The organism is Duganella sp. Dugasp78, assembly GCF_059491455.1.
This window is the reverse complement of record NZ_CP168506.1, coordinates 5,061,972-5,118,361: the sequence shown is the minus strand read 5'-3', so window position 1 is coordinate 5,118,361 and position 56,390 is coordinate 5,061,972. Positions and strand designations below refer to the sequence as shown.

Genomic DNA, 56,390 nt, shown 5'->3' with positions numbered 1-56,390 from the left:
ACCGCAGAGGCCACGACATGCCAGACACAGAGAGCAAATTGATCAACCTGTACGAACACCCCGGCCACTTGCTGCGTCGCGCCCAACAAATCTCGGTGTCGATTTTTTACGACGAGATGGGCGAAGAGCTCACGCCCGTGCAGTACGCGATGCTGCGCAACCTGGAAAGCCACGCCGGCATCGACCAGGTATCGCTGTCGGCCATCAGCGGGATCGACACCTCGACCGGCGCCACCGTCTGCGCGCGGCTGGAGGAAAAGGGACTGCTGACGCGGACCGTAATTCCCACCAATCGCCGCCAGCGCTCCCTCACCATCACGGGCGCCGGCGAGCAGCTGCTGAGCGACCTGATACCCGGTTCCCAGCGTTTGCGGCGTCGTTTGCTGGCGCCGCTGAACAGCGCGGAGCAGCTGCAGTTCATGGCATTGCTGACCAAGCTTGTGCAGGAAAACAACGAGCAAAGCCGCGCACCACTTGCAGATAGCACGCCGGCCGCGCGCGAGGTAAGCTGATAGCGGCATACATGAAAGCCACTATCATCAAAAGAGGAGACCCAATGAAACGCTACGCTATCGCCGGCCTGACCGCCATGCTGCTTGTTCCCGCCCTGCCCGTTCTCGCTCAAACCGGCACCAAGGCCGACGCCATCGCCCTGGTCGACAAGGCCGTGGCGAACATCCAGAAAAAAGGGATAGAACAGGCATGCAAAGACTTCGCCGACCCGAAGGGCGGCTTTATGCAGGGCGACCTGTATGTATTCGTGCAGGACGCGCAGATGATGATGGTCTGCCATGCAGCGACGCCCAAGATGAACGGCAAAGATATGTCTCAGCTGAAGGACGCCAACGGCAAGAAGTTCGTGCAGGAGATGCGGGACGTGGCCCAGTCGAAGAAACCCGGCTGGGTCGATTACGTCTGGGTCAATCCCGTCACCAAGGCACTGGAGGACAAAACCTCCTATATCCGCCAGGCCGAGGATAAATACACCGTCGGCGCCGGCATCTACAAGCCTAAATAAACCGCCTCAGGCCACGGCGACCAGGCGATCGAGCTTGTCGCCGTCGGCCAGCAGGCTGGCGCTGTCCGAGTCGTGCACGACTCGGCCGCGGTCCAGCACAATGGCGCGCTGGGTCAGCGATAGCGCCAGCCGCGCGTGCTGCTCCACCACGATCACCGACATGCCCTCCTCCTGCACCAGCCGGCGTATCACCCGCACCAGCTCCTGCACGATGATGGGCGCCAGTCCCTCCATCGGTTCATCCAGCAGCAGGATGCGCGGGTTGGTCATCAGCGCGCGGGAGATCGCCACCATCTGCTGCTCGCCACCGGACAACTGGTTGCCCATGTTGGTGCGGCGTTCATGCAGGCGCGGGAAGATCTCGTAAATCTTTTGCAGGTTCCAGCGGCCAGGCCGCGCCACCACCGTCAGATGCTCCTCCACCGTCAGCGACGGGAACATATGCCGTTCCTGCGGCACCCAGCCCAGGCCAGCGCGCGAGCGCCGGTGCGTGGGCATGCGCGCGATATTCTCGCCGGCCCAGCGGATGCCGCCGCCGTGCAGGCGCGTCAATCCCATCAGCGTCACCAGCAAGCTGGTTTTGCCGACGCCGTTGCGGCCCAACAGCGCCAGGCTATCGCCCTCGTTCAGCGTGAACGATACGTCTTCCAATACGATAGACTCGCCATAGCCGGCGGTGACTTTATCGAGCGCCAGTAATTCAGCCATGTTCGGCCTCCCCCAGATAGACTTCCTTGACGCGCGGGTCGGCCGCGATTTCCGCCGGCGTACCCTCGGTCAGCACTTTGCCACCGACCAGCACCGTGATGCGGTCTGCGAAGCGGAACACCAGCCCCATATCGTGTTCGATGAAGAGCACCGTGACGTCGCGCGGCAGCTGCGCCAGCACTTCGAACAGTTCCTTGCTCTCCGCCTGCGGGATGCCGGCGGCCGGTTCGTCCAGCAGCAGGATGCGCGGCTTGGTGGCCAGCGCCAGTGCGATTTCCACCAGCCGCTGCTTACCGTAAGCCATGCTGCGCGTGACGCTGTTGGCCTGGTCGGTCAGCTTGAGCGTGGCCAGCAAAGCCATCGCCTCGTCGATCACGTCGGCATGCCTGGCGACCGTCTTGTACCAGACCGATTGCAGGCCGCGTCGCTCGCAGATCGCCAGCGCCACCGATTCCAGCACGGTCATGCCGGCGAACAGGGTGTTGAGCTGGAAGGTGCGCGTCATGCCGCGCCGTACCCGCTGGTGCTGCGGCAGGTGCGTGATGTCTTCGCTGCCCAGGTAGACCTTGCCGCTGCTGGGCATGAAGCCGCCCGTCAGCAGGTTGATGAAGGTGGTCTTGCCGGCGCCATTGGGGCCGATCAGCGCGTGGCGCGCCCCTGGTTCAAAGGTCAGGCTCACATCGCTGTTGGCGACGAACGGCCCCCAGCGCTTGGTCAGGCCTTCCGTGCGCAGTGTAATGTCCTGGCTCATCCCTGCTCCTTCCGTTTGAAACGCGACGCCAATTTTTCCAGGCCGCCGAGGATGCCGCCGCGCGCGAACAGCACGATCACCATCAGCAGCAGGCCGATATAAAACTGCCAGTAGGCCGGATTGAGGCCGGCGATGTAATCCTGCGCCAGCATGAACACGGCGGCGCCGACCAGCGCGCCGTACAGCCGGCCCGTCCCGCCCAGCACCAGCATGATCAGCAGCTCGGCCGAGCGCGGGAAGCCCAGCGAATCCAAGCCGACGAACTGCGTGGTCTGCGCCAGCAAGGCACCAGCCAGGCCGGCCACCGTGGCGGCCAGCGTGAACACAGCCACCAGGCGGCGGTTGACGTCCACACCCAGCGCAGGCATGCGGCGCACGCCCTCGCGGATGCCGATCAGGCTCAAGCCGAACGGCGATTTCACCACCCGGCGCAGCACCACGAACACGATGAACAGCACGGCAAAGCTGTAGCAGTAAGCCACGTTGCCGTTCAAATCGAATTCAAAGGTACCGAACAATTTACCGACCACCATGCCCGACAAGCCGTCCACGCCGCCCGTGAGGAAGGAGGCTTTGTTGGCCGCCTCGAACAGCATCAGGCCTATGCCCAGCGTGACCATCAGACGCGTCAAGTCCTGGCCGCGCACCACCAGGAAGGACACGAGGAATCCGAACAAACCTGCCACCACGGCGCCGGCCAGCAGGCCGCTAAACGGCTCGCTCCAGCCGTGCACCGACAACAGCCCGGCGGTGTAGGCGCCCAAACCGAAGAAGGCGGCGTGGCCCAGCGAGACGATGCCGGCGTAGCCCAGCATCAGGTCCAGCGACAGCGCGAACAGGCCGACAATCATGATCTGGCTGATCAGGACCAGATAGCCGGGGAAGGCGAAATACGCAGCCACCGGCAGCAGCCAGAAGGCGATTTCCAGCGGCGACCAGCGGTCGTCGGGCAAACGGAGTGACGTCATGCTCTGCACCTTATTAACGGCGACTGGCGCCGGTTTGACTTCAGCATCGGTGAAGGCGTTCATGCTTTCCTCCTGATCAGGCCTGCCGGGAACAGGATCAGCAGCACCACCATCAAGCCGTAGATGACGAAGGCGCCGATCTGCGGCACGTAGTATTTACCCGCCACGTCGAACACGCCCAGTATCAGCGCCGCCAGCAGCGGCCCTTTGATGGTGCCTGCACCGCCAACGGCGACCACCAGCAGGAAGTAGACCATATATTTGATCGGGAAGGTCGGGTCCAGGCCCAACACGTCGATGCCCAACCCACCGCCCAGGCCAGCCAGGCCGGAGCCCAGCGCGAAGGTCAGGCTGAACACCAGCCCGACATTGATGCCCAGGCCTGCGGACGCGGTTTGGTTGTCCACCGACGCGCGGATCTGCGCGCCGAAACGGGTGCGCTCGATCAGCAGCCCCAATGCCAGCGTGACCAGCACCACCACGCCGATCAGGAACAAGCGATAGGCGCCAACCTCAAGGCCCAGCAGCGATACCTGGCCGCGCAGCCAGTCCGGCAGCGTCACCGGCTGCTGCGAAGGACCGAACAACCAGGTCGCACCGGCCACCGACATGAAAGTCAGTCCGATCGAGAACAGCACCTGATCCAGATGGCTGGCGCGGTACAGGCGGCGGTACAGCAGCCGCTCCAGCACCAGCCCCGCCGCTGCGGAAGCCAGGAAGGCCAGCGGCAACGAAGCCAGGAATGGCACGCCGAGCCGCGACAACACCGTCACGCTGACATAGCCGCCCAACATGGCAAAGGCACCATGGGCCAGGTTAATGAAGTTCATCATGCCCATCGTGACCGACAGGCCGACACTGATGAGGAACAGCAGGCTGCCGTAGGCGATGCCGTCGAACAGCACGCCGGCGAAATTGGCTAGCATATCCGCCCCCTCGTTTGATTTTGTTTATTCATTTTTTTGTCTCCGCTACTTCTCTACGCACTACATTGAATCACACTCTTTCGATAATCATCGCAATGCCCTGCCCCACGCCAATGCACATGGTGCACAGCGCGTAGCGGCCGCCGCTGCGGTGCAGCTGATAGGTCGCGGTGGTCACCAGGCGTGCGCCGCTCATGCCCAGCGGATGGCCCAGCGCGATGGCGCCGCCGTTGGGATTGATGCGCGCATCGTCGTCGCGCAGGCCAAGCTCGCGCAACACGGCCAGGCCCTGCGCGGCGAAGGCTTCATTCAGCTCGATGACATCCATCTGCTCCAGCGTCAGACCGGTTTGGCGCAACAGCTTTTGCACAGCAGGCACCGGGCCTATGCCCATCACGCGCGGCGCCACGCCAGCCGTCGCCATGCCGACGATGCGTGCCAGCGGCTTCAGGCCGTGGCGTCCAGCCGCCTCGCCGCTGGCGATCAGCAGCGCGCAGGCGCCGTCGTTGATGCCGGAGGCATTACCGGCGGTGACGCTGCCGTCAGGCCGCACCACGCCTTTCAGCTTAGCCAGCGCCTCGATGGTGGTGGCGCGCGGATGCTCGTCCTGAGCGAACACCAAAGGATCACTTTTCTTTTGCGGCAGCGACACCGGCACGATCTCGCGCGCGAAGATGCCTTCGGCGATGGCGATGGCGGTCTTGTTCTGGCTTGCCAGCGCAAACGCATCCTGGTCGGCACGGCTGACGCCATAGTCCTGGGCGACGTTTTCGGCCGTCTCCGGCATGGTCTCAACGCCGTAGGCTTCCTTCAGCGCCTTGTTGATGAAGCGCCAGCCCATCGTCGTGTCCTGCAAGGACGCATTGCGCGAGAACGCCGCATCCGGTTTGCCCATGACGAAAGGCGCGCGCGTCATCGACTCCACGCCGCCGGCGATCATCAGGCAGGCGTCGCCCGCCTGGATCGCGCGCGCCGCCGTGCCAATGGCGTCCATGCCGGAGCCGCACAGGCGGTTCACGGTGGAACCCGGCACCTCCTGTGGCAGCCCGGCCAGCAACAGCGACATCCGCGCCACGTTGCGATTGTCCTCGCCGGCCTGGTTGGCGCAGCCATAGATCACGTCATCCACCTGTTCCCACTGCACGCCGGGATTGCGGCGCATCAGTTCACGCAGCGGCACGGCGCCCAGATCGTCGGCGCGCACGTCCTTCAACGCGCCGCCGTAACGGCCGATCGGTGTGCGCACGGCGTCGCAGATATATGCTTCGTTCATGTTATCTCCCATTATTTCAGCGGCAGCAAAGGCGCGCCAGTGACGGCCTGCAGCTCTTCAAAAGTCAATCCCGGCGCCATCTCGCGCACCGCCAGCCCGGCCGGCGTCACGTCCAGCACGGCCAGGTCGGTGTAGATGCGGTTGACGCAGGCCACGCCCGTCAGCGGATAGCTGCACTGGCCGACGATCTTGCTTTCACCGGTCTTGGTCTGGTGCTCCATCATGACGAACACCTGCTTGGCGCCGATCGCCAGGTCCATGGCGCCGCCGACGGCCGGTATCGCATCCGGCGCACCGGTATGCCAGTTGGCCAGGTCGCCGTTGGCCGCCACCTGGAAGGCGCCCAGCACGCACACGTCCAGATGGCCGCCGCGCATCATGGCGAAGGAATCGCCATGATGGAAGTAGGCGCCGCCCGTCAGCAGCGTGACCGGCTGCTTGCCGGCGTTGATCAGGTCTTCGTCTTCCTCGCCCGGTGCGGGCGCCGGGCCCATGCCCAACAGGCCGTTCTCGCTGTGCAGGAACACTTCACGTTCGGCCGGCAGGTGATCGGCCACCTTGGTCGGCAGGCCGATGCCCAGATTGACGTAGGCGCCTTCGGGAATATCCTGCGCCACGCGGGCCGCCATCTGGTCGCGGGTATATTTGTTCGTCATGCCGCCTCCTTCACTACGCGCTGGACAAAGATGCCGGGGGTGATGATCGCTTCCGGGTCGAGCTCACCCAACGCCACCACCTGCTGCACCTGGGCGATGGTGGTCTTGGCCGCCATCGCCATGATCGGGCCGAAGTTGCGGGCGGTCTTGCGGTACACCAGGTTGCCCCAGCGGTCGCCGCGCAGCGCCTTGATCAACGCGAAGTCGGCGTGGATCGGCGACTCCAGCACATAGTGGCGGCCGTCGATCAGGCGCGTTTCCTTGCCTTCGGCGAGCAGCGTGCCGTAGCCGGTCGGCGAGAAAAAACCGCCGATGCCGGCGCCGGCGGCGCGGATGCGCTCCGCCAGGTTGCCTTGCGGAGTCAGTTCCAGCTCGATCTCGCCGGCGCGGTACAGCGCGTCGAAATGATGGGAGTCGGCCTGGCGCGGGAAAGAGCAGATGATCTTGCGCACCCGCTTGGCCTTGAGCAGCGCGGCCAGCCCCGTTTCGCCGTTGCCGGCGTTGTTGTTGACGATGGTGAGGTCGCGCGCGCCCTGCGCGATCAGCGCGTCGATCAGCGCAGACGGCATGCCGGCATTGCCGAAGCCACCGATCATGACCGTCGCGCCGTCGTGGATGTCAGCCACGGCGCGCTCCAGTGATGCAAATGTTTTATCAATCATATGCCTGCCTTTTTAAGTTCATTGTGCGATAATCGAACTAATGATTGATTACCGCACAGCCAGTGTAGCAACGTATGCGCGCCACGGTCAACAAAAAAACACCTATCGAACTTGCCTACTGCATTAAAATCACGCCATGTCCAAGACCACCAAACCCAAAACCGTCGCTGCGGCCGAGCCGGAGCACGAACCAAGCATCTCCGAGCAGATCGACGCACTGACCGATCCAAGTTTCATGACCTCGCTGGCGCGCGGCCTGGCCGTGGTGCGCGCCTTCAGCGATTCGCGCAAGCCGCAGACCATCGCCAACATCAGCCAGAAAACCGGCATCCCGCGCGCCGCCGTGCGGCGCTGCCTGCACACGCTGCGCGAGCTGGGGTATGTGGATGCGGAGCTGAACAATTTTTCGCTGCGTCCCAAGGTGCTGACGCTGGGTTATTCCTACCTGTCGTCGACGCCGCTGACGGTGTCGGCCCAGCCCTACCTGAACAACATCAGCCGCGCGCTGAACGAATCGAGTTCGCTGGCGGTGCTGGACGACGATGAGGTGCTCTACGTGGCGCGCGCCGCCACTTCGCGTGTGATGTCGGTGGCGCTGAACACCGGTAGCCGCCTGCCCGCCTACTGCACCTCACTGGGCCGCGTGATGCTGGCGCACCTGCCGCCGGCGGAGCTGGACCAGTACCTGGCCCGCACCGCGCTGCGGCCGATGACGGAAAACACGGTGGTCAACCAGAAGCGTCTGCGCGAGATCCTGGCCGGCGTACGCCAGGCCGGCTACGCCATCAACGATGAGGAACTGGAACTGGGATTGCGCTCCGTCGCGGTGCCGGTGCGCGGCGCATCCGGAACGGTGCTGGCGGCGTTGAACGTTGGAGCGCAAGCGTCGCGCGTCAGCGTCAAACAGTTGGAAAAAGAGTTCCTGCCCGTGCTATTGCGCGGGGCCCAGGAACTCTCGATACTGCTACCTTGAAGCCGTTCAAAATGACCGTGGCGTCGTTGCGGCGCCTTGCCGTGCTAGCGCACTGTCTTCGGCGCCGCGCCTAGCCACGCTCATTTTGAAACGCCTTCTTTAGAAACTGTGGCGCAGGCCGGCCATGACGCCGTTCTGTGTCAAGCCCGCGCCCACGGTGCCGCCGGCATCCAGCGCCACAGCCGACGCGCCGGAATTCTTCATGCGGCCCAGCGCTCCGTACACGGCGGTGCGCTTCGACAGGTAGTAGGTCAGGCGGGCCACCGCCATATTGACGTCGGAAGCGCTGTTCTTGGTGTCGCGGCGCGCCACCTGCACATCCAGCGTGGACAGCGGCGTAACCGGATAGCTCACACCCAGGAAGTACAGATCCGATTCGGTCAGACCGGTGACCGCACGCGTGGTGCGGTCGACGATACCGCCGCCGATCTTGGCCGCACCCACCTTGGCATAAGCGTTGACGGTGATGCGCTTGTCGCTGTTATCGCTGCTCGTCAGGCCGCCGGCCGCGCCGACGTTACCGTACATGATGTCGTAGGAAGTGTTCAGGCCATACTCCGGCGTCTCGTAGCCCAGCAGGCCGGTGATCTGGCGGCAGGCCTTGGAGTTACCCGCCACTTCGCCGGGGCAGCCGGTGGCGGCAGGTCCGCCCGCGGCCGACGCATCGCGCCCGGTGCTGTAGGTGGCACCGACCACGAAGTTATTGAAGTTGCCCAGGTAGCCGATGGCGTTGTCGCTGCGCGCGTTCGGCAGATAGGGATCGATGCTGCCGATCGCGAACAGGTTAGGTCCCAGCACGTCGGCTTTGATCCCCGCCAGATACGTCATGTTGATCTGGCGGCCCAGCGTCACCGTGCCGAAGGCGCCCTTCAATCCCACCGAAGCCTGGCGGCCGAACAGGCGGTTGCCCTGGCCCATGGTGCCGGTGTCCATCGACAAACCCATCTCCAGCGTGAACACGGCCTGCAAGCCGTCACCCAGATCCTCCGCGCCGCGGAAGCCCAGGCGCGAAGGGAAGGAACCGGTCAGCGACGGCATCTTGGTGATGCTGGCGCCGGCGGCGTTGGCGTTGGTCGTATAAACCAGACCCGTATCGACAAGGCCGTACACCGTGACACTGCTTTGCGCCATGGCGCCGGATGCGCTGACCCCAGCCAGCAGCGCCGCAGCGCATCGGATTGCGTTCTTCATTCCAGTCTCCTGTTATTTGACAGTTATTTATTTTCGAGATGTGCGATCATCGAACAATAGGTTGTTAATCGCACATAGATTAGATACTATGCATGAAGCGCTGCGCTGTCAATAAACGCAACATGGCAGAATTGAAGCCGTCGCCGCCGGCACACGGTGCGCCGCGCCCTTCTTCATAGAGAAAACAGAACAACACGGGAGACCAGCATGACCCTAAAAAAAATTGTAGCAATTGCGACACTCGCCACCGGCGCGTGGTCCGCGATGCCATTGGCGCAGGCCGAAGACACCATCAAGGTCGGCGTAATCGCGGCCTTCTCCGGCCCCTTCGCCGACTACGGCAAGCAGATGGAAGGCGGCATCAAGGCCTGGATGGCGCAGAACGGCGCCACGGTGGCGGGCAAGAAGATCGAGATCATCTACAAGGACACCACCGGCCCGTCGCCCGAAATCGCCAAGCGGCTGGCGCAGGAACTGGTGGTGCGCGACAAGGTCGACTTCCTGGCCGGCTTCGGCCTGACGCCGGAAGCGCTGGCCGTTGCCCCCATCGCCGAGCAGGCCAAGAAGCCGATGATCGTCATGAACGCCGCCACCTCGGTCATCACCACCAAGTCCAACTACATCGCGCGCTTTTCGATGACGCTGCCGCAGGTCTCCGCGCCGATGGCGACGTGGGCGGCGAAGAACAATATTAAAAAAGTGGTCACGCTGGTGGCGGACTACGGCCCCGGCATCGACGCCGAAACGGCCTTCAGGAATGAGCTGGTCAAAGGCGGCGGCGCGGTGACGGAAGCGATCCGCGTCCCGCTGCGCAATCCGGAATTCGCACCCTACATCCAACGCATCAAGGATGCCAAGCCGGACGCGGTGTTCATCTTCGTTCCGGCCGGCGAGCAAGGTATCGCCTTCATGAAGGGCTACCGCGAGCGCGGCCTGGCGGCTGCGGGCATCAAGGTCATCGCGACCGGCGACCTTACGGACGACCACGTGCTGCCGGCCATGGGCGACGCCACGCTGGGCGTGATCACCACCTTCCACTACTCGGCCGCCCACAAGTCGCCGGAGAACGCCGCCTTCCTGAAAAGTTTTGCGGCGGCCAATCCAGATGCGGGCCGCGCCAACTTCATGGCAGTGGCGGCGTATGACGGCATGGCGGCGATTTATGAAGTGACGCGCAAATTGAACGGCAAGATCGACGGCGACCAAGCCATGGCCATCCTGAAGACCATGCAGCTCAACAGCCCGCGCGGACCGATCAGCATCGATCCGCAAACCCACGATATCGTGCAGACGGTTTACGTGCGCAAGGTCGAAAAGGTCGGCAACGAATTCTATAACGTCGAATTCGATCAGTTCACCAACCAGAAGGACCCTGGCAAGTAAGCCGTCCTACCAGCTGGCGGCGATGTACTTCGTCTCCAGGTATTCCAGTATGCCGTCATGGCCGCCCTCGCGGCCGACGCCGCTCTGCTTCCAGCCGCCGAATGGGGCCGCCGGCTCGGACACCATGCCCCGGTTGATGCCGACCATGCCCGACTCGATGCGCCCCGCGACGGCCAACGCCGTGCCCAGGTCGCGGCTGTGGACAAAGGAGACCAGGCCGAATTCGGTATCGTTCGCCAGCGCGACCGCTTCGTCGACGGTATCGAATTCGCAGATCGCCGCCACCGGGCCGAAAATCTCCTGCGCCAGTATGCGGTTCCCCGGCCGCACGCCGGTCAGCACCGTCGGCTCGTAAAAGTAGCCCGGCCCCGGCGGTGCCTGGCCGCCGGTGAGCAAGCTGGCGCCATCTTCCAGCGCCTCGGCCACCAGCGCCGCGACTTTGGCGCATGTCTTGGCGTTTACCAGTGGGCCGAGCTGCACGCCGTCGTCCAACCCCGCGCCCATTTTCACCTGCTGCATGGCCTGCGCCAGCTTGCCCGCGAATTCGCCGGCGACCGGCCGCGCCACGTAGAAGCGGTTAGCCGCCGTGCAGGACTGGCCGCCGTTGCGCAGCTTGGCCACCATGGCCGCCACCACCGCCGCATCGATATCGGCGTCGGCCAGCACGATGAAAGGCGCATTCCCGCCCAGCTCCATCGAGCACTTGACCACCTGGTCGGCCGCCTGGGCCAGCAGCACCCGCCCCACCTCGGTCGAGCCGGTGAACGACAGCTTGCGTACGCGCCGGTCGTGCAGCATGGCGTTGACCACCGTGCCGGACTGCCGCGACGGCACCACATTAATCACCCCCGGCGGCACGCCAGCCTGTTCGAACAGCTCCGCCAGCAGCAAGGCGGTGAGTGGCGTCTCCGAGGCTGGCTTCAGTACCACGGTGCAGCCAGCCGCCAACGCGGGGCCAATCTTACGGGTCGCCATCGCGGCGGGAAAATTCCACGGCGTGACGAACAGCGCCACCCCGATCGGCTGGCGCATCGTCATGATGCGATAAGCGCCGACCGGGGCGATGCCAAGCTCGCCGGCCGTGCGCACCGCCTCCTCGGAATACCAGCGCAGGAATTCGGCGGCGTACGCCACCTCGCCTCGTGCCTCGGGCAGCGACTTGCCGCTCTCCAGCACGATCAGGCGCGCGATCTGCTCGCTCCGCGCCGTCATCAGCTCGAACGCGCGACGCAGGATCTCGCTGCGCTGGCGCGGCGTCTGCGCGGCCCACCCCGCCCCCGCCGCGTCGGCCGCCGCCACAGCCGCCAACGCATCGGCCACCGACGCACTGGCCACTTCGGCCAGCGCTTCCCCGGTGGCGGGATTGAGCACCTCGATGGTGGCGCCGTCGGCGGCCGCCAGCCATTGGCCACCGATGTACAGGTTCTTGTTTACTTGGTTCACTTCCGGGTAGTTCATCTTATGCACCTTTCAAGGTTAGGCCGGATGGCGGCCGACCAGATACTGGCTGTCGTCATCGGGCGTCGGACGCATGCCGGATGCCGCCATGCCGCCGCGCAGGGACTTCATGATGCGGTCCGGGACCCGCATCGCCGGCGCGCGCAGCGGCCCGCCATTGAAGCCCGCCAGCCAGTCCTGGTACTTCCACATCGAACGGTTCAGCACCCCGGTGCCACCCGCGTAGCTGGCGGCCGCCGCGCCGTTGGCCAGGCGGGCCGGCTGGAACTGCCAGTACAGCGCCATCGCCTCCTCATACCGTCCGGCCCGCGCCAGCTCGAAGGCGCGCGGATAATAGTCGCCCATCCACTGGGTATTGCTGGTGCCGGAAAACTGCAGCGGCATCACGTTCATCAGGGGAATGGCGTCGCCCTCGATCGGGCAGCTGATGACGACTTCGTCGCGGAAGTGGTGCCACATCTCGCACAGGCCGGCGACCAGCGGGAAGCCCTGCTCCGACTTGATCGCCACGATGTTGGGAATATCATCAAGCAGGCGGCGCACCAGCGCGGTCGACATGCCGGCCGGGTGGATGCGCTCGAAGCCCCACAGCGGAATCGGGAACAGCATCACACCCAGCTCGGTGGCGTCGCAGAAGGCCTTGGTGTAGTCATAGATTTCCTGCTCCGTGGTCGGCCAGAACTGGGCCGGGTAGGACAGCAGCACCAGGTCGGCCCCGGCCTTCTCGGCCAGCTTGACCGCCGCGATATTTTCCTGCAGCGTGCCGAAGGCGGCATGGAAGAAAAGGCCCATGCGCCCGGCGGCGCTTTCCCTGGCCCAGGCGGTGAACCGGGCGTTTTCCTCGATGGTGATGGCCACCTCGGAGCACAGCAGCGTATAGCTGTAGCCATACCGCGCCGCCAGTTCGATGTCGTGGCGGATCGCCTTTTCGTTGAGCTGTTTGTGGTCCGCTGTCACCGTCGGTATGGTGACCGAGCATACGCCCCGCAGATGTTCGCGGGCCCAAGCGCGCGCGTCCTGTTTTTTATAGTGTGCCATGGCAGTCCTTATCAAGTTGAGTAAGCAGTTGTTATTTCCCGACCGGTGCGATCGTCACCGGCAACGGCGTGCCTAGTCCCAGCTGCAGCGCGCGTTCCAGCAGCATCTCGGCCACCACCACGTCTTGCAGCGCCGATCCCACCGATTTGTAGAGCGCGATGTCGCCGTCCACGCGTAGCGTTTGCGGCGCGCGCAGCAGCTCGGCCAGCGAGCGCATTTTTTCCCTGAATGGCACCTGCTCGCGCGTGGCCGCCAGCATGTCGCCGGTATCGTCCGCGACCTCGTGCACCATGTCGGCCACGATCACGCCGGCGCGCCGTATCACCCCGGTGTCGACCTCGCGCTGTTCCGGCAGCGTCGAGCCGATCGACACTACCGTCATGCCCGGCTCCAGCCACTCTCCCAGCAGCGTCGGCGATTCATCCCGCGAACGCGCCGCGCAGATGACCACGTCGGCGCCGCGCACCGCCTCGCGCGCGCTATCCTGCGCCAGCACCGGCAGCGCCAGCGCGCGCCCGCAGTCGTCGGCAAAGCGTTGTCGGTTGGCCGGGGTCGGGCTGTACACCTTGACCGATTCGATCCAGCGCAGCGCCGCCAGCGCGTGCAACTGGCCGTGCGCCTCGAAACCGGAACCGAGCAACGCCACCTTCAGCGGGCGTTGCGGCGCCAGCGCGTCGATCGCCACCGCCGACGTGGCGGCGGTGCGCAGCGCGGTAACCCGGTTGCCGTCGATGAGCGCGCGCAGGCCGCAGCCTTCGTGCTCGAACAGCGCCACCAGATAGCTGGCCTTGCGGTTGCGGGTGGAAGCGCAAATCAGCTTGGCGCCCATGTGGCCGCCGCTGGGGGACGCTGCGCTGAGTGTGCGCAGCCAGCGGCCGTCGGCGCGCGCCATGGCGCGCGGCGGCACCATGGCCTCGTCGTGCGGCGCGCGGTAGGCGGCGCGCAGGGCGCCGGCAGCGGCGGCCCAGTCGGAGGCGGCGCCGACGTCGGCGTCGGTCAGGAACAGGGTTGGGGGAAGCGTTTCAGCCGCTTCGTGGTGTGCTTGGTGTGCCATGCAGGTATCTCCGGTTTGCGATGACAGCCAGTGTAGGCAGCCTGCACGCGCGGGGATACGGGGGTAAATTCAAAGCAGATTTCCACAAACCGCTATACCGGCATGCGGAGCGGAACTACGGTGCCGGCAAGCGCTCGGCCGCGATCGACCGCATCAGCTCCGAAACGCGGCGGGTCGCCAGCGTGTGGGCGCGGTGTGCGGTGGTCCCCAGCACGACGGTGCGCAGTAATTGCGGCGCGACGATGGGCGCCGCGCTCAACTCGCCGCGGCGTATCTGGCCAGGGGCCGACACGGCGGCGATCACCGCATAGCCCGCGCCGGCCGCCGCCAGTTCGATCTGCAGGCCGACGGTGTCCGCCTCGATCGCCAGTTGCAGCAGCGTGCCGCGCTGGCTGGCCAGCTTTTCCAGCTGCGAGCGCAGCACGTGGGGCGCGCCGGGCAGGATCAGGGGCAGCGCGAGCACCTCGTCCAGCGTGACCGAGACGCGCTCCGCGACAGCGTCGCCGGCCGGGCCAAGCAGGCATAGCGCCATGCGCGCCAGCACCGGCTCGTCGCCGTTGGGCTGGCCGCCGTCGCGCAGCAGCATGGCCAGGTCCAGGCGGCCCAGCGCCAACCATTCCTCCAGTTCGGCGCTGGAGCCCTCGACCAGGTGCAGCCGCACGCGCGGCAGCAGCCGGCGCACTTCGGCGAAAATCGGCCGCGCCATCGTGCCCACGGTGGAAGGCAGCAGCCCGACATGAACCTCGCCAGACGGCACGCCGGCCGAGCTGCCTATCTCGTCCTGCAAATCGTCGGCCAGCCGCATCAGGGCCTGGACCCGGCCGTGCATCTGCTGGCCGAAATCGGTCAGCACCACGCCACGGCCGGTGCGCCGGAACAGGCGCGCGCCGCATTGCTGCTCCAGTTGCGCCAGCTGGCGGCTGACGACGGACTGCGGACAGTCCAGCGCCAGCGCGGCCCGGGTGACGCTGCCGGCAACCACGATCCGCATGAAGACGCTCCACTTCGGATCGAGTATCGATTGCACCGCCGCCATCCCCTGCGGTCAGTCGAAGATCGCCACCGCGCGGGTCCAGCCGGCGGAGGCGGCGCGGATCTTGTGCGGGAAGCAGCTGATGGTGAAGCCGGTCGGCGGCAGCGACTCCAGGTTGTGCATCTTCTCCAGATGACAGTAGCCGATGTCGCGGCCAGCCTTGTGGCCTTCCCAGATCAGGTCCACGTTGCCGGTCTCCTGGATCTTCTTCGCGGTGAAGCTGAACGGCGCATCCCAGCTCCAGGCGTCGGTACCGGTCAGGCGCACGCCACGCTCCAACAGGTACATGGTGGCCTCGTAGCCCATGCCGCAGCCGGCGTTGACGTAGTCCGGCTGGCCATAGCGCTCGCCGGCGCGGGTGTTGACCACCACGATTTCCAGCGGCTGCAGCGTGTGGCCGATACGCGCCAGCTCCGCCTCCACTTCCACCGCCGTGACCACATGTCCGTCCGGCAGGTGGCGGAAGTCCAGTTTCACGCCCGGCTGGAAGCACCATTCCAGCGGCACCTCGTCAATCGTGATTGAGCGCTCTGCCTCGCCCAGCTTGCGGTTCATGGTCGAATGAAAGTGGTAAGGCGCGTCCAGATGGGTGCCGCTGTGGGTCGTCAGGCGCACCCATTCAGCGGCCGCCGCCTCGCCGTCGGGGAAGTCGCCCGCCTTGGTGCCGGGCAGCAGGTGCATGAATTCGCCCAGCGTCTCCTTGTGGTTCTGATACTCGATCCTGGGCGCCAGGATGGGCGGGTCGGACAGTACTTCGTTTTCCAGATAGATCGACAGATCGACAAAACGGCGCGGCATGGGTTTCCTTTCGATGATGGGAGAGGCCATGCTAAGCGCTGAGCACCGCCCTTGTACAATCACTTCTGTCGATCCCGCCCATCCACCGCTTCGATACCGCGTCGCGGCGCGCTATCCATTGGGCGCATAGCTGGTTTCGCGCCGCGCCGCTGGCCGCAGGCGCGCACCAGGGCGTACCATCGGCGCTCCGATTCCCTTTTTGAAGAGACGACCATGATCAAGATGTTAGCGGCCATCTGCCGGCGCCCGGGCATGACGCATGCCGAATACCTCGCCTACGTGCAGCACGTGCACGGCGCCATAGCCCGTGAAAATCCGGTGGCGATGAGGCGCTACGTCCAGAACCATGTATTCGATTCCGCCTTCGGCAGCGCGGCAGAACCGGCCCATACCATGGTGGCCGCGCGCGATTCGGTGACGGAACTCTACTGGGACAGCGCGGCGGACATGAGCGCCACCTTCGGCCATGAACACGTGCGCACCAGGGTCGGCCCGGACGGCGCCAATTTCAGCGACACCAGCGTGGCCCTGAGCATGGTGACCGTGGAAGTCGAACAGCCGGTGGCCCGTCCGGGCAGGTTCGGCGGGGCCAAGGTGCTGCACTACCTGCGCGCCGCCGAGGGCTTGCCGCTCACGGAGTTCTTCGAGCGCTGGAGCCGCGCGCATGCTTACGCGCTGGAAGCCGCGCCCGCCGCCGCGGCGGCGCTGCGCCGCTGTGTGCACAACCGCCAGCTGCCCGAGTTCAACGCCATGCTGGCCTACTTCGGCGGCAAGGGCGTGCCCATTTACGAAGGCGTCGGCAGCCTGTATTTCGACGATGTCCATGCCATCGGCGCCTTCCGCGCGTACGAAAGCGCTCTGCTCGCGTACAACGCCGATCCGGTCACGCGCTTCTATGTCCCGGAACAGTCGTTCTTCCTTTACGCGACCGAGGTGCCGATCTACGACCGGCCGCTTCCGGAGCCGGCCGCCTAGGCGCCGCCGCCCTCGGCGTCCATGCGGCACACCGCCTGCTGCAGCAACTGGCGCAGCCACACCAGGCCCGGGTCCTGGGTGCGGTATTTGTGCCACTGCATGACCTGCTCCATGCGCTTCATCTGCATCGGCATCGGCAGCATCGCCAGCGGCAGGCCCCGGCTCACCACGCCCGCCAGCCGGCGGTGCACGGTGGCGACCCGCTCGGTGCCCACCACCAGATAAGGCGCCGCCAGGAAGCTGAACGACGTCACCTCGACCCGGCGCGTGATGCCGGTGCCCTCCATGAACAGGTATTCGAAGGTGCGGTCCATCCCCGGCGGCTGCATCACCACGGGCCGGCGGCCTTGTAGGCGTCCAGCGTCATCTCGCCGGCCTGCGCGTAGCGGCTGCGGTCCCACACCACGCAGCAGAACTGCTCCTCGAACAGCGGCTCGGTCGGATGATCAGGCGAGCAATAATCGCGCGGGATCACCAGCAGGTCGGCGTCGCCCTGCTCCAGGGTGCGCTGCGGCTGGCGCGTCTGCGGCAGCAGGTGGAAGCGCACCGTGCTCGATTGTTCCTGCGCCAGCGCCAGCGCGTGCGGCATCAGCACCGCCATCGAAAAGTCCGACACGAAGATGCGGAACTCGCGGTCCGATTGCGTGGGGTCGAAGTGCGGCGTGGCCGTGATGGTGGTGTTGACCCGCACCAGCACGTCGCGCACCGCTTCCTGCAGCACTTCCGCGCGCGGCGTCAGTTCCATTTGCCGCCCCACCTGCACCAGCAGCTCGTCGTCGAAATAGTCGCGCAGGCGCGCCAGCGAACTGCTTAACGCCGATTGGCTCATGTGCAGCTGCTCGGCCGCGCGGCTCACGCTGCGCAGCGTGAACATGGCGTCCAGCGCCACCAGCAGATTCAAATCCAGCTTGTTGAAACGCATACGGTCCCCTCCTGTTTTTTATGTATCCATGATATCGATACATTGAATGCACACAATCAATTTTACACATATAGCCGGCATCGGCACACTGGGGGCTCCAAACAAAAAAACATCGATGGAGACGCAGATGAACAAATCACTGACCGTGCTGGCGGCCGCCCTGGCCGCCGGCGCAGGACACGCCAGCGAGATCGAACTGGCCAACCCCGATTGGAGCCTCCGCTTCGACAACACCGTCAAGGCCAGCGCGCTGTATCGCCTGCACGACGCCGACCCACTGCTGGTTGGGAGCACCCGGCAGCTGGTGCCCGGCGTGCCGGCATCGGCCTTCCCGCAGGCGCTGAACTTCAACGCGGGCGACGACAACTTCCGCAACCAGGGCTGGGTCTCCAAGCGTGTCGACCTGCTCAGCGAATTCGACGCGGTCTACCGCAAGGCCTATGGCATGCGCCTCAGCGTGGCCGCGTGGTACGACCAGGCCTACGACGGCAGCACCGGCGCCGCCGACGCCGGCAACGGCCAGACGCCCTACAACGCCATGCCCGGCGCCACCCGCAAGCTGGCCGGCCGCAAGGCCGAGGTGCTGGACGCCTTCGTCTTCGGCGGCTGGGAGCTGAGCCCCGGCCACAAGCTGAGCGTGCGCCTGGGCCAGCACGCGCTGGTGTATGGCGAAACGCTGTTCTTCGGCGATAACGGCATCGCCCGCGCGCAGGGTCCGACCGACGTGATGAAGCTGCAGTCCTCGCCCAACGCCCAGTTCAAGGAGATCATCCGGCCGGTGCCCCAGGTGTCCGGCCAGCTGCAACTGAGCCCGGACCTGGCGCTGGGTGCCTACTACCAGTTCCGCTGGCAGGCCGACCGCATGGCGCCGGCCGGCAGCTACTTCAACACCTCCAACAATATCTGGGGCGGTTCGACGCTGCCGGAGATTATCAACGGCAGCGTGCTGACGCCGGGCGCCGACCGGCGCCCGTCCAACCGCGGCCAGTTCGGCGCCCAGCTCAAATGGCGGCTCGATGAAACCGACCTGGGATTCTACGCCGCCCGCTATCACGACAAGTCCGGCCAGTTCTACTCGCGGCTGAACGTCACCGGCGCCGCGCCGGGCAGCTGGTACTACATCTTCCCCGAGGCCATCACCACGGTCGGCGCCAGTGCCACCCATGCGATCGGCAACACCAGCCTGGCGCTGGAAGCGTCGGTCCGCAACAACATGCCGCTGACGAACCAGAACGTGGTCTATCCAAACGTGCAGCCGGAACCCGGCTATGCCACCGGCCGCACCGCGCACGTCAACCTGTCGTGGATTAGTAACCTGAGTCCCAACTGGCTGGCGCGCGAGTCGTCGCTGGTCGGCGAACTGGCCTGGAACCGCGCGCTGTCCAAAGATGACCCCAACCACACACTGGACGGGGTGCGCACGCGCGACGCCACCGCGCTGCAAGTGATCTACACGCCGAGCTACCGCCAGGTGATGGCTGGCATGGACCTGAACGTGCCTGTGGGCCTGCGCTACGCGGTCGACGGAAACTCCTCGGTCACAGGCCTGGGTTGGGGCGCCAAGCATAGCGGCACCGCCACGCTGGGAGTGGACGGCACCTACCGCGGTGTGTGGCAGTTCTCGATCAGCTACAACCAATATCTGGGCAAGGCAGAACCCTTCGTCAACTACCGCCCGCTGCTGACCAACGGCGCCGCCGTCTACGGCAGCGGCAACGCGCTGGCCGACCGCGATTATCTGGCGCTGTCGCTGCGCCGCACCTTCTAAAAAAACCACAGGAGACCTTATGAAACACCCACGCACGATATTCGCGCTGGCGGCGCTGGCCGCGCTCAGCGCCGCGCTACCCGCCGCCGCCGTCACCGCCGAGGAAGCGGCCAGGTTGAAATCCGACCTGACGCCGCTGGGCGGCGAAAAGGCCGGCAACAAGGACGGCAGCATCCCCGCCTGGACCGGCGGCTACACCACGCCCATCGCCGGCGACAAGGCCGGCGGCCGCCGTGGCGATCCGTTCAAGGACGAGAAGCCCCTATTCGTGGTCACCGCGAAGAACGCCGACCAGTATGCGGCCCTGCTGACCGACGGCACCAAGGCCATGCTGAAAAAATATCCCGACTACCGGCTCGACATCTACGCCACCCACCGCACCGCAGCAGCGCCGCAATGGGTGTATGAAAACACCTTCAAGAACGCCACCCGCGCCAAGCTGGCCGGCGATGTGGTCACCGGCGCCTTCGGCGGCGTGCCCTTCCCGATTCCCAAGACCGGCGCCGAGGTGATGTGGAACCACCAGCTGCGCTGGCGCGGCGTGTCGCTGCAGATCCCGCTCGCCCAATACCAGCTGACCACCGACGGCAAGGCAGTGCTGACCACCAGCGGCACCGCCGACATACAGATGCCCTACTACTTCCAGGAAGGGACACCGGAGCAGTTCAGCAAGGCCAACGAATTCTGGCTTCTGCGCCTGATTAACTCAGGCCCACCCATCCGCGCCGGCGAGGCCATCGTCGGCCGCACCAACCTCGATCCGAGCAAGGACCAGGCGTGGGTCTACCTGACCGGCCAGCGCCGCGTGCGCAAACTGCCCAATCCATGCTGCGACACGCCCACCCCGGCCACCGCCGGTGTGATGAGCTTTGACGAACTGTCCACCTGGACCGGCCGCACCGACCGTTTCGACTGGAAGCTGCTGGGCAAGCACGAAATGCTGATCCCCTATAACGGCAACAAGCTGCTGCAGGCGAAGAGCGACGCCGACGTGCTGGGCAAGAGCTTCCTCAACCCCGACTACGTGCGCTGGGAACGGCACCGCGTGTGGGTGGTCGAGGCCACGCTGCGCGCCGGCCAGCGCCACCAGGCGCCAAAGAGCCGCTACTACTGCGACGAGGACACCTGGAACTGCGTGCTGGGCGACCGCTGGGACGCCAACGGCCAGCTGTGGAAGACCCTGTGGTCGCAAACCTTCGTCGCGCCGGACCTGCCGGGCACCGTGATCGGCGCCTTCGGCTTCACCGACCTGGTCTCCGGCACCGCCTTCGTGGGTGACCTGTACAGCTCACAGCCGGCGCAATACATCGTCAAGCCGCGCTACCAGGACAGCCTGTTCACACCGGACGCCATGAGCGGCGAAGGTGCGCGCTGATGTCCGCCAAACGGTTCCTGATCGAGTGTGCATGGTTCGCCGCAGTGGCGCTGGGCGCCTCGCCGTCCTGCGCGCTGGCCGGCGACGGCGTGGCGGAAGAAGTACACAGCCCAGTCACGGCGGCCCGGCTGCGGCCCGCCGTGGCGGCGCGCAACCCGGCGCAGTCGGTGATGCTGGGCGCCGCCCTTGCCGGCACGCGCGTCGTCACGGTGGGTGAGCGCGGCATCGTCATGCTCAGCGACGACCAGGGCAAGCACTGGCGCCAGGCCGCCGGGCCGGTCAGCGTTACGCTGACGGCGGTGCGCTTCGCCGATGCCCGCAACGGCGTGGCGGTCGGCCATGCCGGCGTGGTGCTGGTGACCGCCGACGGCGGCGAGCACTGGCAATTGACGCTGGACGGCCGGCGCGCGGCGGCGCTGGCGCTGACAGCGGCCAGGGCCCGCAACGACGATGCCGCCATCCGCGAGGCCGAACGTCTGGTGGCCGACGACGCCGACAAGCCGCTGCTGGACGTCTGCCTGCTGGACGGCGGCCGCATGCTGGCGGTGGGCGCCTACGGCCTGGCCTTCGCCAGCGCGGACGGCGGCCGCACCTGGACCTCATGGATGGAGCGCTTCGATAATCCCAAGGGCCTGCACCTGAACACCGTGCGCCGCCACGACGACACCATCCTGATCGGCGGCGAGCGCGGACTGGCGCTGCTGTCCGGCGACGGCGGCCGCAGCTTCCGGCGCCTGGAACCGCCCTACCACGGCAGCTTCTTCACCGCCGAACTGCCGGCGGGCGGAGAACTTGTGCTCGCGGGCCTGCGCGGCAACGCCTGGCGTTCCGCCGACAACGGCCGCAGCTGGAAGCAACTGGCCAACCCGGTGCCGGCGTCGATCACCGCGTCGGCCGTCCGTGCCGATGGCTCGCTGGTGTTCGCCAACCAGGCCGGCCAGTTGCTGGCCATGCAGGGACAGGCGCTGGCGCCCATCCCCGGCGCGGTGCTGCCGCCACTGAACGGTGTGCTGGATCTGCATAACGGCGACCTGCTCGCGCTGACCATCCAGGGCGCCATGCCAGCCAAGGGAGGCGCGCAATGAATATGTCCGAACATCCGGTGCAATTCGACCGCGCCTCCGGCTCCATCGTCGAACGGCTGCTGTTCAACAACCGCCTGCTGGTGATGCTGGCCTGCGCGCTGGTCACGGCCTTGCTGGGCTGGCAGGCCACGCGGCTGACCATCAACGCCAGCTTCGAAAAGACCATCCCGGCGCACCACCCTTACATCCAGAACTACCTGAGCTACCAGGCCGAATTGACGGGACTGGGCAACGCGGTGCGCATCGCGGTCGATAACCCCCGCGGCAGCATCTACGACCCGGCCTATCTCGACACCCTGCGCAAGCTGAGCGAGGAAGTGTTCCTGCTGCCCGGCGTGGCACGCAATCAGATGAAGTCCCTGTGGACGCCGGGGACGCGCTGGGTCGGCGTGACCGAGGACGGCCTCGAAGGCGGTCCGGTGATCCCGGACGGCTACGACGGCGGCGCCGCCAGCCTGGCGCAGCTCAAGGCCAATATCGCCCGCTCCGGCGAGATCGGCCAGCTAGTCGCCTTCGACGCCACGTCCAGCGTGATCTACGTGCCGCTGCTGGCGCGCGACAGCGACGGCAAGGCGCTGGACTACGGCCAGTTCGCGCAGCGGCTGGAAACCCTGCGTGCCAAGTACGAGCAACAGGGCGTGCGCATCCATATCGCCGGCTTCGCCAAGCTGGTGGGCGAACTAATCGCCGGCGTGCGCGCGGTGCTGCTGTTCTTCGCCATCGCGGTGGCCATCGCCACAGCCATGGTCTACTGGTACACCCGCTGCTGGCGCTCGACCGCGTTGGTGGTGCTGGCCTCGCTGGTGGCGGTGGTGTGGCAGCTCGGCATGCTGCCGATGCTGGGCTACGCACTCGACCCCTACTCCATCCTGGTACCGTTCCTGGTGTTCGCGATCGGCATGAGCCATGGCGCCCAGAAGATGAACGGCATCATGCAGGACGTGGGACGCGGCATGCACAAGCTGGTGGCGGCCCGCTACACCTTCCGCCGCCTGTTCCTGGCCGGCCTGACCGCGCTGCTGGCCGACGCCGTCGGCTTCGCCGTGCTGTCGGCGATCGATATCGACGTCATCCGCGAACTGGCGGTGGCCGCCTCGCTGGGCGTGGGCATGCTGATCTTCACCAATCTGATCCTGCTGCCCATCCTGCTCAGTTACACCGGCGTCAGCACCAGCGCCGCGGTCCGCAGCCTGCGCGCCGACGCGGCCGACGCCTCGGGCCAGGCGCGCCATCCGCTGTGGGCGCTGCTGGACCGCTTCACCGGCCGCCGCTGGGCCACGGGCGCCATCGCCGTGGCGCTGCTGCTGGCGGCGGGCGGCTATGCGCTCAGCACCCGGCTGAAGATCGGCGACCTTGATCCGGGCGCACCGGAACTGCGCGCCGACAGCCGCTACAACCGCGACGTGGCCGCGCTGTCGGCCGCCTACGGCGCCTCCAGCGACGTGCTGGCGGTGATGGTCAAGACCCCGGACGGCCAGTGCGCGCAATACGATACGCTCAACAAGATCGACGCGCTGGAGTGGCAGCTGCGCCAGGTCGACGGCGTCGAAAGCACCAACAGCCTGGCGCTGCTGAACCGCCGCGTGCTGGCGGGGCTCAACGAGGGTAACCCGAAATGGTATGAGTTACTGCCCAACCAGGACATGCTCAACACCGTCACCGCCGGCGCCCCACGTGGCCTGTACAACGACAGCTGCAACCTGCTGACGGTGTACGCCTACCTGCGCGACCATAAGGCCGACACGCTGGCGCGGGTGGTGGCCCACGTCGAAGCCTTCGCCGCCGCCAACGACAGCAAGGACGTGCACTTCCTGCTGGCGGCCGGATCGGCCGGCGTGGAAGCGGCCACCAACATCGTGGTGCACCAGGCCTGGCGCCGCATGCTGCTGCTGGTGTACGCGGCGGTGGTGGTGCTGTGCTTTATCACCTTCCGCTTCTGGCGCGCGGTGCTGGTGGCCGTGCTGCCGCTGATGCTGACCTCCGTACTGGCCGAGGCGCTGATGGTCATGTTCGGCATGGGCGTCAAGGTCGCCACGCTGCCGGTGATCGCGCTCGGCGTCGGCATCGGCGTCGACTACGCGCTGTACATCCTCAGCATCACGCTGACGCAGCTGCGCCAGGGCGCTAGCCTGTCGGCCGCCTACTACCGCGCGCTGCTCTTCACCGGCAAGGTGGTGATGCTGACCGGCGTCACGCTGGCCATCGGCGTCATCACCTGGGTCGCCAGCCCGATCAAGTTTCAGGCCGATATGGGCCTGCTGCTCGGCTTCATGTTCGTGTGGAATATGCTCGGCGCGCTGATCCTGGTGCCGGCCCTGTCCCACTTCCTGCTCAAGCCCGCAGCCAAACCGATTTAACCACAAGGAGCATTAATGTTTCGCTACTTCCCCACCAATTATGTCTGGAATCTCTCGGTCAACCTCGCCATCGAAATGGGCGCCAAGATGGGCGAGATCCAGGAAATGTGCGCGCCCCTGAAGGAGGCCGCGAAGCAGCCCGACGCCGCCGGCTCGCAAGCCTTCCGCGCCACCTGGGTGCGCATGGCCGACAAGCTGTGCGAGCTGGCGGCAGAGGACGAGGCGCGCGGCCGCATGATCTCCGCCGGCGACAAGTACGGCCGCGCCGCCACCTACTACCTGACCGCCGAGCGCCTGCAGGCCCACGGCGCCGAGGGCCGGGGCGCGCTGTACCGGCGCTTCCTCGACGTTTTCGCCAAGGGTATCGCGCTGACCGGCGAGAACTGCGAGCGGGTCGAGATCCCCTACGGCGACGCCCACATCTCCGGCCTGTACGTGCGTGCCGAGGGCGTCAAAGGCCGCGCGCCGCTGCTGCTACAGCTGAACGGCCTCGATTCAACCAAGGAGATGAAGTACCGCGTCGGCCTGCCGCGCTGGCTGGCGCAGCGCGGCGTGTCCTCGCTGATCATCGACCAGCCGGGCACCGGCGAGGCGCTGCGCCTGCACGGCATGGCGGCGGTCTACAACACCGAAGTCTGGGCCAGCAAGGTGGTCGACTGGCTGGAGACGCGCGACGACGTCGACGCCAGGCGCATCGGCTGCGAAGGTGTATCGCTGGGCGGCTACTACTGCCCGCGCGCGGTGGCGTTCGAGCCGCGCTTCGCCTGTGGCGTGGTATGGGGCGCCAACCACGACTGGCGCGACGTGCAGAAGAAGCGCCTGCAGAAGGAAGGCAGCTTCCCGGTGCCGCACTACTGGCAGCACGTGCAGTGGGTGTGGGGCGCCAGGGACATGGACGACTTCATGCGCATCGCCGAGAACGTGCATCTGGACGGCGTTGTGGAGCGCATCAAGGTGCCGTTCCTGGTCACCCACGGCAGCAAGGACTCGCAGATTCCGCTCCACTGGGCCGAGCGCACCTACGAACAGCTGGTCAACAGCCCAAAACGCGAACTGAAGATCTTTACCGACCGCGAAGGCGGCGTGCAGCACTCCAGCTTCGACAACTCCGCCAACGCAGGCGCCTACATCGCCGACTGGGTCGCCGAAACCCTGGGTGGCCGGGTCGCCCTCTAACCAAAAAGGAAGCACACATGAATATCATTGGACCAGATGCACTCGTTTTCGGCGTCGACGACGTCGCCGCCTGCAGCCAGTACCTGACCGACTACGGTCTGACGCCAGTCGGCGTGACCGCCGCCGGCGGCCGTTTCGAAGCGCTGGACGGCACCGCCATCGTCATCGTCCACCAGGACGATGCCTCGTTGCCGCCGCCGCTCCCCACCCGCACCATGCTGCGCAAAACCGTCTACGGCGTGGCCGACAGCGCCACGCTGGACGCCATCGCCAGGGAATTGGGCAAGGACCGCGAGGTGCTCCGCCGGACGGACGGCTCGATCGAAAGCACCGACGACATGGGCTTTGCGCTGGGCTTTCAGGTGAGCATGCGCCGCGCCATCGCGCTGGCGGCGGAAACCGTCAACGCGCCCGGCGCGCCGGCGCAGCGCGGCGCCAACGTGGTGGCGGTGAACGAACACGCGCCGATCCAGCCACGCACCCTGTCGCACGTGGTCTATTTCGTGCCCGATACAGCCAGGGCGGAAGCGTTCTACGTCGAGCGCCTCGGCTTCCGCTGCACCGACCGGCTGGGCGGCGCCGGGCCGTTCCTGCAGCCGGCCGGCACGCTGGACCACCACACGCTGTTCCTGATCCAGACCCCACCGTTCATGCAGGGCGTGGAGCACTTCACCTTCCACCTGGGCGGACCCACCGAATTGATGCAAGCCGGCACCCGCTTCGTCGCCAAGGGCTACCAGTCGTTCTGGGGGCCGGGCCGCCACAAGTTCGGCTCCAACTGGTTCTGGTACTTCAACAGCCCGTTGGGCTGCCACGTCGAGTACGACGCCGACATGGACCTGCACGACGCCGACTGGCAGCCGCGCGAGGTACCGATGAGCGCCGACGCCTCCCAGCTGTTCCTGTTCCAGCAACGCGACAAGTGGGCGCCGAGCGGACCGCCACCCGGCGCCGCCGGCGGGCCGCCGGGCGCGCACTAGGATCGGCGGCATGTCGGCCACCGACATCCTGCTGTGCCACCTGGACGACCTTCCCGACGGCGAGGCGCGCGGCTTCGATCCGCTGGGCTCCGGCCAGGACAGCGTGCTGGTGGTGCGCCAGGGCCGACGCCTGCACGGCTACCGCGACCTGTGCCCGCACTACGGCGACACGCCGATGGCGTGGCGCCGGCATGCCTACCTCAATGCGGAGCGCAGCCACATCGTCTGCGCGGCGCACGGGGCGCTGTTCGAGATCGACGGCGGCGCCTGCGTGCGCGGCCCCTGCCTGGGGCGTTCGCTGACGCCGGTGGCGCTGGCCGTCGGCGCCACCGGCGAGGTCCATCTGGCCGGCACGCCATGGAACAACGAAGATCAACAGGAGAACACATGAAGCCACTACGCTGGCGCCGGGCTTTGCCGCTGTCGTTGCCGCCGCCGCTGCGATGTCGGCGGATCGGCCTGCGGCCACGCCTTTTGCTGGGCATGGGCGCACTGGTTCTGCTGTTCGGCGCCACCACCGTGCTCGCGCTGTGGTACCTGCAGGGAGCGTCCGATCAGTTGCACCTCGTCGAAAACGACGCCCGCCGCGCCGACCTGGCGCACCGCCTGCAGACCGCACTGCTGGAAGTGGGCATGCAGGAACGCACGCTGCTGCCGATGACCGACCCGGCGGACCTGGCAGCCCAATTGGCCCTGCTGCGTGGTGCCAGGGAACGCTACGACCGCACCGAGACGCTGTTGGCCGCGATGCCGGCCCAAGCGGGCGAATCCGCTCCCACGTTGTCCAGCCGTCTGGCCGCCATCCGCACGCTGCGTGCCGAGATCGACCCGGTGCATGCGCGGGCGGTGCAGATGGTGATGCAAGGCGCGGGCGCCGAGTCGGCATTCACCTTGCTGCTGCAGACCGAACGCGCGGAGCTGCAATGGCGCGAGCGCATCGCCGACATCGTCACCAGCATCGGCAACAATAACGAGGCAGTGTATCTGCGGGCCCGCCAGCGCGCCGGGGAGGCCCGCATATTGCTGCTTTCGGCGCTGGCGCTGGCGGCGCTGGCCGGCCTGCCGTTGGCGCTGGGCCTTGCGCGCAACATCACGGCGCCGGTGGCGGAGGCCACCAGGGTGGCCGAATCGATCGCAGGCGGCGACTTGGGTTCGACGGTCCAGCCGCGCCGCGCCGACGAGCTGGGAAGACTGCTGGGCGCGATCGGCGGCATGCAGGGCAAGCTGCGGCAGATCGTCGGCGGGCTGGCGGCTTCCGCCGATTCGATCGCCGACGCCAGCGGCCAAATCGCACGTGGCAGCCGGGAGCTGTCCGAACGCACCGGGCAGACCGCGTCCGGCCTGCGGCAAACCACCGCCGCCATACAGGACCTGGCGGCGATGGTGACCCGCAGCGCCGACGCCGCCCAGCTGGCGAAGACGCGCACCGACGACGTCCGGCGCCAGGCGCAGGACGGCGGCAGCGCGATGGCGCAGGTCACGGTCGGCATGGAAGGCATCCGCCAGGCCACCCGCAAGATCGACGACATCGTCGGCATCATCGGCGGCATCGCGTTCCAGACCAATATCCTGGCGCTGAATGCCGCCGTCGAGGCGGCCCGCGCGGGCGAGCATGGACGCGGCTTCGCGGTGGTGGCCGCCGAGGTCAGGACCCTGGCGCAGCGCGCCGCCAGCGCAGCCACCCAGATCGGGAACCTGAGCCGCGAGGCGGAGAGCCGCATCGCCGCCAGCAACGCCCAGGTGGGCCACGCGGCCGCCACCGCCGGCGTCCTGATGACGATGACCGACGGCGTGGCGGCCCTGGTAAGCGACATCTCCAGCGCCGCCATCGAACAAAACGCCAGCCTGCGGGAGATCGGCGCGGTCTTGAACCAGCTGGACGAGATGACCCGGAAAAACGCGGTCATGGGCGCGGCCTCGGTGCACACCGCCACCACGCTGGGCACCGAGGCGGCGCGGCTGGTCGGCCTGGTGCACCTGTTCCAGGCGCCGCAACCATCGATCCGCCCGATATGAGGCATGCGTAGAATCGATTTTACAAGCACGCTCCAGCTACCCATACTGGATCGCGATAACACCAATAATCTGAATCAAACAACGGAGACACTTATGACATCCCCAGTACAAAACATCCTGATCATCGGCGGCGGCTTTTCCGGCATGGCCGCTGCCATCCAGCTGCGCAAGCACGGTTTCGCCGTGGAGGTCGCGGAAATCGATCCGGGCTGGCGCTCCTATGGCGCCGGCATCAGCTTGGGCGGCGCCACGCTGCGCGCCTTCAAGACGCTGGGCATCCTCGATCAGTTCATGGAGCATGGCGCGGCCTCCGACGGCGTCGACCTGTTCCTGCCGCACGGCCAGCACTTGGCCACCCTGCCAACCCCGCGCATCGCCGGCCCGGACGTCCCCGGCGGCGGCGCCATCATGCGCCCTGTGCTGGCCCGGATACTGGCCGACGCCACCATCGCCAGCGGCGCCAAGGTCCGCCTGGGCTGCACCTTCACCGCGCTGCGCCAGCAGGCGGACGGCGTCGAAGTCGCCTTCACCGACGGCACGACCAGCCACTACGACCTGGTGATCGGCGCCGACGGCCTGTACTCCAAGGTGCGCGAGGCCGTGCTGCCGGAGGTGCCGCAACCACGCTACAGCGGCCAGTGCGTATGGCGCGCCGTGCTGCCGCGCCCCGCCGAAGTGGCACGCGCCATGATGTGGGTCGGTCCCAAGATCAAGACCGGCGTCAATCCGGTCTCGCGCGACCAGATGTATTTGTTCGTCACCGAGGACCGCGCTGAAAACACCCAGATCGATCCCAAGCAGTTCGCGCCCATGCTGTCAGAGCTGCTGGCGCCGTTCGCGGCGCCGCTGATGCAGCATTGTCGCACCCTGATCGACAGTGACGCCCAGATCGTCTACCGTCCGCTGGAATCGCTGCTGGTGCAGCAGCCATGGCACAGCGGCCGCGTGGTGCTGATCGGCGACACCGTGCACGCCACCACGCCGCACATGGCCTCCGGCGCCTGCATCGGCATCGAGGACGCCATTGTGCTGGCCGAGGAACTAGGCCGCCGCACCGGTCTGGAACAGGCGTTGACGCAGTTCGAGGAGCGGCGCTGGGAACGCTGCCGCATGGTGGTGGAGAATTCGGGCCGGTTGGGAGAGATCGAGATCAGCGGCGGCGACAAGGCCGAACACGCACAGATCATGGGCGACACCCTGATGGCCCTGGCCGCCCCGATCTGAGCACGGGCATCCCATGGACAAGCTCAATCGACAAGAAGAACGCTGGCCCGGCCGCATCGCCCTGATGGTGGCGCACTGCGCAGGCATGGTGGACCTGGTCGCGCTGCCGGTGTGGGTCGGCACGCTGATCACCCACTACGGCTACGACCCGCAACGGGCCGGCGCGCTGGCCACGCTGTTCCTGCTGGGCGCCGTCGCCAGCAGCCTGTTTTGCGCGCCGCGCTTCCACCGGCTGCGCGCCGGCATCGTGGCGCCGTGCGGCTTCACGCTGGCCGCCGCCGCCTTCCTGGGCGCGGCCAACACCACCGACTACATGCTGATGGCGGCGCTGCACGCACTGGCCGGCATGGCGGCCGGCAGCGCGCTGAGCATGACGCATGGCACCATGGGCCGCAGCAGCAGTCCGCACCGCATGTTCGCGCTGGCCGGCATGGCGCTGGGCGTATTCGCCATCGCCTTCCTGGGCCTTGTGCCCGGGCTGGTGGCCGGCGCGGGCGGTCCGGCCCTGTTCCGCGTGTTCAGCGCGGTGATGATGGTGGCCGCCGTCGTCGCGGCGCTGGCCTTCCCTTCGTGGAGCGGCGCTGATGCCCAGCCCCCGGCCACGGCTCGTGTCAGCCCGGCCGTCTGGTATGCGGCGCTCGGCATCGGCGGCATGGGCCTGGTGCAGGCCATGATGTTCAGCTTTCTCGAGCGGATAGGCGCCGACCGCGGGTTCGGCCAGGGCGCCGTCACCGGCGTGCTGATCGCGCTGGGCTTCGTCAACCTGTTCCCGGCGCCGCTGGCGGCGCTGCTGGAACGGCGCTGGCCGGCGCACCTGGTGGTGCTGGCCGGCCCGGTGATCCAGGCTGGCCTGGCGCTGACCATCGCCGCCAGCACCGCCTTCGCGCCTTATGCGATCGCGGGCTCGGTGTTTGCCGCCGTGATGATTTTCACGCACACCTTCGCCTTCGGCCTGGTGGCCCAACTCGATCCCGGCGGCCGCGCGCTGTCGGCCACTCCGGCCATGCTGATGGTGGGCGCCGCCATCGGGCCCGTGCTGGGCGGCACCCTGGTCAAGAGCCTCGGCTACGGCGCGCTGGGCAGCGCCGCCGTGGCGCTGGGCCTGGCCGCCGTCTACTGCTTCGCCCAAGCCGGCCGCCGTCGCGCCGCCGTGCTGTCCTGACAACCGATACTGGAGTTTTGATATGACCTTCCCCCCGATCCACCGCGTCATCACCGGCCACGACGCAGCCGGAAAAGCCATCGTCAGCAGCGAAGGCCCGCTGCCCAGCGTGGTCGAACTGTCGGCCATCCCCGGCACCGTGTTCCACGAAGTGTGGAATACCGCCGCCACGCCGGCGCCGCTCGACAACGGCGCCGATCCGACCACCGGCCCGCTGGTGCTGCCCCCGCCCTCGCACGGCACGCGGCTGCGCTTTGTCGACATACCACCCGACACTGCTGAATTCCTGGCCCACGGCGCCGCCCGCATGCACGATGCCTTCGGCGAGGTCGGCGACGCCGCCGCATCGACAGTCAAGGCCTCGTCGCCGCACCCGCTGATGCACCGCACCGAATCGATCGACTATGGCATCGTCATCGAGGGCGAACTCACGCTGGTGCTCGACGACTCCGAAGTGCAGCTGCGACCCGGCAGCGTGGTAATCCAGCGCGGCACCAACCACGCCTGGGCCAACCGCTCGCAACGGCCTTGCCGCATGCTGTTCGTGCTGATTGGCGGCACCTACGAAGCCGGCCTCGCCGCCGCGCTGCAACAACGCTGAACCCGTCCACTCCATAGAACCTACCCATGAAATTCGCTACCCTGCAAGACCACACGCTGGACGGCCGCCTGCTGATCGTCTCGCGCGACCTGGCCCGCTGCGCCGAAGCCGGTGCCGTCGCGCCCACCCTGTTGTACGCGCTGCAGCACTGGAGCAGCGTCGAACCCGCGCTGCGCGAGCGCTACGAGGCGCTCAACAGCGGCCAGCTGGCCGGCCAGCCTTTCGATCCGCGCCGCTGCGCCGCCCCGCTGCCGCGCAGCCCGCAGTGGTGCGACGGCTCCGCCTTCCTCAACCATGCGAGGCTGATGGAGCAAGCCTTCGGCACCCCGCCCATCCCCGACCTGGACACGATCCCGCTGATGTACCAGGGCGCCAGCGACGACTTCCTCGGTCCGCACGACGACGTGACGCTGCCCAGTGAGGCGGACTGCATCGACTTCGAAGGTGAATTCGGCGTCATCGTTGACGCAGTGGCGATGGCCAGCACACCGTCCGCAGCACTGGACCGCGTGCGGCTGGTGGTACAGCTGAACGACTGGAGCCTGCGCGCCATGGGGCCGCGCGAAATGCGCACCGGCTTCGGATTCCTGCAGGCCAAGCCATCGACCAGCTTTGCGCCGGTGGCCGTCACGCCCGACGAATTGGGTAATACCTGGCACGAGGGCCGGGTGCACCTGCAGCTGGACGTGAGCTGGAACGATATGCACTTCGGCCAGCCGCATGGCGGCGAAATGAATTTCGGCTTCGGTGAGCTGATCGCCCACGCGGCGCGCACGCGCCGTCTGGCGCCGGGCACCATCATCGGCACCGGCACCGTATCCAACGCCAGCCGTGGCGCAGGTTCGGCCTGCATCGCCGAGCGGCGCGTGATCGAAATGATCGACCAGGGCGCCGCCAGCACAGGTTTCATGCGCTTCGGCGACCGGGTGCGCATGGAGGCGCGCTGGCCGGGCTCCGGCAGCGGCCCGTTTGGCGCGATCGACCAGCAGGTGATACCGCTGGAGCGCAAGGCATGAGCCACATCGTGATCACGGGCGCCAACGGCTTCGTCGGCCGCGCATTGGTGCGGCGCCTGCAGGACGACCCGCAACACAGCCTGACACTGATCGACCAGGCGTTCGACGCCGGCTCTTGCGCGCCCGGCATGCGTCAGATTCAGGGATCGTTCGGCGATCCCGCCGTGCTGGACGCGGCCTTGCAGCAGCCGGCGGACATCGTCTTCCACCTGGCCAGCGTGCCGGGATCATTGGCCGAACGCGAACATGCGCTGGGCTATCAGGTCAACCTGCAGGCCACGCTGGCGCTGGCGCACCGGCTGGCCGGCCAGGGCCGCCAGCTGCAGCGCGCGCCGCGGCTGGTGTTTGCCAGCTCGGTCGCGGTCTACGGTCCGCTGGATGGACAACCGGTGCACGAAGACCAGCCGCCGCGTCCCGCCATCAGCTACGGCGCGCACAAGCTGATGGCCGAAATCGAACTGGCTGACCTGAGCCGGCGCGGCGAGCTGGATGCGGTCAGCCTGCGCCTGCCGGGCATAGTCGCGCGTCCGCCCTCGGAGTCAGGACATGGATCGGCCTTCATGAGTCTTGTCATGCACCGGCTGGCGGCCGGCGTAGCCTACACCTGCCCGGTGTCGGCGCACGCCACCGCCTGGTGGATGTCCCTGCCCTGCTGCGTCGACAACCTGCTGCATGCGGCCACCATGAGCACCGCCGGCGCACCTGCTTCGCGCAGCTGGCAGTTGCCGGTGCTTCACCTCAGCATGGAACAGCTGCTGGAAGCGCTGGCGCAACGCTACGGCGAGCGATGCCGGGAGCTGCTCATGCACGCGCCGGACGAGCAGATCGAAGCGCTGTTCGGCCGTTACCCCGCGCTGCACACGCCGGCCGCGCTGGCCGCCGGCTTCAGTCACGATGGCGACGCAGCGAAGCTGATCCAGCGGGCCATGGCGCCGTCACCGTGAACAACATGCCGCCCCCGGCACGGGACCAGGGGCATCCGACACTCCGTTACTTGCAGCTGAAGTTGGCGGCATCCTCGATGCTGCCGCTGCCGTTGTACTTCGCCACGCGCGGATAGGGGCACAGCGGGCGGGTACGCGTCGCCGACCAGGATGCCGGCACGTCGGCATTGGCACCGCCGGCGTTGCCCGGGCCGCGCGCGCTTGCCACCACGCGTTCCGGGGCCTGTCCTTTCTCGACCCAATTGACCAGGGGCGTCAGCATGTCGAATTGGTCGGTCGACGGTCCGCCGGAACAATGGTTCATGCCCGGCACCTGGAAGTAGCGCGCGAAGCCGGAAGCGTCGCCGCCGTTCGCGGCGCGCAGATTGTCGTACCACGCCTTGGTGTCATCGCTGGAGAAAATCGGGTCGCTGGTGCCGTGGTACAGCATCATCTTGGCGCCACGGTTCTTCACGGTGCTGTAGTCGGTCAGGTGCGGCGGCAGCATGAAGGACATCGCGCTTTCGGTGTAAGTGCCGTCGGTTGCCGCGACCTGCCCCAGCAGCGAGTCTATGCTGGAGGTCAGCGCGAAGCTGGCGCCGTTGAAGGTGGCAGGATCCACCGGCGGCACCTTCCAGATCATCGCCACCGCGCCCGAATCCAGTTGCAGGGGACTGAAGAACTTCCAGAACGCCCAATTGCCAGTGCCCAGGCCCGCATCGTACGGGAAGCTTGAATAGAACTTCGTCTTGGCGCTGGTGGTGGCGCCCGTGAACAGCTGTCCGATCGCCGTCTTCTGCGCCGCGCTCAAGCAGGTGCCGTCGCGGCCTTGCGCGCCGCAGGTCGGCACGTCGCGTTCCAGGCTGAAGGCGGCCTGGCAGGTGCCGGTGTCCTGCACCATGCCGTCCTTGACGCCGTCGAGCGCATCGCACTTGTCCAGTACCGCGTTCGATACCAGCGCGCGTTCGGCCAACGTGAAGCCGGTCGACAGGTCACCCTGCGTGGTCGCCAGGGCCGCGTAGGATTGGCCGCCGGCGATATTGGCGATGGCCGCCAGGGGCAGGCGGAAACCGGGATCGCCGACCAGGTAGCCGTCGAACTGTTCGCCGTAACGGGATGCCGCCACCATGGTGTGACGGCCGCCGTTGGAACAGCCGCCAAAATACGAGCGGTCCGGCCCTTTGCCGTAAGCGGTCTGGATGACGCTCTTGGCCATCGGCGCCAGTTTGCCCGACGCCTGGTAGCCATAGTCCAGCCGCGCCTGCGGATCAAGGCCGAACAACGGTGTGGCGGCGCCGTGGCCGGCGTCCGAACTGATCACCGCAAAGCCTTGATTCAGCGCGCTATCCAGTTGCCCGCCACCTCCAACCTCGCCGTTCGCCGTGAGGACCGCGCCATCAAGACCGCCGTTGGCCTGGTAGAAGAATCGTCCGTTCCAATCCACCGGCAGCCGCATCTCGAAGCCGATCGCATAGCTTTTGCCATCCACGGAACTCACACGCTGATACATCGATCCCTTCACCAGGCAGTGCGCCGGCACCGGCTTGCCGGCCACCGTCAGCACACCTGCAGCCACCGACTCCGCGCTGGCGATCGTCGTATTGGGATAAGCGATCTTGCTGGCCAAATCCGTGCAGGAGGCCAGCTTGGCGCCGCCGGCCAGGGCTAACTGCGGTAACGTCTGCGTAACATCGGGAATAGTAGCTCCGTCACCACCGCAGCCACTCAGGGCCGCCGCCGACAGGCAAAGCGCCGCCAGCGGCGCGCCATTCAAGACACGTCGTTCGATCATCATGAAGTCTCCTTAGTTAGGGCTGACGTCGCGCAGCACGGCGATCGGGTCGTTTACCAGCTTGCCGTTGATTTTTTTCACCTCGCGGATGTACATGTTCTGCACGATGTCGCGCGTGGCCGGGTCGATACTGATTGGACCACGCGGACTATCGCGCTTCATCCCGGTCAGCGCCTGCATGGCCTTGTCGCCGGTGACGACGCCGCCGAGTTTGCGGACGGTCTCGTAGATCATGCCCATGGTGTCGTAAGCCGCCACAGTGACGAAGGTCGCGGGCGGGCGGCCCGGATTGGCCTGTGCATAGGATTTCAGGAAGGCTTTGTTGGCGTCGTTGTCCAGCGTGGGCGCGTAGTTCAGTACCGTCACCGCGCCCAATGCGCGGTCGCCCAGCGCCTCCAGCGTCGGCGTTTCGCTGGTCATGTCGCCCACGCCGAGGAACTTGATGCCCGCCTTGTCCAGGCCCTTGTCGCTGAAGGCTTTCAGCAGGCCGATGCCGTCCTCCACGCCGGGCGCGAAGAAGAACAGCGCATCCGGCTTTTCATCCTTGATGCGCTGGATGAAGGGGGAGTAATCGGGATTGGCCAGCGGCGCGCGCGCCGAGCCCAACACCTTACCGCCGCCGGCGTTGAACTCCTTGGTGAAACGCGCCTCCGCATCGAGCCCGGTGCTGTAGTCGCTGACCAGCGTGTAAACCTTGCCGATCTTGTTCTTCGCGGTCCAGGCGCCGAACGGCCCCGTCATCTGATGCATCGTCATGCTGGTGCGCAGCATGTACGGCGACTTGGCGGTAATGCCGTTGGTGACCGCGTTCATCACGATCATCGGCATCTTGGCCTGGGTGGCGATGGGCGCTACCGCCATGGCGCTGGGCGTCAGCGAGAAGCCGATCAGGAAGCTGACGTGTTCGCGCGTGATCAGCTCCTGGGCCGCCCGCTTGGACTGGTCGACATTGGTGCCACCATCGTCGCGGTAGATGATCTCGATCTTCCTGCCGGCCACCTGGTCGCCATACTGCAGCATATAGGCCCTGATGCCATCCTCGAACGGCTTGCCGGTGTTGGCGAACGGCCCGGTGAGCGCGGCAATCACGCCGATGCGGATGGGTTCCTGAGCCTGGGCCGCGCCGGCGGCCAATGCGGTGAACAGTACGGCGGTGAGTGCGCTGCGTTTCATCGTGTCTCCTCGATGGATGATGTTGAGATAATTAGTTATGTTTTATAATGATTATAGACTATACGCATTTTCATGGAATTGCAAGCATCGGGATGGCCCGGACGGCGCTTCTTTGCTAGAATCCGGACATGACAACGCTGCCCAAGAAAAAGAAGATTAACCTCATCGATGCCGTCCAGGAGGCGGCCGAGCAGCCGCTGGACCAGCGCGCACTCCAGGATCTGGTGGGCTATAACTGTCGCCGGGCCTATATCCGCATCATGCCGCTGTTCGAAAAGCGCATGGCGAAGTACGAGCTGCGGCCGGTGGATTTCAGTGTACTGAGCCTGCTCAAGGCCAATCCCAACATCAACCAGAAACGGCTGTCGGATGCGGTGAACGTGTCGCCGCCCAATCTCGCCATCCTGCTCGACAGGCTGCAGGAGCGCGGGTTGCTGCTGCGCCAGCGTAGTCCGCTGGACCGGCGCTCGCAGACGCTCGCGCTCACGCCCGCGGGCCTGAGCATGTGCACCAAGGCGGAAAAGACCGCCAGCGAGCTGGAAGTGGATGCGACCGGCAGGCTCACCGACGCCGAGCGCGCGCAGCTCATCAAGCTGCTGCAGAAGATCTACCTGGAGTGACCGGGCTTCAGCCCTGCCGGAGCTTCTTCATCCGGTAGGACAGTTGCGGCCGCGTCAGGCCCAGCGTGCGCGCCGCCGCCGACAGGTTGCCGTCGGCCCGCTTCACCGCCGCCAGTATCAGCGTGCTTTCCAGATTGTCCAGCGACCAGTCCTGCTGTTGTTCAGATGCCTGCCGCAGCATCTCGGGCAGCACGTCGAGCAGTGCACCGCCAGATGCCGCCTGCGGCGTGGCCGCTTCGTGGCTGGTCAGGCGCCCTGTCTGCGCCAGCGAAAAATAGGAGGTGCGCGACTCCTCGCCGCTGGTGAACAGGTGCGGCAAATCGATAGGCCCATCCTCGTCGGCGTAGATCACGCCGCGCTCCACCAGGTTTTGCAGCTCGCGGATATTCCCCGGGAAGTCGTAGTTGAGCAGCGCATCGACCGCGCGCGCCGTGAAGCCGGTCACACGGCGCTGGTGCTTCTGGCCGTAGTGCCGCATGAAGTAACCCATCAGCAGCGGGATGTCATCGCGTCGGTCGCGCAGCGGCGGCAGGCGGATCGGGAACACGTTCAGGCGGAAGAACAGGTCTTCGCGGAAGCGTCCCTGGCGGATCTCCTCGCGCAGATCGACATTGGTGGCCGCCACCAGCCGCACGTCCACCTTCACGCTGCGCACGCCCCCTACCCGCTCGATCTCGCCCTCCTGCAGCGCACGCAGCAGCTTACCCTGCGCCACCAGGCTAAGCGTGCCTATCTCGTCGAGGAACAGTGTGCCGCCGGAAGCGCGCTCGAAGCGGCCGGGCCGCGACTGGCTGGCGCCGGTGAAGGCGCCGCGCTCCACGCCGAACAGTTCGGACTCGATCAGCGTCTCGGGTATCGCCGCGCAGTTGACGGCCACAAAAGGCTGCTCCTTGCGGGCGCTGATCTGGTGCAGCATATAGGCGAAGAGCTCCTTGCCGACGCCGGATTCGCCGGTGAACAGCACCGTGGCGGCGGTCGGTGCCACGCGCTTGAGCATATGGCAGGCCGCGTTGAAGGCCGATGACACACCGACCATTTCCTTCTCGCCGTACGAACGTCCGTCATCGCCCGCCAGCACCGCCGCCTGCTGGTGCTGGCCCGGCCCGCCGTACGCGGTGGTGCTGACGAACGACTCCGCGTTAAGGAAGCGCAGGTCCTCTTTCACATTGTCCCACTCGTCGGCGGGCTTGCCGATCAGGCGGCAGTGCTTGTGCCCCATCGCCGTGCACTCGGTCTCGCGATAGATGGTCAGCCGTCCGATCATCGCGCTGGTGTAGCCGATGGCGTAACCGGTCTGCATCCAGCAAGCCGGCTCGGTGCCGACGCCGAAATCGGAGGTATGCACCTCGGCCTCGCTGGAATGGTGCCACAGGAATTCGCCATGGTAGGTGCCGCGTTCGAAGTCGAATTCGAAATGCAGCGGCTCGACCTTGACCGCGCCCTCCAGCGAGTGCATGCGCGGCCCGGCCGCGAACAGCGATCCAGGTTCGGCGTCGGGCCAGCGTTCGCGCAGCAATTGCGCATCGCGCGCGCCCGCCGAATAGCCGATCCGCGTCAGCAGGCCGCGCGTGCGCTCGGGGCCTATGCTCTCCAGCAGTTCGCGCCGCATCGCCCCCAGCGACGTGATATGCAGCAGCTGCATGCGCTGCCCATTGAGCCAGATGCGGCCGTCGCCGGGCGAGAAGTGCAGGCTTTGCGTCAGGTCGTCCAGCGTGGGCGCCGCACCGGCTTTCAGGTGCTGGCTGTCGCCGTGCGCCAGCACCTTGCTGACGCGCGACATCTCCGCCAGCGACACGCGAGGTGGTTTGCTCATGTCTCCACTTTCATCGTCTTTTACCAAATCATACATCGGCTGTTCTCCCATTTGATCATTTCATCAATCGCCTGCACATCTTCTTTTTTGCTGCGCTGCGCCGCAAGCGGCCATTCAATACAGCGCTACGCCCAGTGCGGGCGCCGCATGGTGCGCCGCAATAGACCCGTTCCACAAAGAGCTGGCACGTAACTTGTAATAGCTAACGCAAGAGCGGCAAGCAGACCTTCATGCAACTAGCGTGCTAACAGGCTGACTTCCCCAACACCCATCATTCAAAGGAGACAGCATGACCAACGCGAATGCGCTTTTACGTCCATCGATCTGGCAAGGCCGCATCTTCACCGGCGACTGGATCGCGGCCCACGGCGGCGTCCACACCTTCATCGAACCCGCGACGGGCGAACAGCTGGGCCGTATCGGCCTGGCCGACGCCGACGACGTCGCGCGCTCCGCCGCGCAGGCACGGGCCGCGCAGGCCGCGTGGGCCGCCAGCGACTACAAGGAACGCGCCGCCATCTTCCGCCGCGCCGCCGCCGTCATCGCCGAACACCACGACGAACTGGCGACGTGGATCGTGCGCGAGACTGGCGCGATCCGCCCCAAGGCCGACCTGGAACTGCGCGAAGCCAGCGCCCACCTGCAGGAAGCCGCTTCCATGCTCACCCAGCCCAAGGGCCAGCTGCTGGCCTCCGCCAGCGGCCAGATGAGCATCGCCCGGCGCATGCCGCACGGCGTGGTCGGCGTGATCTCGCCGTTCAACTTCCCGCTGATCCTGTCGATCCGCTCGATCGCGCCTGCGCTGGCCACCGGTAACGCCGTGGTCCACAAGCCGGACCTGCAGACACCCGTCAGCGGCGGCGTGCTGATCGCCCGCATCTTCGAAGAAGCCGGCCTGCCCAAAGGCGTGCTGCACGTGCTGGCCGGCGGCGCCGAAGCGGGACAGGCGATGTGCAGCCATCCCGACATCGCCATGATCGCCTTCACCGGATCGACCGCGGTGGGCCGCAGCATCGGCGAACTGGCTGGCCGCAACCTGAAGAAAACGTCGCTGGAACTGGGCGGCAAGAACTCGCTGATCATCCTCGATGACGCCGATCCCGACATCGCCGCCGCCAACGTGGCCTGGGGCGCCTATCTGCACCAGGGCCAGATCTGCATGGCCTCCGGCCGCATCCTGCTCCAGCGCGGCATCGCCGCCGCCGTCATCGAACGCCTGGTGGCCAAAGCCGGCCAGCTGCCGGTGGGCGATCCGATGAGCGGCAAGGTGGCGCTTGGGCCGCTGATCAACGCCCGCCAAGTCCAGCGCGTGCACGCCATCGTGCAGGACAGCGTGGCGGCCGGTGCCACCCTGCTGGCCGGCGGCACCTACGAAAACCAGTTCTACCAACCCACCGTGCTGACCGGTGTACGTCCCGGCATGCGCTGCTTCGAGGAAGAGCTGTTCGGCCCCGTGGCCTCGATCACCGTGTTCGACACCGACCAGGAAGCCATCGCCCTGGCCTCCGCCACCACGGGCTGCCTGGCGCTGGGAGTGATCACGCCGACGCTGGCGCGCGCCATGTTCATCGTCGACCGCGTGCCGGCCGGCCACGCCCACATCAACGACCAGACCGTGCTGGCCGAAGCGCACGCGCCGTTCGGCGGCGGCGGCACGTCCGGCAACGGCGGCCGCCACGGCGGCAGCTCCGACTGGGACGAGTTCACCCAATGGCAATGGCTGACGGTGAAAACCGAAGCGCCGCGCTATCCCTTTTAAAAACCACGTCGTTCCCGCGCAGGCGGGAACCCATAGTGAGCTGGATCGGCTACTTCAGCATGGATTCCCGCTTGCGCGGGAATGACGGGGATCAGTCACTACACCAACAAGGAGACCATATGAAGTTACGTAACAAGACCATCGTCGTTACCGGCGCCGCATCCGGCATCGGCGCCGAAGTGGCGCGCCTGGCGCGCTTCGAAGGCGCCACCGTGATTGGCATGGACCGCACCGAGCCTGGCCTGACGCTGGACGGCTTTATCTCCGTCGACCTGGGCCAGACCGCCAGCATCGACGCCGCCGTCGCCCAGTTGCCGCAGCGCGTGGACGCGCTGTGCAATATCGCCGGCGTGCCCGGCACCGCCGATCCGGCGCTGCTGGCGCGGGTCAACTACCTTGGCCTGCGCCACTTGACTGAAGCCGTGCTGCCGCGCATGCCGGCCGGCGGTTCCATCGTCAACGTCGCCTCCATCCTGGGCGCGGAATGGCCGGAGCGCCTGGCGCTGCACAAACAACTGGCCGAGGTACGAGGCTTTAGCGAAGGCCAGGCCTGGCTGGATATGCACGCCGTGCCCGCCGACACCTGCTACCAGTACTTCAAGGAAGCGCTGATCGTCTGGACCTATGTCCAATCGCAGAAATGGTTCCTGCAGCATTCGGTACGCATGAACAGCGTGGCGCCTGGTCCCGTCTTCACGCCGATCCTGGGCGACTTCGTCTCCATGCTGGGCCAGGAGCGCGTGCAGCGCGACGCCCACCGAATGAAGCGCCCGGCCTATGCCGACGAAGTGGCCGCCGTCATCAGCTTCCTGTGCAGCGACGACGCGCGCTGGATCAGCGGCGTCAACCTGCCCATCGACGGAGGATTGGCTTCCACCTTTATCTGATGCCCGCCATCCGCCCCGCCGCGCGTCAGCGGCCATACAAAACTATAACTAGGAGACTGACAATGCAAGCGAATAAACGCCTGAGTCCAACCCTGTTGGCATTGGCCGTGACGGCCGCCATGCCGGCCGCCCATGCCTTCGAATTCGAGACCGACAATCCCGAACTCAAGATCAGCTGGAACAACACCTTCAAGTACAGCAGCGCCTACCGCCTGAAGGACGCCGACGCGCGCCTGCTGGCGGGCGGCTATCCATCCTCGGGCCCGACCGACTTCACCGGCTATAACCTCGACGACGGCAACCAGAACTTCCGCCGCAAAGGCATCGTCTCCAGCCGCATCGACTGGCTGTCCGAGTTCGACGCAGGCACCCGCAACCTGGGCATGCGCGTCAGCGCCGCCGCCTGGTACGACAGCTCGTACACCGGCACCAACGACAATGCTTCCGCCGCCAGCAATGCCGTCACGCTGGCAGGAAAATCCGGCAACAGCTTCGCCGATGGCACTCGCCTGCTACATGGCCGCAACGCCGAGCTGCTGGACGCCTTCGTCTTCGCCAAGGGTTCACTGGGCGAACTGCCGGGCACCGTGCGCGTCGGCCGCCACACGCTGCAATACGGCGAAAGCCTGTTCTTCGGCGCCAACGGCATCGCCAACGCACAGGGACCGGTGGACCTGGTCAAACTGCTCAGCGTACCGGGCGCGCAGTTCAAGGAGATCCTGCGGCCGGTCAACCAGGTCTCAGGCCAACTGCAGGTGCTGCCCAACGTATCGATCGGCGGCTACTACCAGTTCGAATGGCGGCCCACCCAAATCCCCGGCGTCGGCAGCTACCTGAGCTCCTACGACGCAGCGGGCGCCGGCAGCACCGCCTTCCTGGTCGCGCCGACCAATAGCGGCGCACCGGCCTTCTACACCCTGCCGGACATGAAGGCAAAGAACTCTGGCCAGGGTGGCGTACAGGTCAAGTTCTCGCCGGCCGGCTCGGATGTCGAATACGGCTTCTATGCCGCCCGCTACCACGACAAGACGCCCTACTTCTACCTGGGCTTCGCACCCGGCTTCCCACCCGGCGCGCCATCCACCGTGCGTGCCGTGTACGCGGAAGGCATCCGCACCTTCGGCGCCAGCGCCAGCACCGTGCTGCTGGGCGCGAACGTGGCGGCCGAAGTCTCGGTCCGCCGCAACACGCCGCTGGTCAGCGACCCGACGCCCAACTTCCTGTCGCGCGCCGGCACCGGTGTGTTCGCCGATAACAGCGGCAATCCAGCCTACGCGGTCGGCAATACGGCACACGTCAACCTGTCGGCGATCTACGTGATGCCGACCAATCCCTTCTTCCAGGGCGCTTCGCTGCTGGGCGAGCTGGCGTGGAACCGCGCCACCAGCGTCACCTGGCAAGGCTCGCTCGATCCCAACACCACCCGCGACGCCACTTCGGCGCGCATGATCTTCGAGCCGGCCTACTACCAGGTGATCGATGGCCTCGATCTGTCGATCCCTATCGGCGTCGGCTACAACATCGACGGCCGCTCGCGCGCCGTGTTCAATTTCAACGGCGGCAGCTCGCACGGCGGCGACTTCAATATCGGCGTCAACGCCACCTACCACCAGGACTGGAAGTTCGGCATCAGCTACGTGCGCTTCCTCGGCGCCGCCGGCACCTTCCTGAAGAATAATCCGGTCACCAACACCCCCATCCTGAGCTACGCCCAGTCGCTGGCGGACCGCGATTACATCTCCTTCAACATCAAACGCGCATTCTAAGGACAAAACTATAATGAAGACGACCCTGACTCTCACTGCCGCCGCGCTGACGCTGGCCTTCACGCTGACGCACGCCGGCGCCGCCGTCACCGCCGACGAAGCGGCCAAACTGCACTCCACCTTGACCCCGCTGGGCGCCGAAAAGGCCGCTAACAAGGACGGCACCATTCCCGCCTGGGACGGCGCCTACGCCAAGGTGCCAGCCGGTTTCAAGGCGGGCGACTTCCGCGCCGATCCCTTCGCCGCCGAGAAGCCGACACTGTCCATCACCGGCAAGAACGTCGACCAGTACGCCGCCAAGCTGTCCGCCGCCACCGTCGCGCTGCTGAAGAAGTATCCGACCTACCGCATCGACGTCTATCCGACCCACCGCACCGGCGGTGCTCCGGCCTGGGTGTATGAGAACACCTTTAAGAACGCCACCCGCGCCAAGTCCATCGACGGCGGCTTCGGCGTGGAAGGCGCGTTCGGCGGCATTCCGTTCCCGATTCCGAAGACCGGCTACGAGGCCATGATGAACCACCGCCTGGCCTGGACCGGCGAGACCACGGTATTCCCGCTGCGGACCACCATCGTCACCCCGGACGGCAAGCGCGCCACCGCCACCGAGGCCGAACAGACCATCATGCGGCCGTACTACTTCAAGGACGGCAGCCTGGAAAAATTCGACGGCATCTTCCAGTTCGGCCGCCTGATCACGCGCGCGCCAGCCTCCAAGGCCGGTGAAGGTATCCTGGTCCACGACGGCATCAGCGACGCGCAGCCGCGCGCGATCTGGCAGTACCTGGTGGGCCAGCGCCGCGTGCGGCGTGCGCCGTCGGTGTCCTACGACACGCCGGACTCGGTCACCTCCGGCATCGGCCTGTTCGACGAAGCCTTCATGCTGTTCGGCCCCATCGACCATCATGAGCTCAAGCTGGTCGGCAAGAAGGAGATGTACATCCCCTATAACAATAACCGCGCCGCATCCGCCAAGATCAGCGACCTGGTTGGCCCGCAGTTCCTCAATCCCGACCTGGTGCGCTGGGAGCTGCACCGCGTGTGGGAAGTGGAAGCGAGCCTGATCCCCGGCAAACGCCACGTCGTCACCAAGCGCCGCTACTACCTGGACGAAGACACCTGGCAAATCATCCTGGTGGACGGCTACGACGCGCAAGGCCAGATCTGGCGCGGCAACTACACCCTGACGCTGCTGGCGCCGGACTTGCCGGCCGTGGTGGGCAATGTCATGTGGGGCACCTACAACGTGCAGACCGGCGCCTACCTGCTGAACGAAGCCTCCAACGACCTGGCCAGCCAGTACAAGACCATACCGCGCCTGCCGGCCAGCTATTTCGGTCCTGAGGAACTGGCCAACCAGGGCTCGCGCTAAGTGAAGGGGCGCTCGATGAACAAGTCAAATCCACTCGCTGCCCGCCGTGCCGCGCTGGCGGTTCTGCTGACGTCAGCCTGCGCGCTGGGGCCGTGGGCACGGGCCGACAGCACTACCGCTGCGGCCACCGCTCCGGCGGCGTTGACGCAGCCGGCGCTGGTCACGCCCAAGGCGCTGAACGCCGCCATGCTGGCCATCGCCGCAGCAGGCCAGCGGTTGGTGGCCGCCGGCGAGCGCGGCACCATCCTGTACTCGGATGATGCCGGCGTCTCCTGGCGCCAGGCCAGCGTGCCGGTCGGCGTCAGCTTGACAGCGCTGCAGTTCGTCGACGCCCAACACGGATGGGCGGTCGGCCATCAGGGCGTGGTGCTGCACAGCGCCGATGGTGGCGCCACCTGGCGCAAGCAACTGGACGGCATCCAGGCCGCCGCGCTGGTGCTCAAGGCGGCGGCCAATGCCGCCGGTCCGGACCAGGAGCGCGCCCTGGCGGATGCCCGGCATCTGGTGGAGGACGGTCCGGACAAACCGTTCCTCGACCTGTACTTCGCCAACGCCCGCAACGGCTACGTGCTGGGCGCCTATAACCTGCTGTTCAAGACCGAGGACGGCGGCTCCACCTGGCAACCGTGGCAGCAGCATGTCGCCAATCCCAAGGGCCTGCACCTGTACGGCATGCGCGGCGCCGGCGACGTGCTATATCTGGCCGGCGAACAGGGCCTGCTGCTGCGCTCCACCGACCAGGGGGCCAGCTTCAGCGCCCTCGCCAGCCCATACAAGGGCAGCTACTTTGGCCTGCTGGCCACGCGCGGCGGTGCGCTGGTCGCCTACGGCTTGCGCGGCAATGCATACTGGTCCGGCGACCAGGGCGCCAGCTGGAGCAAGGTCGATACCGGTGTCCAGGCTTCGCTGGCCGGCGGCGCCGAGCTGGCCGACGGCACGCTGGTGCTGGTCAGCCAGGGCGGCGACGTTCTGCTAAGCCGCGACCAGGGCCGCAGTTTCGCCGCGCAGACCGGCGCTGCCCTGCCGCCCGCGCTGCCGCTGGCTGCCGTAGCGCAGGCGCGCGACGGCGCGCTGGTCGTGGCGGGGCTGCGCGGCCTGCGCCGGGTCGCACCGGCCGCCGTACCACGCTAGCTCTTCCCCTACATATGAATATGGCTGGAACATCATGCACACAGATCAAGATTTAGAACAACAGCCGGTGGTACGGCGGCTGCAGGACTTCGACACCGGCTCCGGCAACCTCGGGGAGCGCGCGCTGTTCAACTACCGGCCGCTGGTCATCCTGCTTTGCCTGCTGGCGACCATCGTGCTGGGCTACCAGGCCACGCGCATCAAGCTCAATGCCAGCTTCGAGAAGATGATCCCCAGCGCCCATCCCTATGTGGTCAACTACCTGGCCAACAAGGCCGACCTGAATGGGCTGGGGAACTCGGTTCGCATCGCCGTCGAAGCGGGCGGCGGCGCCATCTACGACCGCGCCTACCTCGACACCCTGCAACGCCTGAACGATGAACTGTTCCTGCTGCCGGGCGTGGACCGGCCCTTCATGAAATCGCTGTGGACGCCCAGCACGCGCTGGGCCGCCGTGACCGAGGAAGGGCTGGACGGCGGCACCGTCATCCCGGACGGCTACGACGGCTCGGCCGCCAGCCTGGCGCAGCTGCGCGCCAACGTGGCCCGCTCCGGCGAAATCGGCCAGCTGGTGGCGGCCGACTTCAAGTCCAGCATCGTCTTCGTGCCGCTGCTGGAGCAGATTCCGCAGACCGGCCAGCCGCTCGACTATGGCGCCCTGTCCGCACGGCTGGAACAGATCCGCGCCAAATACCAGAAGGAAGGCGTGCGTATCCACATCACCGGCTTCGCCAAGATCGTCGGCGACCTGATCGAAGGCCTGCAACAAGTGCTGATGTTCTTCCTGCTGGCGATCGCCATCGCCGGCGCGGTGCTGTTCTGGTACACGCGCTGCTGGCGCAGCACCACGCTGGTGGTGGTGTGCTCGCTGGTGGCGGTGCTGTGGCAGTGCGGCCTGCTGGCCACCCTGCACTACGAACTCGATCCGTATTCGGTGCTGGTGCCGTTCCTGGTGTTCGCCATCGGCATGAGCCACGGCGCCCAGAAGATGAACGGCATCATGCAGGACGTGGGCCGCGGCACCCACCGCGTGGTGGCTGCGCGCTACACCTTCCGCCGCCTGTTCGCCGCCGGCCTCACCGCGCTGCTGTGCGACGCGGTCGGCTTCGCGGTGCTGGTCAGCATACAGATCAAGGTGATCCAGGACCTGGCCATCATCGCCAGCATCGGCGTGGCGGTGCTGATCTTCACCAACCTGGTGCTGCTGCCGGTGCTGTTGTCCTACACCGGCGTCAGCACCAAGGCCGCCGCGCGCAGCCTGCAAGCCGACAGCGACGACGGCGCCCAGCCCTGGCTGTGGACCTTCCTCGACCGTTTCACCCAGCGCCGCTGGGCCGCCATGACGGTGGCGGCCAGCCTGCTGCTGGGCGGCCTTGGCTACCTGTATAGCCTGAACCTGAAGGTCGGCGATCTCGATCCCGGCGCACCGGAACTGCGCGCCGATTCGCGCTACAACCGAGACAACGGCTTCATGGTCGCCAACTACGCGGCCAGCTCCGACATCCTGGTGGTGATGATCAAGACCGCGCCCGACCAGTGCACCCAGTACGGCACGCTCGCCAGTGTGGATCAACTGGCATGGCAGCTGGAGCAGCTGCCCGGCGTCGACTCGACCAACTCGATGGCTGCACTGAGCAAGCTGGCCACCACCGGCTACAACGAGGGTAACTTCAAATGGTATGACCTGATCCCGAATGCCGGCGCACTCGGTGCGGTGCAGACCCGCGCTCCGCGTGAGCTGTTCAACCAGAGCTGCTCGCTGCTGTCGCTATACGTCTACCTGAAGGACCACAAGGCCGCCACGCTGACCCGTGTGGTCGACTCGGTCGAGGCCTTCGCCGCCACCCACAACACGCCGGAAGTGCAGTTCCAGCTGGCCGCCGGCAGCGCCGGCATCGAGGCCGCCACCAACATCGTCGTCAAGCAGGCCATGCACGACATGCTGTTCTGGGTCTACGGCGCGGTGATCTTGCTGTGCTACGCCACCTTCCGCAGCTGGCGCGCGGTGGTTGTGGCCATCCTGCCGCTGGTGCTGACTTCCATCCTGTGCGAAGTGCTGATGGTGGTGCTGGGCATGGGCGTGAAGGTCGCCACGCTGCCGGTGATCGCGCTGGGCGTCGGCATCGGCGTGGACTACGCGCTGTATGTGCTGAGCGTGATGCTGACCCGCATGCGCGCCGGCGCCAGCCTGTCCGAAGCCTACCTGCACGCGCTGCGCTTCACCGGCCGCGTGGTGATACTGACCGGCGTGACGCTGGCCGTGGCGGTCGCCACCTGGCTGTTCTCGCCGATCAAATTCCAGGCCGATATGGGCATCCTGCTGGCCTTCATGTTCTTGTGGAATATGGTGGGCGCGCTGGTGCTGGTGCCGGCGCTGGCCTGCTTCCTGATGCCGCCGAAGCCCGGCCGCATGGACGCGGCAACGCAGGCGCCGCAACGCGCCGTGGCCGGAATCCACTGACGCCATGAGCACCTCCGACATCAGCATCGGCGCCCGCCTGCGCCTGGGTTTTGGCCTGATCCTGGCGCTGCTGCTCGCCGTCGTAGCGCTCGGCCTGGGCCACATGGACCAGATGCAGCAGCGCACCGACCAGATCACCCTGGTCGGCAACGCCAAGACCCGGCTCGCCACCCAGATGCGCGACACCGTGTACGAACGCATGATCGCGCTGCGTAACATGGCGCTGATCGGCTCCCTGTCCTACCTCCAGCCGGAAGCGGAACGGATGCGGGACCAGGCCAGGCGCTACGCCAGCGCGGAGCAGCACTTGCGCGAGCTGCTGGCCAACGCCGCGACGACCGAGGAAACCGCCTTGCTGGCGCAGATCGGCCAGCAGCACGCGGCGGCCCAGGCACCGATCGCGCAGGCGATGGAGCTAGCCATGCGCAGCGAATCGGACCAGATCTACACCGTGCTGGTAGAGCGCCTGCTGCCGGTCCAGACCCGCTGGATGGCGGCGCTCGAACAACTGGTCGCGCTGGAGACCCGCCAAAGCGAACTGGCCGTGGCGCAGGGACGTTCATCCGATGCCGGCGCGCGCACCTGGATACTGGCACTGAGCGTGGCCGCCCTGCTGCTGGGCTGCCTGCTGTGCTGGCGCCTGACGCGCAGCATCCTCGAACAGCTGGGCGGCGAACCGGCCTACGCCGTCAAGATCGCCGGCCGCACCGCCGCCGGCGACCTGGCGGGGAACGTCAGCCTGCGCGGCGGCGACGCATCCAGCCTGCTGTTCGCGATGCACACCATGCGCACCGGGCTGGCCGCTATGGTCGGCCAGGTGCGGCGCGGCGCCGACCATATCGCCGGCGCGGCCAGCGAAATCGCCGGCGGCCACCAGGATCTGACGAGCCGCAGTGACACCCAGCGGCAGTCGCTACGCGCCACCGCCGGCTGCGTGGAGCAGCTGGCCGCCGCCGTGCGCGACAACGCCAGCCACGCGCGCCAGGCCACCGAACTGGCGGCCAACGCCAGCGCGGTGGCACGCGACGGCGGCAAGGTGGCGGCGGAAGTGATCCTGACGATGGAGTCCATCACCGGCTCGGCCCACCGTATCGGCGAAATCATCGGCGTCATCGACGGCATCGCATTCCAGACCAATATCCTGGCCTTGAACGCGGCGGTGGAAGCGGCGCGCGCCGGTGAACAGGGACGCGGCTTCGCGGTCGTCGCCGGCGAGGTGCGCAACCTGGCGCAGCGCTCCGCCACCGCCGCGCGCGAAATCCGCACTCTGATCGGCCATTCGGTAACGCAGGTCGAAGCGGGCAACCGGCTGGTGGCACGCGCCGGCGCCACCATGAACGAAGTAGTCGACAGCGTGCAGCAGGTCAGCGTCATCATCGGCCAGATCGCCGCCGCCAGCATCGAGCAGCAGGCCGGCATCAGGCAGGCCGGCGCGGCCTTGCAGGCGATGGAACTGGTCACGCAGCAGAACGCGGAACTAGTCGGGCAAGCCACCGGTGCCACCGCCGGCCTGCGCCAGCAGGCGGCGGAACTGGCGCGGCTGGTGCACGCATTCAAACTCGACGACGGCGCCGACGCCGGCCAAGGCATCCCTTCCCAGCCACATCCCGCACTCTCACTAGAAGAGGAACTCGATCATGCCTGACATCCTGCTTTATGTCGCCGGCGCCACGGCGCTGGCCGCCCTGCTCTGGCGCCTGCGCCGGAACTCGTCCACTGCAGCGGCCAGTCCCGCCACGACCGCGCTGCCCGCCGCCGATTCGCTGCGCCACACCGCGCTGGGCCACGTGGTGGGGCGCACCGATCGTCACCACACTCACGCCTGGCTGGGACTACCGTATGCGCAGCCTCCGGTCGGCCCGCTGCGCTGGAAGGCGCCGCGTCCGCCGCAAGCCTGGCAAGGTGTGCGCCAGGCGCTGGCCTGCGGCCAGCCCGCACTGCAACTGGCCGGCGTCACGCTGGAACTGCCGCCCGACCAGTGGGGGCAACTGGCCGGCTCGGAAGACTGCCTGACGCTGAACGTGTTCGCGCCCCAGCTGACGGCCGAAGAAGCGCAAACGGCCGCGCTGCCGGTGATGTTCTGGATCCACGGCGGCGCCAACACCGCCGGCACCGCCGCCACCTACACCACCTTGCGCAACCTGGCGGGCCAGGACCGAGTGCTTGTGGTGTCGGCCAACTATCGCCTGGGCATCCTCGGTTGGTTCGGCCTCGATGAGCTGGCGCAGGACGACGACACCGCCGCCGACCGCTCCGGCAACTTCGGCACGCTGGACCTGATCGCGGCGCTGCAATGGGTGCGCGAGCACATCGCCGCTTTTGGCGGCGATCCCGATAACGTCACGGTGTTCGGCGAATCGGCCGGCGGGCTGAATGCCTACACCCTGCTGGCCAGCCCATTGGCCAAAGGCCTGTTCCATCGCGCCATCCTGCAATCGCCGCTGACGGTCAGCTACTCGCCGGAGCAGGCCAGCAACTACACGGACGACGCCCGGCCCGGCCACGCCCTCAGCTCGCGCGAGCTGCTGTGCCAGTGGCTGCAGCGCGACGGCCGCGCCGCCGACCGTGCCGCCGCCAAGGCCTTGATCGCATCCATGCCGGCAGCGCAGATAGCGGCCTATGTGCGCGCCCTGCCAGCTGGCGCGCTGCTGGCGCCAATCACGCCGGGAGCGCTCAGCTTCTACGACGCGCCCTGCGTGCTCCAGGACGGCCACGTGCTGCCCCCCATGCCGCTGGCCGAAGTGTTCGCCGACCGTAGCCGCTACCACGCGGTGCCGGTCATCATCGGCACCAACCGCGACGAATACAAGCTGTTCATGTCCAACAATCCGGAATACGTGCGCATGCTGTTCGGCCGCATTCCGCTGATGCGCGACCGCGCCCGCTACCAGCGCCACGCGGCCTATATGTCCGCCCTGTGGCAGGCCGCCGGCGCGCTGGAACCGGCCAGCGCGATGGTGGCGTCCGGCCACCGCGATGTCTGGACCTACCGTTTCGACTGGGACGAACAGCCAGCAGTGCCGCTGATCGCGCCGCGCGTGCTGCTGGGCGCCGCCCACGTGCTGGACATCGCCTTCGTATTGCGCGACCTCGATGGCGAGTTCGATCCCTTCCACTCCTTCACCGCCGCCAACCTGCCCGGCCGCAGGGAAGTCTCGGACGCCATGGCCGGCTACTGGACCCATTTCGCCCGCCACGGCGAGCCAGCCAGCGGACCGGCCGGCACGCTGCCTGAATGGCAGCGCTGGAGCGGCGACGCCAGAGTCCCGCGCCTGATGGTGTTCGACACCAGCGCCGACGGCGGCACCCGCATGGTGGCGCACGAAAACAGCCTGGCCACGCTGAAGGCGGCACTGGCGCGCGACCCGGCGCTGCACGGCGATCCGCGCGAGCGCTGCGAACTGTATGGCCGCATGTTCCTGTGGTCGATCTTCGGCCGCTACGAAGCGCCACAAGCGCTGGAAGCGTTCGCCCAGGCCCACGGCTACGCCGGCGCGACCGGGCAGCTGCGCCCAAGCTACTGGCCATGAGCACGACCGCCAACCAGGGTTTCTTCCGGAACTACGACGACTTGTGGCTGATCGACGGCCTGCGCACGCCGATGGCCGATTACTGCGGCCCGTTCGGCCAGGTCTCGCCCACGGACCTCGGCATCAAGGCCGCGCGTGCGGTACTGCGGCGCAGCGGCGTGCCGGCCGCCGACATCGGCTCCGTCATCAGCGGCAGCATGGCGCCGGGCGACTGCTACCAGTACATGCTGCCGCGTCATATCGGGCTGTACGCCGGCGTGCCGCTGACGGTGCCGGCGCTGAACGTGCAGCGCATCTGCGGCACCGGCTTCGAACTGTTCCGCCAGGCCGGCGACCAGATCGCTCTGGGCTACACCGACGCAGTACTGGTGGTGGGCACCGAATCGATGACACGCAATCCCATCGCCGCCTTCAACCACCGCAGCGGTTTCAAACTGGGTGCGCCGGTCGGCTTCGAGGACTTCCTGTGGGAGGCGCTGACCGATCCCGCCCCCGCCATCACCATGCCGCAGACCGCTGAAAACCTGGCGCTCCGCTACGGCATCACGCGCGCGGAGGTGGACAAATTCGCGGCGATGTCGCACGCCCGCGCGCTGGACGCCAGGACGGCAGGCTTCTACGCCGGCGAAATCGCCGCCGTCGCCAACGAGGTGTTCACGCTGGACGGCTATGCCGACCGCCGCATCCGCCTGAGCGGCCCGCTGACCGAACTGGCCCAGGACACCCATCCGCGCATCTCGCCGCCGTCGGTGCTGGCCACTCTGCGCCCGCTGTATCCGCAAGGCGTGCAGACCGGCGGCAACAGCTGCGCGCTGGCCGACGGCGCGGCCGCCGCGATCGTCACTTCCGGCGCCTACGCCATGCATGGCGGGCATAGGCCGCAGGCGCGCATCGTGGCGGCGGCGGTGGTCGGCGTGCCGCCCGAAGTAATGGGCATCGGTCCGGCGCCGGCGATCCGCCTGCTGCTCGACCGCTGCGGCTTGAGCATGCAGCAGGTCGGCCTGTTTGAAATCAATGAAGCGCAGGGCGCGCAGATCATCGCGGTGGAGCGGGAACTGAAGCTCGACCGGGACCGCCTCAACATCCACGGAGGCGCCATCGCGCTAGGCCATCCGCTGGCGGCGACCGGCGTGCGCCTGACCATCACGCTGGCGCGCGCGCTGGACCTGCGGCGCCAGCGCTACGGCGTGGCGGCGGCCTGCGTCGGCGGTGGCCAGGGCATCGCCCTGCTGCTTGAGAACCCGCGCTGGCGGCAGTTACAGCACGATGGCGCTCAATGAACGCAACAGCACGCGCAGCTGCGCATGCAGTTCGCCGCGCTGGTCGGTGCCCAGTTCGGCCAGCATCGCGCGTTCCAGCTCCGCCACCGCCGCATCGCCCTGGCGCAGCAAGGCGCTGCCCTCGGCGCTGAGGCGCAGTTGGATGATGCGGCCATGATTGGCGTCAGCCTGGCGCACCACCCAGCCGCGTGCCTCCATCGCCTTGACCATCTCGTTGGCCGACTGCGGCGAGATCATCGAACGCTCTGCCAGCTGCGCGTTCGACAGCTGCTGCTGGGTGTCGAGCACCGCCAAGGCCGTGTACTGGGCCGCCGTCATGCCCAGCAAACCGAGGCTGTCGCGCAGGCGCCGGCTCAGCACATGGTCGATGCGGCCGATCAGGTAGGCGATGCCGGTGGGCTTGTCGTGTGCGGCGGAAGGGTTTTTTTTCATCGTGGTCCGGAATTCAAAGGAAAGCGTTCGAAAAGCGCTTGCATTACAGGCCAAGCAGCATATATTATAAGACACGTATCAGGCAACCTGATATTAACCTAACATAAAGCGAGACCGAGATGAGCCAATACAACAACCGCTGGAGCACCGTAAAAGTCGACGTCACCGGCGGCATCGCCTGGGTGACCCTGAACCGCCCGGAAAAGCGCAACGCCATGAGCCCGACGCTGAACCGCGAAATGATCGACGTGCTGGAAACCCTGGAACTGGATGCCGAAGCCGAAGTGCTGGTGCTGACCGGCGCCGGCGACAGCTGGACCGCCGGCATGGACCTGAAGGAGTACTTCCGCGAAAACGACGGCAAGCCTGAGATCTTCCAGGAGAAGCTGCGCCGCGACTGCTCGCAGTGGCAGTGGAAGCTGCTGCGCATGTACAGCAAGCCGACCATCGCCATGGTCAACGGCTGGTGCTTCGGCGGCGCCTTCTCGCCGCTGGTCGCCTGCGACCTGGCCATCTCCGCCGACGAAGCGGTGTACGGCCTGTCGGAGATCAACTGGGGCATCCCTCCCGGTAACCTGGTCAGCAAGGCAGTCGCCGACACCATGGGACACCGTCAGGCGCTACACTACATCATGACCGGCGATACCTTCACCGGCAAGGAAGCAGCCGCGATGGGCCTGGTGAACAAGAGCGTGCCGCTGGCGCAGCTGCGCGAAGCCACCATCGAACTGGCGGAAAAGCTGCTGGCCAAGTCGCCGACCGTGCTGCGCATCGCCAAGAACGGCTTCAAGCGCTGCCGCGAACTGACCTGGGAGCAGAATGAGGACTACCTGTACGCCAAAGTCGACCAGTCCAACTACCGCGACCCGGAAAAAGGCCGCGCCCAGGGCCTCAAGCAGTTCCTGGACGATAAGACCATCAAACCAGGCCTGCAGACCTACAAGCGCGCATAAGACGCCCACCACGCCAATAACACAGGAGATATGCCATGCTTGAAGCCCGTTTGCTGATCGGAGGCCTGGACCAGGCCTCATCCACCGGCGCCACCTACCAGCGCCTCAACCCGGCCACCGGCGACACCGCCTCGGTGGCTGCCGCCGCCACGCTGGATGATGCCGACGCCGCCGTCGCCGCGGCGCATGCCGCCTTCCCCGGCTGGTCCGCCACCGCGCCGGGCGAGCGTCGCCGCCTGCTGCTCAAGGCGGCCGACTGCCTGCAAGCGAGCGCCCCCGAGTTCATCGCGGCCGGCGTGGCCGAAGCGGGCGGCGCGGCCGGTTGGTACGGCTTCAACGTGATGCTGGCCTCCTCCATGCTGCGCGAAGCGGCCTCGCTGACCACCCAGATCGCCGGCGAGGTGATCCCCTCCGACGTGCCGGGCCTGATGGCGATGGGTGTGCGCCAGGCCTGCGGCGTGGTGCTGGGCATCGCCCCGTGGAACGCGCCGGTGATCCTGGGCACGCGCGCCATCGCCACGCCTCTGGCCTGCGGCAATACGGTGGTGCTCAAGTCGTCGGAGCTCTGCCCCGCCGTACATCGCCTGATCGGCAAGGTGTTCGAGGACGCCGGCTTCCCGGCCGGCGTGGTCAACGTCATCAGCAACGCGCCGCAGGATGCCGCCGCCGTGGTGGCGCGCCTGATCGCCAATCCCGCCGTCAAGCGGATCAACTTCACCGGCTCGACCAAGGTGGGACGCATCATCGCCCAGCAGGCCGCGCAGCATCTGAAGCCGGTGGTGCTGGAATTGGGCGGCAAGAATCCGCTGCTGATACTGGACGACGCCGACCTCGATGAAGCGGTGCAGGCTGCCGCATTCGGCTCCTTCTTCAACCAGGGGCAGATCTGCATGTCGACCGACCGCATCATCGTCGACAACAAGGTGGCCGACGCCTTCGTCGAAAAACTGCGCATCAAGACCGCAGGCCTGCGCGCCGGCAAACCGGGCGAAGAAGGCGCGGTATTGGGCGGCATGGTCGACGCCTCGGCCGCCGGCCGCGTGGCCGGCATGATCGCCGACGCCCAGGCCAAGGGAGCAAAACTGATCTGCGGCAGTGCAGACCGCGACGGCAACGTGCTGCAACCGGCCATCATCGACCACATCACGCCGGCCATGATGGTGTACCAGGAAGAGTCCTTCGGCCCCATCGTCGGCATCATCCGCGTCGATGGCGACGAGCCGGCGCTGGCCGCAGCCAACGCCAGCGAATACGGCCTGTCCGCCGCCATCTTCAGCCGCGACGTCTCGCGCGCGCTGGCACTGGCGCACCGCATCGAATCGGGCATCTGCCACATCAACAGTTCCACCGTGGCCGATGAAGCGCAGATGCCGTTTGGCGGCGTCAAGGCCAGCGGCTACGGGCGCTTCGGCGGCAAGGCCGGCATCGCGGAATTCACCGATCTGCGCTGGATCACCATCCAGAGCGGCCACCGCCACTATCCGGTGTGATGAGGAGCACGCGATGACGCAGCTCCCCACCACCGCCAGCACCACCGCGCTGGACCTGTCGCGCTATCGCCCGGTGCGCGTCGGCGGCGCGCCGGTGCGGATCGAAACCGACGCCCAAGGCGCCTGGCGCCTGACGTCGGAGGAAGCGCTGGGCGCCTATCCCGACCGCATCACCGATTGCCTGGTGCGCGGCGCCGAGCGCCATCCCGAGCGCACGCTGGCCGCGCGCCGCGGTGCCGACGGCGCCTGGCAGCACATCAGCTACCGGCAGATGCTGGAACAGGCGCGCGCCGTCGGCCAGGCATTGCTGGACCGGGGCCTGTCGGCCGAACGTCCGCTGATGATCTTGTCCGGTAACGATTTGCAGCACCTGCAACTGGCGCTGGGCGCGCTGTACGCCGGCATACCATATTGCCCGGTCTCGCCCGCGACCTCCGGCGCCAGCACCGACCACGCCAAGC

The 56,390-nt window shown here is 66.8% G+C and carries 50 protein-coding genes (1 of these 50 only partly in view); 31 read left to right on the top strand and 19 right to left on the bottom strand.

Annotated features, from left to right (window positions below; all coding sequences use genetic code 11):
• Positions 1-17: 17 nt before the first annotated feature.
• Both ACEN9O_RS22710 and ACEN9O_RS22705 read left to right on the top strand, forming a co-directional pair.
• A complete protein-coding gene (locus ACEN9O_RS22710) occupies positions 18-512 on the top strand; it encodes a MarR family winged helix-turn-helix transcriptional regulator (protein ID WP_495614068.1) in 495 nt (164 codons plus the stop codon).
• A gap of 44 nt (positions 513-556) precedes the next feature.
• Positions 557-1,018, top strand: a complete 462-nt coding sequence (locus ACEN9O_RS22705) for a cache domain-containing protein (protein ID WP_495614067.1) — start codon at positions 557-559, stop codon at positions 1,016-1,018.
• Positions 1,019-1,024: 6 nt separating this feature from the next.
• On the opposite strand, the gene ACEN9O_RS22700 is transcribed toward ACEN9O_RS22705, so the two are convergent.
• The 7 genes from ACEN9O_RS22700 to ACEN9O_RS22670 all read right to left on the bottom strand — a co-directional run bounded on the left by ACEN9O_RS22700 (position 1,025) and on the right by ACEN9O_RS22670 (position 6,962).
• Complete coding sequence (locus tag ACEN9O_RS22700) at positions 1,025-1,726, bottom strand: ABC transporter ATP-binding protein (protein ID WP_495614066.1); 702 nt, start codon at positions 1,724-1,726, stop codon at positions 1,025-1,027.
• Positions 1,719-2,477 (bottom strand): ABC transporter ATP-binding protein, encoded by a 759-nt coding sequence (locus ACEN9O_RS22695; RefSeq protein ID WP_495614065.1) that lies wholly within the window; start codon positions 2,475-2,477, stop codon positions 1,719-1,721. The genes ACEN9O_RS22700 and ACEN9O_RS22695 overlap by 8 nt, the downstream gene beginning before the upstream one ends.
• Positions 2,474-3,445, bottom strand: coding sequence for a branched-chain amino acid ABC transporter permease (locus tag ACEN9O_RS22690; protein ID WP_495618522.1), 972 nt, complete (start codon positions 3,443-3,445; stop codon positions 2,474-2,476). Before ACEN9O_RS22690 ends, ACEN9O_RS22695 begins: the two co-directional genes overlap by 4 nt.
• A gap of 59 nt (positions 3,446-3,504) precedes the next feature.
• The gene (locus tag ACEN9O_RS22685; protein ID WP_332851717.1) at positions 3,505-4,371 is read right to left on the bottom strand and encodes a branched-chain amino acid ABC transporter permease; all 867 of its coding nucleotides are present in this window, start codon (positions 4,369-4,371) and stop codon (positions 3,505-3,507) included.
• Positions 4,372-4,441: 70 nt separating this feature from the next.
• Positions 4,442-5,644, bottom strand: a complete 1,203-nt coding sequence (gene pcaF, locus ACEN9O_RS22680) for a 3-oxoadipyl-CoA thiolase (RefSeq protein WP_495614064.1) — start codon at positions 5,642-5,644, stop codon at positions 4,442-4,444.
• 11 nt (positions 5,645-5,655) lie between these two features.
• Positions 5,656-6,300 carry a CoA transferase subunit B gene (locus ACEN9O_RS22675; protein ID WP_495614063.1) on the bottom strand — a complete coding sequence of 215 codons (645 nt, stop codon included), beginning with the start codon at positions 6,298-6,300 and terminating at the stop codon, positions 5,656-5,658.
• A complete protein-coding gene (locus ACEN9O_RS22670; protein ID WP_445233060.1) occupies positions 6,297-6,962 on the bottom strand; it encodes a 3-oxoacid CoA-transferase subunit A in 666 nt (221 codons plus the stop codon). The genes ACEN9O_RS22675 and ACEN9O_RS22670 overlap by 4 nt, the downstream gene beginning before the upstream one ends.
• 136 nt (positions 6,963-7,098) lie before the next feature.
• Between ACEN9O_RS22670 and ACEN9O_RS22665 the strand changes: the two genes are divergently transcribed.
• The gene (locus tag ACEN9O_RS22665; RefSeq protein WP_495614062.1) at positions 7,099-7,935 is read left to right on the top strand and encodes an IclR family transcriptional regulator domain-containing protein; all 837 of its coding nucleotides are present in this window, start codon (positions 7,099-7,101) and stop codon (positions 7,933-7,935) included.
• 99 nt (positions 7,936-8,034) lie between these two features.
• Here ACEN9O_RS22665 and ACEN9O_RS22660 read toward each other — a convergent pair whose 3' ends face one another.
• Positions 8,035-9,126: a porin gene (locus ACEN9O_RS22660; protein WP_495614061.1), complete on the bottom strand. Its 1,092-nt coding sequence runs from the start codon at positions 9,124-9,126 to the stop codon at positions 8,035-8,037.
• Positions 9,127-9,333: 207 nt separating this feature from the next.
• Between ACEN9O_RS22660 and ACEN9O_RS22655 the strand changes: the two genes are divergently transcribed.
• Complete coding sequence (locus ACEN9O_RS22655; RefSeq protein WP_495614060.1) at positions 9,334-10,509, top strand: ABC transporter substrate-binding protein; 1,176 nt, start codon at positions 9,334-9,336, stop codon at positions 10,507-10,509.
• Between the two features lie 6 nt (positions 10,510-10,515).
• Here ACEN9O_RS22655 and ACEN9O_RS22650 read toward each other — a convergent pair whose 3' ends face one another.
• From ACEN9O_RS22650 to ACEN9O_RS22630, 5 genes are all read right to left on the bottom strand, one after another.
• Positions 10,516-11,967, bottom strand: a complete 1,452-nt coding sequence (locus tag ACEN9O_RS22650) for an NAD-dependent succinate-semialdehyde dehydrogenase (protein WP_495614059.1) — start codon at positions 11,965-11,967, stop codon at positions 10,516-10,518.
• A gap of 18 nt (positions 11,968-11,985) precedes the next feature.
• Complete coding sequence (locus ACEN9O_RS22645) at positions 11,986-13,005, bottom strand: dihydrodipicolinate synthase family protein (RefSeq protein ID WP_495614058.1); 1,020 nt, start codon at positions 13,003-13,005, stop codon at positions 11,986-11,988.
• Between the two features lie 31 nt (positions 13,006-13,036).
• Positions 13,037-14,059: an ornithine cyclodeaminase family protein gene (locus ACEN9O_RS22640; RefSeq protein WP_495614057.1), complete on the bottom strand. Its 1,023-nt coding sequence runs from the start codon at positions 14,057-14,059 to the stop codon at positions 13,037-13,039.
• Positions 14,060-14,174: 115 nt separating this feature from the next.
• Entirely contained in the window at positions 14,175-15,095 is a 921-nt protein-coding gene (locus tag ACEN9O_RS22635; RefSeq protein WP_495614056.1) for a LysR family transcriptional regulator, read from the bottom strand.
• A gap of 9 nt (positions 15,096-15,104) precedes the next feature.
• Positions 15,105-15,890, bottom strand: a complete 786-nt coding sequence (locus ACEN9O_RS22630; RefSeq protein WP_495614055.1) for a cyclase family protein — start codon at positions 15,888-15,890, stop codon at positions 15,105-15,107.
• Positions 15,891-16,103: 213 nt separating this feature from the next.
• Here ACEN9O_RS22630 and ACEN9O_RS22625 point away from each other — a divergent pair, with 213 nt between their 5' ends.
• A complete protein-coding gene (locus ACEN9O_RS22625; protein ID WP_495614054.1) occupies positions 16,104-16,865 on the top strand; it encodes an EthD domain-containing protein in 762 nt (253 codons plus the stop codon).
• On the opposite strand, the gene ACEN9O_RS22620 is transcribed toward ACEN9O_RS22625, so the two are convergent.
• Together ACEN9O_RS22620 and ACEN9O_RS22615 are read right to left on the bottom strand one after the other, a co-directional pair.
• The gene (locus tag ACEN9O_RS22620) at positions 16,862-17,179 is read right to left on the bottom strand and encodes a type 2 periplasmic-binding domain-containing protein (protein WP_495614053.1); all 318 of its coding nucleotides are present in this window, start codon (positions 17,177-17,179) and stop codon (positions 16,862-16,864) included. The genes ACEN9O_RS22625 and ACEN9O_RS22620 overlap by 4 nt on opposite strands.
• Positions 17,180-17,193: 14 nt before the next feature.
• On the bottom strand, positions 17,194-17,787 hold the full coding sequence (locus tag ACEN9O_RS22615) for a LysR family transcriptional regulator (RefSeq protein ID WP_495614052.1): 594 nt from the start codon (positions 17,785-17,787) through the stop codon (positions 17,194-17,196).
• Between the two features lie 127 nt (positions 17,788-17,914).
• Here ACEN9O_RS22615 and ACEN9O_RS22610 point away from each other — a divergent pair, with 127 nt between their 5' ends.
• From ACEN9O_RS22610 to ACEN9O_RS22550, 13 genes are all read left to right on the top strand, one after another.
• Positions 17,915-19,555 carry a DUF1302 domain-containing protein gene (locus ACEN9O_RS22610; RefSeq protein ID WP_495614051.1) on the top strand — a complete coding sequence of 547 codons (1,641 nt, stop codon included), beginning with the start codon at positions 17,915-17,917 and terminating at the stop codon, positions 19,553-19,555.
• A 19-nt stretch (positions 19,556-19,574) separates the two neighbouring features.
• Entirely contained in the window at positions 19,575-20,930 is a 1,356-nt protein-coding gene (locus ACEN9O_RS22605; RefSeq protein WP_495614050.1) for a DUF1329 domain-containing protein, read from the top strand.
• On the top strand, positions 20,930-22,015 hold the full coding sequence (locus ACEN9O_RS22600; RefSeq protein WP_495614049.1) for a WD40/YVTN/BNR-like repeat-containing protein: 1,086 nt from the start codon (positions 20,930-20,932) through the stop codon (positions 22,013-22,015). The genes ACEN9O_RS22605 and ACEN9O_RS22600 overlap by 1 nt, the downstream gene beginning before the upstream one ends.
• A 2-nt stretch (positions 22,016-22,017) precedes the next feature.
• A complete protein-coding gene (locus ACEN9O_RS22595; RefSeq protein WP_495618521.1) occupies positions 22,018-24,372 on the top strand; it encodes an efflux RND transporter permease subunit in 2,355 nt (784 codons plus the stop codon).
• 15 nt (positions 24,373-24,387) lie between these two features.
• Positions 24,388-25,548 carry an alpha/beta hydrolase family protein gene (locus ACEN9O_RS22590; protein ID WP_495614048.1) on the top strand — a complete coding sequence of 387 codons (1,161 nt, stop codon included), beginning with the start codon at positions 24,388-24,390 and terminating at the stop codon, positions 25,546-25,548.
• A gap of 17 nt (positions 25,549-25,565) precedes the next feature.
• The gene (locus tag ACEN9O_RS22585) at positions 25,566-26,528 is read left to right on the top strand and encodes a VOC family protein (protein WP_495614047.1); all 963 of its coding nucleotides are present in this window, start codon (positions 25,566-25,568) and stop codon (positions 26,526-26,528) included.
• Between the two features lie 10 nt (positions 26,529-26,538).
• Positions 26,539-26,919 carry a Rieske (2Fe-2S) protein gene (locus ACEN9O_RS22580; protein WP_495614046.1) on the top strand — a complete coding sequence of 127 codons (381 nt, stop codon included), beginning with the start codon at positions 26,539-26,541 and terminating at the stop codon, positions 26,917-26,919.
• Complete coding sequence (locus tag ACEN9O_RS22575) at positions 26,916-28,544, top strand: methyl-accepting chemotaxis protein (RefSeq protein ID WP_495614045.1); 1,629 nt, start codon at positions 26,916-26,918, stop codon at positions 28,542-28,544. Before ACEN9O_RS22580 ends, ACEN9O_RS22575 begins: the two co-directional genes overlap by 4 nt.
• Before the next feature lie 93 nt (positions 28,545-28,637).
• Complete coding sequence (locus ACEN9O_RS22570; protein WP_495614044.1) at positions 28,638-29,768, top strand: FAD-dependent oxidoreductase; 1,131 nt, start codon at positions 28,638-28,640, stop codon at positions 29,766-29,768.
• Between the two features lie 13 nt (positions 29,769-29,781).
• Positions 29,782-30,930, top strand: coding sequence for an MFS transporter (locus tag ACEN9O_RS22565; RefSeq protein WP_495614043.1), 1,149 nt, complete (start codon positions 29,782-29,784; stop codon positions 30,928-30,930).
• A 22-nt stretch (positions 30,931-30,952) separates the two neighbouring features.
• Entirely contained in the window at positions 30,953-31,531 is a 579-nt protein-coding gene (locus ACEN9O_RS22560) for a cupin domain-containing protein (protein WP_495614042.1), read from the top strand.
• 26 nt (positions 31,532-31,557) lie between these two features.
• Entirely contained in the window at positions 31,558-32,547 is a 990-nt protein-coding gene (locus ACEN9O_RS22555) for a fumarylacetoacetate hydrolase family protein (protein WP_495614041.1), read from the top strand.
• On the top strand, positions 32,544-33,491 hold the full coding sequence (locus ACEN9O_RS22550) for an NAD-dependent epimerase/dehydratase family protein (RefSeq protein WP_495614040.1): 948 nt from the start codon (positions 32,544-32,546) through the stop codon (positions 33,489-33,491). The genes ACEN9O_RS22555 and ACEN9O_RS22550 overlap by 4 nt, the downstream gene beginning before the upstream one ends.
• Before the next feature lie 46 nt (positions 33,492-33,537).
• Here the strand turns inward: ACEN9O_RS22550 and ACEN9O_RS22545 are convergent, their stop codons facing one another.
• Together ACEN9O_RS22545 and ACEN9O_RS22540 are read right to left on the bottom strand one after the other, a co-directional pair.
• Positions 33,538-35,265, bottom strand: coding sequence for a tannase/feruloyl esterase family alpha/beta hydrolase (locus ACEN9O_RS22545; protein WP_495614039.1), 1,728 nt, complete (start codon positions 35,263-35,265; stop codon positions 33,538-33,540).
• Positions 35,266-35,274: 9 nt separating this feature from the next.
• Positions 35,275-36,435, bottom strand: coding sequence for an ABC transporter substrate-binding protein (locus ACEN9O_RS22540; protein WP_495614038.1), 1,161 nt, complete (start codon positions 36,433-36,435; stop codon positions 35,275-35,277).
• 128 nt (positions 36,436-36,563) lie between these two features.
• Here ACEN9O_RS22540 and ACEN9O_RS22535 point away from each other — a divergent pair, with 128 nt between their 5' ends.
• Positions 36,564-37,055: a MarR family winged helix-turn-helix transcriptional regulator gene (locus tag ACEN9O_RS22535; RefSeq protein WP_495614037.1), complete on the top strand. Its 492-nt coding sequence runs from the start codon at positions 36,564-36,566 to the stop codon at positions 37,053-37,055.
• A gap of 7 nt (positions 37,056-37,062) precedes the next feature.
• Here ACEN9O_RS22535 and ACEN9O_RS22530 read toward each other — a convergent pair whose 3' ends face one another.
• Positions 37,063-38,868 (bottom strand): sigma 54-interacting transcriptional regulator, encoded by a 1,806-nt coding sequence (locus ACEN9O_RS22530; protein ID WP_495614036.1) that lies wholly within the window; start codon positions 38,866-38,868, stop codon positions 37,063-37,065.
• A 289-nt stretch (positions 38,869-39,157) separates the two neighbouring features.
• On the opposite strand from ACEN9O_RS22530, the gene ACEN9O_RS22525 reads away from it, so the two are divergent.
• From ACEN9O_RS22525 to ACEN9O_RS22485, 9 genes are all read left to right on the top strand, one after another.
• Positions 39,158-40,627: a benzaldehyde dehydrogenase gene (locus ACEN9O_RS22525; protein WP_495614035.1), complete on the top strand. Its 1,470-nt coding sequence runs from the start codon at positions 39,158-39,160 to the stop codon at positions 40,625-40,627.
• A gap of 119 nt (positions 40,628-40,746) precedes the next feature.
• Positions 40,747-41,514 carry a coniferyl-alcohol dehydrogenase gene (locus ACEN9O_RS22520; protein WP_495614034.1) on the top strand — a complete coding sequence of 256 codons (768 nt, stop codon included), beginning with the start codon at positions 40,747-40,749 and terminating at the stop codon, positions 41,512-41,514.
• Positions 41,515-41,576: 62 nt separating this feature from the next.
• Positions 41,577-43,280, top strand: a complete 1,704-nt coding sequence (locus ACEN9O_RS22515; protein WP_495614033.1) for a DUF1302 domain-containing protein — start codon at positions 41,577-41,579, stop codon at positions 43,278-43,280.
• A gap of 13 nt (positions 43,281-43,293) precedes the next feature.
• Positions 43,294-44,652 carry a DUF1329 domain-containing protein gene (locus ACEN9O_RS22510; protein ID WP_495614032.1) on the top strand — a complete coding sequence of 453 codons (1,359 nt, stop codon included), beginning with the start codon at positions 43,294-43,296 and terminating at the stop codon, positions 44,650-44,652.
• A 15-nt stretch (positions 44,653-44,667) separates the two neighbouring features.
• Complete coding sequence (locus ACEN9O_RS22505; RefSeq protein WP_495614031.1) at positions 44,668-45,783, top strand: YCF48-related protein; 1,116 nt, start codon at positions 44,668-44,670, stop codon at positions 45,781-45,783.
• Positions 45,784-45,817: 34 nt separating this feature from the next.
• Positions 45,818-48,244, top strand: a complete 2,427-nt coding sequence (locus tag ACEN9O_RS22500) for an efflux RND transporter permease subunit (RefSeq protein ID WP_495614030.1) — start codon at positions 45,818-45,820, stop codon at positions 48,242-48,244.
• 4 nt (positions 48,245-48,248) lie between these two features.
• Complete coding sequence (locus ACEN9O_RS22495) at positions 48,249-49,889, top strand: methyl-accepting chemotaxis protein (RefSeq protein WP_495614029.1); 1,641 nt, start codon at positions 48,249-48,251, stop codon at positions 49,887-49,889.
• Positions 49,882-51,774 carry a carboxylesterase/lipase family protein gene (locus tag ACEN9O_RS22490; RefSeq protein ID WP_495614028.1) on the top strand — a complete coding sequence of 631 codons (1,893 nt, stop codon included), beginning with the start codon at positions 49,882-49,884 and terminating at the stop codon, positions 51,772-51,774. The genes ACEN9O_RS22495 and ACEN9O_RS22490 overlap by 8 nt, the downstream gene beginning before the upstream one ends.
• Positions 51,771-53,054: a thiolase family protein gene (locus ACEN9O_RS22485; protein WP_495614027.1), complete on the top strand. Its 1,284-nt coding sequence runs from the start codon at positions 51,771-51,773 to the stop codon at positions 53,052-53,054. Before ACEN9O_RS22490 ends, ACEN9O_RS22485 begins: the two co-directional genes overlap by 4 nt.
• Here ACEN9O_RS22485 and ACEN9O_RS22480 read toward each other — a convergent pair.
• Complete coding sequence (locus tag ACEN9O_RS22480; protein WP_495614026.1) at positions 53,031-53,486, bottom strand: MarR family winged helix-turn-helix transcriptional regulator; 456 nt, start codon at positions 53,484-53,486, stop codon at positions 53,031-53,033. The two genes, ACEN9O_RS22485 and ACEN9O_RS22480, sit on opposite strands and share 24 nt — an antisense overlap.
• Before the next feature lie 119 nt (positions 53,487-53,605).
• Between ACEN9O_RS22480 and ACEN9O_RS22475 the strand changes: the two genes are divergently transcribed.
• The 3 genes in view from ACEN9O_RS22475 to ACEN9O_RS22465 are tightly spaced (at most 35 nt apart) and all read left to right on the top strand, a layout consistent with a single transcriptional unit that may run on beyond the window.
• Complete coding sequence (locus ACEN9O_RS22475; protein WP_495614025.1) at positions 53,606-54,439, top strand: p-hydroxycinnamoyl CoA hydratase/lyase; 834 nt, start codon at positions 53,606-53,608, stop codon at positions 54,437-54,439.
• Positions 54,440-54,474: 35 nt separating this feature from the next.
• Entirely contained in the window at positions 54,475-55,929 is a 1,455-nt protein-coding gene (locus ACEN9O_RS22470) for an aldehyde dehydrogenase (RefSeq protein ID WP_495614024.1), read from the top strand.
• Positions 55,930-55,942: 13 nt separating this feature from the next.
• Positions 55,943-56,390 carry the 5' end (the start) of a feruloyl-CoA synthase gene (locus ACEN9O_RS22465; RefSeq protein ID WP_495614023.1) on the top strand. Its footprint extends 1,424 nt past the window's final position, so the window shows 448 of its 1,872 coding nt (coding positions 1-448); it begins with the start codon at positions 55,943-55,945; the stop codon falls past the right edge of the window.

Coding starts and splice junctions, on each gene's coding strand:
- ACEN9O_RS22550 (WP_495614040.1), top strand. CDS start 32,544: ATGAGCCACATCGTGATCACGGGCGCCAACGGCTTCGTCGGCCGCGCA.
- ACEN9O_RS22590 (WP_495614048.1), top strand. CDS start 24,388: ATGTTTCGCTACTTCCCCACCAATTATGTCTGGAATCTCTCGGTCAAC.
- ACEN9O_RS22660 (WP_495614061.1), bottom strand. CDS start 9,126: ATGAAGAACGCAATCCGATGCGCTGCGGCGCTGCTGGCTGGGGTCAGC.
- ACEN9O_RS22505 (WP_495614031.1), top strand. CDS start 44,668: ATGAACAAGTCAAATCCACTCGCTGCCCGCCGTGCCGCGCTGGCGGTT.
- ACEN9O_RS22620 (WP_495614053.1), bottom strand. CDS start 17,179: ATGGACCGCACCTTCGAATACCTGTTCATGGAGGGCACCGGCATCACG.
- ACEN9O_RS22540 (WP_495614038.1), bottom strand. CDS start 36,435: ATGAAACGCAGCGCACTCACCGCCGTACTGTTCACCGCATTGGCCGCC.
- ACEN9O_RS22580 (WP_495614046.1), top strand. CDS start 26,539: ATGTCGGCCACCGACATCCTGCTGTGCCACCTGGACGACCTTCCCGAC.
- ACEN9O_RS22510 (WP_495614032.1), top strand. CDS start 43,294: ATGAAGACGACCCTGACTCTCACTGCCGCCGCGCTGACGCTGGCCTTC.
- ACEN9O_RS22655 (WP_495614060.1), top strand. CDS start 9,334: ATGACCCTAAAAAAAATTGTAGCAATTGCGACACTCGCCACCGGCGCG.
- ACEN9O_RS22560 (WP_495614042.1), top strand. CDS start 30,953: ATGACCTTCCCCCCGATCCACCGCGTCATCACCGGCCACGACGCAGCC.
- ACEN9O_RS22535 (WP_495614037.1), top strand. CDS start 36,564: ATGACAACGCTGCCCAAGAAAAAGAAGATTAACCTCATCGATGCCGTC.
- ACEN9O_RS22525 (WP_495614035.1), top strand. CDS start 39,158: ATGACCAACGCGAATGCGCTTTTACGTCCATCGATCTGGCAAGGCCGC.
- ACEN9O_RS22485 (WP_495614027.1), top strand. CDS start 51,771: ATGAGCACGACCGCCAACCAGGGTTTCTTCCGGAACTACGACGACTTG.
- ACEN9O_RS22640 (WP_495614057.1), bottom strand. CDS start 14,059: ATGGCACACCAAGCACACCACGAAGCGGCTGAAACGCTTCCCCCAACC.
- ACEN9O_RS22670 (WP_445233060.1), bottom strand. CDS start 6,962: ATGATTGATAAAACATTTGCATCACTGGAGCGCGCCGTGGCTGACATC.
- ACEN9O_RS22690 (WP_495618522.1), bottom strand. CDS start 3,445: ATGACGTCACTCCGTTTGCCCGACGACCGCTGGTCGCCGCTGGAAATC.
- pcaF (WP_495614064.1), bottom strand. CDS start 5,644: ATGAACGAAGCATATATCTGCGACGCCGTGCGCACACCGATCGGCCGT.
- ACEN9O_RS22545 (WP_495614039.1), bottom strand. CDS start 35,265: ATGATGATCGAACGACGTGTCTTGAATGGCGCGCCGCTGGCGGCGCTT.
- ACEN9O_RS22530 (WP_495614036.1), bottom strand. CDS start 38,868: ATGAGCAAACCACCTCGCGTGTCGCTGGCGGAGATGTCGCGCGTCAGC.
- ACEN9O_RS22675 (WP_495614063.1), bottom strand. CDS start 6,300: ATGACGAACAAATATACCCGCGACCAGATGGCGGCCCGCGTGGCGCAG.
- ACEN9O_RS22605 (WP_495614050.1), top strand. CDS start 19,575: ATGAAACACCCACGCACGATATTCGCGCTGGCGGCGCTGGCCGCGCTC.
- ACEN9O_RS22575 (WP_495614045.1), top strand. CDS start 26,916: ATGAAGCCACTACGCTGGCGCCGGGCTTTGCCGCTGTCGTTGCCGCCG.
- ACEN9O_RS22520 (WP_495614034.1), top strand. CDS start 40,747: ATGAAGTTACGTAACAAGACCATCGTCGTTACCGGCGCCGCATCCGGC.
- ACEN9O_RS22645 (WP_495614058.1), bottom strand. CDS start 13,005: ATGGCACACTATAAAAAACAGGACGCGCGCGCTTGGGCCCGCGAACAT.
- ACEN9O_RS22515 (WP_495614033.1), top strand. CDS start 41,577: ATGCAAGCGAATAAACGCCTGAGTCCAACCCTGTTGGCATTGGCCGTG.
- ACEN9O_RS22710 (WP_495614068.1), top strand. CDS start 18: ATGCCAGACACAGAGAGCAAATTGATCAACCTGTACGAACACCCCGGC.
- ACEN9O_RS22470 (WP_495614024.1), top strand. CDS start 54,475: ATGCTTGAAGCCCGTTTGCTGATCGGAGGCCTGGACCAGGCCTCATCC.
- ACEN9O_RS22635 (WP_495614056.1), bottom strand. CDS start 15,095: ATGGCGGCGGTGCAATCGATACTCGATCCGAAGTGGAGCGTCTTCATG.
- ACEN9O_RS22610 (WP_495614051.1), top strand. CDS start 17,915: ATGAACAAATCACTGACCGTGCTGGCGGCCGCCCTGGCCGCCGGCGCA.
- ACEN9O_RS22490 (WP_495614028.1), top strand. CDS start 49,882: ATGCCTGACATCCTGCTTTATGTCGCCGGCGCCACGGCGCTGGCCGCC.
- ACEN9O_RS22555 (WP_495614041.1), top strand. CDS start 31,558: ATGAAATTCGCTACCCTGCAAGACCACACGCTGGACGGCCGCCTGCTG.
- ACEN9O_RS22570 (WP_495614044.1), top strand. CDS start 28,638: ATGACATCCCCAGTACAAAACATCCTGATCATCGGCGGCGGCTTTTCC.
- ACEN9O_RS22565 (WP_495614043.1), top strand. CDS start 29,782: ATGGACAAGCTCAATCGACAAGAAGAACGCTGGCCCGGCCGCATCGCC.
- ACEN9O_RS22500 (WP_495614030.1), top strand. CDS start 45,818: ATGCACACAGATCAAGATTTAGAACAACAGCCGGTGGTACGGCGGCTG.
- ACEN9O_RS22625 (WP_495614054.1), top strand. CDS start 16,104: ATGATCAAGATGTTAGCGGCCATCTGCCGGCGCCCGGGCATGACGCAT.
- ACEN9O_RS22600 (WP_495614049.1), top strand. CDS start 20,930: ATGTCCGCCAAACGGTTCCTGATCGAGTGTGCATGGTTCGCCGCAGTG.
- ACEN9O_RS22475 (WP_495614025.1), top strand. CDS start 53,606: ATGAGCCAATACAACAACCGCTGGAGCACCGTAAAAGTCGACGTCACC.
- ACEN9O_RS22595 (WP_495618521.1), top strand. CDS start 22,018: ATGTCCGAACATCCGGTGCAATTCGACCGCGCCTCCGGCTCCATCGTC.
- ACEN9O_RS22695 (WP_495614065.1), bottom strand. CDS start 2,477: ATGAGCCAGGACATTACACTGCGCACGGAAGGCCTGACCAAGCGCTGG.
- ACEN9O_RS22665 (WP_495614062.1), top strand. CDS start 7,099: ATGTCCAAGACCACCAAACCCAAAACCGTCGCTGCGGCCGAGCCGGAG.
- ACEN9O_RS22480 (WP_495614026.1), bottom strand. CDS start 53,486: ATGAAAAAAAACCCTTCCGCCGCACACGACAAGCCCACCGGCATCGCC.
- ACEN9O_RS22585 (WP_495614047.1), top strand. CDS start 25,566: ATGAATATCATTGGACCAGATGCACTCGTTTTCGGCGTCGACGACGTC.
- ACEN9O_RS22705 (WP_495614067.1), top strand. CDS start 557: ATGAAACGCTACGCTATCGCCGGCCTGACCGCCATGCTGCTTGTTCCC.
- ACEN9O_RS22495 (WP_495614029.1), top strand. CDS start 48,249: ATGAGCACCTCCGACATCAGCATCGGCGCCCGCCTGCGCCTGGGTTTT.
- ACEN9O_RS22700 (WP_495614066.1), bottom strand. CDS start 1,726: ATGGCTGAATTACTGGCGCTCGATAAAGTCACCGCCGGCTATGGCGAG.
- ACEN9O_RS22630 (WP_495614055.1), bottom strand. CDS start 15,890: ATGCCGCGCCGTTTTGTCGATCTGTCGATCTATCTGGAAAACGAAGTA.
- ACEN9O_RS22650 (WP_495614059.1), bottom strand. CDS start 11,967: ATGAACTACCCGGAAGTGAACCAAGTAAACAAGAACCTGTACATCGGT.
- ACEN9O_RS22685 (WP_332851717.1), bottom strand. CDS start 4,371: ATGCTAGCCAATTTCGCCGGCGTGCTGTTCGACGGCATCGCCTACGGC.
- ACEN9O_RS22615 (WP_495614052.1), bottom strand. CDS start 17,787: ATGCGTTTCAACAAGCTGGATTTGAATCTGCTGGTGGCGCTGGACGCC.